We start from the raw sequence: 55,406 nt of genomic DNA on the forward strand, positions 1-55,406 counted from the left end.
CAATTAATGCCCAGTTTGAGAAGGTTGGCGCAGACAAAATTTTTGTCCAGGCAAAAGACATTGGAAATTTCGGTGGAATCGAATCACCGGGAAAGCTTACTGAACGCGAACAGAAAATGATACAGAAGGTGCATGGTGTTGCACAAACCGCGGGCGAGATTTTTGTCGCGGCAAATGTGCAGTACAACAAGCTTCAGCGGACATTGTATGTGATAAGCGTTCCTGAAAAGCAAAAGGAAGCGCAGTTGGTTATTAAAACAAATATCTGGGAGGTGAGCGAAGGCCGGATGCTCACGCACACGGACAAGGGCAAAGCAGTGATTGGCTACAATTTAGGAAACAAAAAACTGTTTGGCAGGAACATTGCAAAGGGAGACAAGATTAGTGTCAATGGAGTCATGGTTAGTGTTGTTGGTGTGATTGCGCGAACCGGCGACCCCGGCACTGACAGCAGTGTCATTCTTCCTGAAGCAGACGCGCGTGCGGCAGTAAAAAACCCAGACACCTATTCGATGATACTTGCTCAAAGCATACAATCTGAAAACCCTGATACCGTCGCAAAGAATATTGAAAAAGCGCTTCGCCGTGACCGGCACCAAAAAGAGGGAAAAGAGGATTTCATGGTACAGACGAGTACGGAACTTATCAAATCATTCAATGTGGTGCTAAATGTGGTGCAGGCGGTTTTTGTTGGCATTGCACTTATCAGCCTGCTAGTGGGTGGTATTGGCATCATGAACACCATGTTCACGTCAGTGCTTGACCGAACTCGAGAAATTGGCGTCATGAAAGCCATCGGCGCGCGCAATAAAGACATTCTTGGCATCTTTCTGTTTGAAAGCGGTGTGCTTGGCGGAGTCGGCGGGCTTGTGGGGATTATTGTGGGCGCAGGCATCAGCAAAGGTGTTGAGTTTGGCGCAAACACGGCGTTTGGCCCGGGCACGATAAGCACCGTATTTCCGTGGTACCTTATAGTGGGGGTACTTCTGTTTTCAGTGGTCGTTGGGATTATCAGCGGAATTTTTCCTGCGCACCGCGCATCAAAACTGCAGCCAGTCGATGCATTGCGTGAAGAGTAAAAAAGAGAAAAGGAAAATAAAAAGAGAATCGTAGTCGGGTTACCGTGTTTATTTAGTTTTGTTTATTTCTTCCGTACCGGCCGGAGCGCGGGGCTGCCACACGATCGGCATTTTATTTTGCCGGCGAGAATCTTGCGCATGGAGCTGCGCCGCTTTGCCTTGCAGTTTCTGCATACAAAGATGTTGCGCTGAATCCGTGCTGCTGCTTCAGGAAATTTGACCATAAAAATCACGTGGTAGTTTGGTTGTTATGTGTTTATTTAACTTGGTTTATTTGACTTGTTTCATCACTTTGCTGTCGAGGATGATCCAGTACAGTATTTGACATCCTTCGACGCACGTCTGCTTGAACTCATCAGGAATGTCAATGTCGAATGTTTCGTAGGTCTCAACGTCCATGACGTTTGCCTTGTTGTCCTTGATGGAAAGAACCTGTGCGGTCTTTTTTTCCACCATGGGCACGTCAACGCTGTCGTGGCCGGGCATGACCACCACGCGTTTCTTGTCATCCAACAGGCCGACACCGGTTAGCCGGACCTTGGCATGGCCGTGCTTGCCAGGCCGTGAGGTCTGGGTATCAGTAACTTTGCACGCAACACCGTCAATAATGACATAGTTGCCTTTCTGCAATGTTGCAACGCTGACTGGTTTTGTATCGCCCATCTAAACACCAAGGTGGTTGGGTTATGAAGTGGTATTTAAATATTTCTAAAACAGTTAAAAAGGGGAGAAAGAAGAGAACTTTAAAAAGAAGAAAAGAAGCAAAAAAGAAAAGAATAGAGAAAAGAGAGGGATTACGGCACTGATATGTAGGTATTGGGGCTATAGTGCGACGTATCAGTCTGTGGAGCGGTTCGCCCAACGGTGTTTGCGGTCAATACGACCTTGCCGTTCATGATTTTCTTTCCCGTCACGGTATAGAGGGACTTTTTGATGATAACCCGATCGCCCGGCTGAACATCCTTTGCTTTGACGCGTTTCATAGTATCACACCCTTTGAGGTTTGTATCTTTTTCTTTTGAATCAATGCGGGAATTGGCTATTTAAAGTTTGTTGTTCACTACCAGTTCACCACCATTTTTTTATCAATCCGGCAAACGATGGCCGTAACCGTGAAACACCATGCGGAGAGGCCATGCGATTCGCTCGCTTCGCTTTCCGCAGCGCGAGCCGCAAACGGGCGTCAACTGCGTCGAAGTGTTCAAATGTGCGCTCGGCTTTCTTGAATGTCGCATCATGATAACACACTCTTCCTGCGCCGCCGCGGTATTTGTAGTATTTGTGCAGCATCTCATGGTACATTACCGTATCCAACAACGCAGGATCATGCGCAAGGGATTTGAACACACTGCTAATGACAATGGCGTCTGTTTTGAAATTGTACGAGCCGAGCTTGGTGGTTGAATACCTTCCCCACATCATATTGGGCTTTTCAACCATTCCAAGAAAATAGCGCTGGTTCAGCCGGCTGAATGAGTCATCGAGCACTGGATCATTTTCTGTTTTTGGGATAGTGATGTGAATGTTGCGCACAAAATTATGGTACAGGTCGAGATAGAGCGTGTTCATCTCTGATTTATTTTTCTTTTTGTGCTTCCACAAGCGCAGGTATAAATCCTGCAGCAGGCCCATTTTTATTTCAGGGCCGACACTGCGCCATTTTTTTGAGAGTTTCGCCTGCAGCATGTTTCCCCGAAGCAGAATCTGGGCATTGTACGGAGACAAATGGCCAGAGTATGTGACTACGGAATCGTACAAGAAATGCTCGTCAAAAAGGTGGGTGTACGCATCTTTCATAAGGTTGACATCGATGGTGCTCACCCTAAAAGTTTGCCTCATACCGGAGTATGGCGGCAACTTTTCCCAGATCGCGCAGCTGCACGCCCTCGCGCGTTTCAGTGGAAATAATTTTGATGGTGCTCCCGACTGCGCGCGCTTTTTCCTCAAATTCTTCAATCACGCTGTCTTCGAGCGATGAGGACAAGAGAAGGGTCTCAACCATGCTCAACTCAAGGTATTTCATCGTATCATCCTTGCCGTACGCCACCATGCCCTGCTTGGTGGAGAGCAGGGTAAAAAATTTGAGCATGATTGCTTTTTCGTCAGCAATCTCTGCTTTCGCCAGCACATCCTGGCTTTTGTCAACCAATTCCTGCAGGCCAAATTCTTCAGTGTAGCTCAAGTCTTTGATGGCGATGATTTTTTGCTTGAGCTGGTCAGTAACGTAATCTCCGTCGTAAAATTCGTTTTTAGTATGGCCGGGCCCTCCGAGCAAAATTCCCTTGAGGTCTTTCATCATCAGAAATTGTTCTTTGATATAATCGCCCACTTTTTTGAAATGGTCTTTGGCTGCGCCTTCGCGCAGGCGGGAGAAACGCATGGCACTCTGGCCTCCTGCTTTGAATTTTCCCGGCACTTCAGAATGGGTTTTGAGAAGAGGAATGATTGTTTTTCCTTTCAACAACGCGATGTGCGCATCACGAAGGTCGAGCACGACAAGGCCATAGATTTCTTTTGACTCGCACATCTCCCGCAGTGGCTCAAGCACAAAATCTTTGTCACAGCGATACACACGCAGGTTCAGGTCAACGGGCGGCTCAATGCTCCACACACGCACATCGCTCTTGCCCTCTACTGATGCAATGTTGCCGGAAAATGCAGCAAGCCCGTTGGGGGGAGTTCTTCCGACAATACGCAAGTGCTGAATCATGCGCTCCAACGCGTCAGTGACATTTTTTCGCGTGGCCGCAGACTTGATGTTGGACGCGGTTCCTTGTTCCTGCGCAAGATGCTGCATGATTTTGATGAGATCGTAATCCTTGGGAACGTACACGGAGACAAATTCAGTATGCCTGCCTTTATACTGTTCAAGCTCCTTGATGAATCTTTTCAGCTTAAATCGCGCGGTTTCGTCCATGATACCTGTGCAGAAGGGCGCATTTAAAAAGATTTACCTGAAGTGGGGGCATCTGTTTTATACACTGCTATTTCTACGCATACGAGAGCCAGCACGAATGGACAAACAAAAACCCGCACGAACGAACAAGACTTCGGAAAATTGACACGCGCACCGTGCGATTTTTCCGCTGGGCAAAAACGTCGGCGCCGACGTTTTTGCTTTGAGAAGACCTATGAATATACAGCATCTTCACTCAAAAACCCGCGCAGCGGGTTTTTGCTCTTGTCGCGCTGTGCCGTTCGTCCGTATTGGTTGACCCATAAAATACCTTTTAAATCGTCGAAAAAAAGAGTAAATCTTATAAACCATCTTTATTCAACAGGTTGTATGACCACGATGCACGACCTTATCGACCGGATGAAGAAAAAGGCACAGGAAAAAAAGCGCACCATCATCGTGGCCGAAGGGTGGGATGAGCGCTGCCTGAAAGCAAGCGCGTCCATTCTCGCGAAGGGGTATGCCAACCTTATTCTTCTTGGAGACGAGAAAAAAATAAAAGACGAGGCAAAGAAGTGCAAGGCAGACATCACCAAGGCAACTCTTGTTAATCCAAAAACATACAAAGACACACCAAAACTGGCGAAAGAATTATACGAACTACGCAAGGCAAAAGGCCTGACTGAAGACGAGGCAAAAAAACTGATTTTGGATGTCAATTATTTCGGCTGCATGCTCCTGCACACCGGAAAAGCGGATGGACTTGCCGGAAGCGCAATATGCTCAACCGCGGAATTAATGCGGCCGGTGCTCCAGATTATCAAAACAAAAAAAGACGCAGCACTGGTGTCTGAAGTGGTACTGGTCGAAGATGAAAAAAACAAGCGCGTGCTCTTTATGACCGACTGCAGCCTGAATCCGGAGCCGGATGAAGAACAGCTCGCCCAGATTGCAGTCAATGGCGGCGACTGCGCAGCCCACTTTGGCTTTGAGCCGCGTGTCGCATTTCTTTCCTATTCAACCAAAGGCAGCGGCGGCACTTCCCTGATTATTGAAAAAACACTGAAAGCAGTCGAGCTCGCGCGCAAAAAGAAAAAAGAATATGTTTTTGACGGCGAATTTCAAGGCGATGCGGCAATAAATCCGTACGCCGCCGGCAGAAAATGCCCCAATGCACTCATCAAAGGAGACGCCAATGTACTCGTCTTTCCCAATTTGACTGCGGCAAACATTGTCTGCCATCTGCTGGGACAATTATCCAACGCTACCATCGGTATGGCAATGCTAGTGGGATGCCGCAAACCAGTTGCCATTTTGGGGCGAAGCGCGCCACTCGCCACTGTTGAAAACCTTATCATCAGCTGCGCAATGAAAGCAAACACTGAGTGAAAAAATGATACCCGGAATCAATCCCAATGCTGAGCTCTTTCGCTGGGGGCCGATTGACGGAAAGCCAGTCTACCCGGATGCATGGTACGAGCCAATGGCCGCTTTTGGAAAACGATATGTCCGATGGCCGACTTTTTTTATGGATATTACCAAAGAAAAAATGCTGTTTATTTGTGAACTCCAGCCATTACGGGATATTGGTGAGGAAAATTTTAAGCGGTTTATTCTGGTTGATAGTGAATTCAAGAAAAATTATGCGGAATGGAAACGACTGCTCAAGGAATTGCTGGCCATAGGAAAAAACATCAAAAAACTTGATGTACTCGACAAGAAAAAACTTATCGAACTGTTTGAGCATTTTAGAACGACCTACACACGCCTCTGGACAGTTGGCCTGCTGCCAGAACTGGTAAACTGGGGCGGCGAGCAAATGCTCAAGCGCGAATTGCATAGAGTAATAAAAAATGAAGGAGAATTTCTGCATGCCTTTGAACGGTTTTCAGCGCCGGAAGATTACTCGTTTTATCAGGAAGAGGAAATTGATGTGCTCAAGATAAAAAAATACGAAAATAAAAAACAAAAATTTGAACAAGCGCTCGAAAAGCACCAGCAAAAATGGTTTTGGATGCTCAACAGCTATCACCACACACAGATACTGCCGGTTTCCCATTTCAAAAAGCACCTTGAGGAACTTTCTGCAAAAGAGGCGGCTGAAAAACTGCAAAAAATACTGAACCTGCCGAAAAGTGTGAAGCAGGAGAAAAAAGGTCTCATCAAAAAATACAAACTCTCAAAAAATGCTGAAAAAATAATACACCGACTTTCGTTCTGTATCTGGTGGCAGGACACCCGCAAGAGATATATTTTCATGGTCAACCATTGGATGGACGTATTTCTTGCAGAAGCGCAGCGGCGATGTTCAGTTGATTTTAATGAGTTGCAGTATTACATGATTCGGGAAGTAGCTGCATTGTTCAAAACAGGGACACGCATTTCTGGAACAGATAGTAGCCGGCGAATGCAAGAGTATTTGATGATATATGATACTGCGGCCAATAACTCACGGCTTGTCACAGATACCGCTGCGGCAAATCTAGTAAAGGACTATGTCGTTAAAAAAGTTGATCCGGCGACAAGAGAGCTGCGCGGCATTGTCGTGAGCAAAGGAAACGGAAACGTGGTTGGAACCGCCAAAATTGTGCTATCTGCAAGTGAAATCAGCAAAATAAAACAAGGCGACATTCTGGTCGCGCCCATGACCGCTCCGGATTACGTTGTCGGCATGAAAAAAGCAGTTGCGATTGTGACGGATGAAGGTGGCATGACAAGCCACGCGGCGATTGTGTCGAGAGAGCTGGGCGTGCCGTGTATTGTGGGGACGAAGGTGGCGACGAAGCTGCTGAAAGATGGAGATAGGATAGAAGTGGATACGAGTAAGGGGGTTGTGAGGAAGATATGACAATTTCACAAAACCAGCGCATCAGGGAAGCAGTGAAAGAGTTGATTAGTTCTGACAAGAAAAAAACAACGCTCTTTGTTGAGAATGAACATGTCCGCGGCGTTTCTCTTCCGAAATTCTGGTACAACAAACTGGTTTTCACGCTTCAAAAAAAGCTGGTGCCGTGCCATTTCAAGAACTGGCTTTTGCGCACAACAGGGATGAACGTCGGCCATGACGTGTGTATTCCGCACGACATTTCATTTGATGCCTGTTTTCCGCAATTAATCACCATCGGTGATGGCGCATTGGTCGGCGGCGGCTCGACGCTGATTGGGCATCGTTTTGAAAAGAGCGGCAAAGGATGCAAACTCACCATCGGCAAAGTTGAAATCAAGGAACGCGCCATGAGCGGTGGCATGTGCACACTCTTGCCCGGCGCAGTGATTAACAAAAATTCTATTCTCGGAATGAATACACCGACCTTTGACATCGAAACTGGTGAGGGAGAATTATGGGAAGGAATCCCCGCGAAAATGACGCACAAATTCTCTCCCGAAGAGATTGAAAAATATTTCAAGCCGGCAACAAAAGATCCGGTAGAACAAAAAAAATATTACAAAGAATTCCGCGAGAAAGTTGATGCCTTTCTGAAAGACTCCACGCAGAATTATTTGAAGATTTACTACAACGGTAACCGCCTTGGCGCCGGCAATGACTGGTTTCGGGCGCGCAATATCATCAGACTTTTCTTCAACGGCGGAGTGGTTGAGTTTACCCGCTTGCTGCCCTCATGCTGGCTCAAAATAGCGCTGCTGCGCATGATTGGCACAACGATTGGCAAGAATTGCACCATCGACAAGGGTGTGGTGATTGACCACATCTTCCCGGAAACCATCACGCTCCAAGACAATGTAGTGCTTGAGCATGATGTCTATCTTGACGGCCACGAATACACGATTACCCAGACGGTGTTCGGCAGAACGCTCATCAAAAATGGCGCACGCATTGGTGCTGGAACATTGGTGAGAATCGGCACGACCATTGGCGAGAACAGCGTTGTTGAGCCAAAGAGCCTTGCCCAGCGTGTCATCCCTGATAATGAGGTCTGGGGTGGTGTACCGGCGAAATTCATACGCAAGATAGACAAAAAATAAAAAGCAGCTCGTGTTAGTGCTCTAAAAAACAGTAAAAGAGGATCAGTATGGTCTTGTTTAGTGGGATTGTTGTTTTTATCGGCGTACTAATCTCAATTCTTCTTCAGAAAAAAAACGAACATGGCCATGCAGCAAGCCACGCCGGCCACGGCCATGATGAATCAGGGCTTGAACTGAAAGTGCACGATCCATTCAACGTCGAGCCGCCGGTACGCGACAAAGAAAAAAGAGAAGCACTTTACCCCGGCAAAAAAAGCGCGCAGGCACAGTATGAGAGCGACCCGACGAAATATGCAGTCAAGGGTATGGAACATGAGCTTGAAGGCGCGCGCCAGCGCATGCCCGGTCCGCGCAAGCTGGCAGATAAAGTGCGCCTGATGTTTGAAAATGTCAGAAACATTGCAGTGAACGCGGTTGACAACACTGTTGGTGTGCCGATTGCACACTATCAAAACTGGAAAACAGCAAAGTATCTCAAAGCGCACCCCGACACAAAAAATCCTGTTCTCTATCTTATGCATGGGCTTGCGCAAACAATTGGCAGCCAGTGGCGGCTGGCGAGCCAGGCACGCGAACTGGGGATACAGCCGTATCATCTAAAAGGCAAGCATGCGCTTGGCGATACCGGCGCTGCGGAAGATGCGTTCCACCAGATTGAGCATTTACACCACCAAACGCACCTGCACAATCCATCAAAGAGAAAAGATTATTACAGCGGCCACAGCTCAGGCGGAAACGTTGGTATTGAAATGGCGGCAAATGAAAAAATAAAAAAATATGGCATCCATCAAGTGCAAGCACGCGCGCCGACGCCGCATGGCTTCAAAAGAATGAGCACGATTGAACAAAAAGCAGCAGGCATGATTCTTGACATTGAAGGAGAAAATCTCGGCACCAGCAAGGCAGCGCGCGAAGGAGCGCTGCGAAAATACGAACGACAACCACATGTACCGGTGTATATTGTTTCTGGCAGGGAAGATGCGCTCGTACCGCCGAATGAAACGGTGTACAAGCACGCCAAAGGGTACCATGTACTCCAGCACAAAGATGCTACCCACTTTGGCACCAGCGGGGTAAATAGAGAAGTAAACAAAAAAACGCTGGATTTGATTGTTGACCCGAAACTCTATCGACCGGTTGACTGGTACGCGAAAAAGCCGGAATCAGCCAAAAATAAAGTTGATTTGTTCGGACGCGACTCCGCTGCAAAGCCGGAAATGGAACGATGGAACAAAGAACGCGCGAAATATCACGGGCATGAGTATCATGCGCCGGGCAAGCACTACCATGGCGCGCCGAAACAGGGGCATGGAGCAGAGCAGAAACATGCGGCGCACGGGCATCATTGAGTTCTAAAAAGGAAAGGTTTAAATATGTGTAAACAAATAATACACATATATGGCAAACATGACTCTTTCAGTTCCTGAAGAACTCCACAGAGAAATGAACGTGCATTCTGACATTAGATGGAGCGATGTTGCGCGCCAGGCATTCGAAAAAAAGATTAAGGAACTCCACTGGATGGATAAGGTTCTCGAAAAGAGCACGCTGACCGAAGAAGATGCAGAAAAAATTGGCCATAAGATAAAACACGAAATCGCAAAGAGATTCAGGCAATGAAACTGGTTGTGAATACTAATCGGATTATCGCAGCGTTAATAAAAGATTCGATTTCCCGGCAGATTCTTTTTCATATTGATGCAGAACTTCTTACGCTTTCATTTTCACAGGGAGAAATCACCAAGTACAAAGAATATGTGCTCAAAAAAGCAGGAATCAACGATGCTGCGTTTGATATGATTTTAGAAAAGATTAAAGAACGGCTGATTTTTGTTGATGATACGCTTATTCGTTCAAAAATGCCGGAAGCAGAAAAAATTATGGATACGATTGACACAAATGACACACCATTTATTGCAGCAGCATTAGCAACAAAGTCAGACATCTGGTCAGATGATAAGCACTTTCAGCAACAAAAAAGCATACGGATATGGCAAACAAAAGATTTAATAAAGTTTATATAATCTTGGTTTATCCCACAGAGGTATGAATAAGCTCCTTGCCGAATTTGCGAACACGGACTGGCATTACTGGCACATCAGGCGACGGCCGCCGCTGTTGATTTATTTTTTTTATTACGGCTCTGCAACGCAGACGGCAAAAGAATTTCCGTATCCGGTGCTCACGAATGGGCAGTGCTGTAGCCATGTTGTTACTCAAAAAGATGAGCTCACCACACTGGGAAAGAAGGCAGGGGAACAATTCAAAAAAGAGCCGACCTTTGTCCTTCAGTTTATGGAACGGATGCGGGAACAAAATAAAAAGCACCAGCAAAAATGGCGAAAACTGCTGAAGATTGACTTTTCAAAGTATGCCAATGAAGAACTGCGGAGAACATATCAAAACTATATCAGCGACTTGTTTGCCCATGTACCAACCACATATTTTCCCCTCTGTATGGAATCGATACTCACCGAGGAATGTAAGAAACGCTTGCCTCACGAAGCGTATGATGTGGTGATGACGCCGGTTCAAGAAAGCGAAGTGATTGAAGAGCGAAAATCACTGCTGAAGATGGCGATACAAAAGAAACAGAAAAAAGACATAACGAACGGCCTTAAAGAGCACGTTGAACGATTTTCATTTTTGAAACGAAAAGATATGTTCATGGAATTTTATGATGATGCGGACTATCTTGAAAAAATAAAACACTGCACCGAGCCTGAAAAAGAATTGGCAACGCTGGAGGCCGAAACTGAACGAAAACAAAAAGCATTTCAGAAAATACTCGAAACAGCTGACGATTTTTCAAAACTTCTGTTCAAAACAGCCAACGAAGCAGTTTTCTTCCGGAGCTGGCGCACCGAACGGTACAGCCAGTCAACGTACTACATTGTTCCGTTGTTCACCGAAATCGCGAAACGGCTGAAATTCGAAATATATCAAGACGTTGTGTGGCTCATGCCGCCGGAAGTAACGGCGCTGTTGCATGAAAATAAACCAGTGGACAAAGAATTAATCAACCAGCGCAAAGAGGCATTCACTTACCTCACGTTTGGCCCCGATCAGATACTTGTTTTGCAAGGCAAAGAAGCGCTGGAATCACTGAAGCACCTCAAACTCCCTGACGTAAACACTACTGAAATCAAGGGCATGCCAGCATATCGAGGAAAAGTCACCGGCAAAGTAACGCTCATCATGAACAAAAACGAATGGCCGCGCATGGAAAAAGCAGAGGTACTTGTGATTCATACCACAACGCCGGACATGGTTCCGTATCTGAAAAATGTCAAGGCGATTGTGACGGAAGAGGGTGGCATATTGAGCCATGCGAGCGTGATTAGCAGAGAGCTGAAGATACCGTGTGTGATTGGGACACGGACAGCAACAAAAGTTTTAAAAGAAGGGGATATAGTGGAAGTGGATGCAACCAACGGCACCGTCAAGAGGCTGAAACATGATTAACTGGCATTTTCATATCAGAAGAGAGGCGCCGTTGTTCCCTGCATTCGGCGTAACAGAAAGTTTCGCGCATACTGACCACGCACTTAAAATGCCGTTTACTTTTAAAAATATCCGCTTTGTGAAATATCAATGGTTTTCAAAAATCGGCGAAGAAAAAAAACTTGAAAACCTTCTCAAAGAAAAATTATTGAAAAAACCGGCTTATTTTCATGACTATGTACAACGACAGAAAAAAGCAGGAGAATCATTGAAAAAATATGTACGAACAATCTCATCAGCACACCACTCAGAAACAGAAATGAAAGCAGAATTGCATCGCTACCTCAAAAAGATGCATGCGTTTTATTGTTTTTGGTGGCTGGCCGTGCCTGCAGGAAGAATTGTTGAAGAGGAAGTTACAAAGATGTTAGCAAAGCATTGGTGCGAAGGGTATTTTGGAAATCTCATACGCTCCTCTGAAACGCTCGAATTGTCAAAAGAACAACATGCACTGTTGACGATCGGAAAAAAGATTAAAGGAACACCTTTGAGCGAATTGCAAAAGAAAGATACAAACCGATTAGAACAACACGCAAAGAAGTATGGATGGCTTGCAACAACGTATCATCTAGGAAAACCTCAAACAGTCGAGGGGCTCTATGAAAAAATACAAGCAAGTAATCCAGAAACAGAGTTGAAAGCGCTTGGAGAAAAAGAAAAGAAATACAAAGACATGATGAAACATCTTGCTCAAAAAGTGGCGCCAAAAGAACGTCAACTCATCAAGATCATGCAGGATATTATTTTTTCAAGAAATTATCAAAAAGAGACGGTCAATGAATGTCAGCATCGAAGTGAGCCATTTCTCAAACGAGTCGCCGATCTCGTTGGCATGCCATGGTGGGACTTTTTACATCTGACGCCCAAGGAAGCAGAACAAACTTTGGCAACCCGAAAAATCCCGTCACAAAAGATACTTGATCAGAGAAAAAGAGGATATGCGGTCATCATCGAAAATGGCACCTGTTTTGTTGGAGATGACGTTGAAAAATACGCGGTTTTTGATAATGAACGTGACGATATTCAGACAGTATCAGGAATAATCAAAGGCCAACCGGGATGCAGGGGGAAAGTCGTTGGAACCGTGAGAGTAATCATGAAAAAAGAAGAGTTGGATCGTTTTAAAGCCGGTGAAATACTCGTAACGAGCATGACGTCTATAGATTTTGTTCCGGTTATGAAAAAAGCAAAGGCAATTGTTACCAACGAAGGAGGTATTACCTGCCATGCTGCAATTATCAGCAGGGAGCTCAATGTTCCCTGTGTCATTGGAACCAACATTGCAACAAAAGTTTTAAAAACAGGAGACGTCGTTGAGGTTGACGCCACTAACGGCACCGTGAGAAAACTATGAAAACCACACACGAACTCAAGGAGTACATCAAAAAGAACGTTTGGTACAAACAGGCAGGAAATATCAAAGCACGCTACATCTTCATTCCCTGCAGAGCTGCAGCAAATCATATGAATACAAAAATATCAATATGGTTTGTTAAAGACGGCAAACATCTTGAGTGGCTATGCCCAAGACAAGACTTTACAAACAAGGCACTGGCGACGATTGAAAGCCAGAAAAAAGACCCGGCATTCATAGACAAGGAAATGAAAAAAGCAGAGGAAAAGAGCGCGCTGCTCACTGCGTTTTATGAAGAGTACCGCAAAAAAGATAGTTCACATCTCAACTTGAAAGAGGCATTGAGCGCCGTGAAAAAACTGGAACAGCTCAACTATGACTACTGGCTGCACGCGTACCTGTGTGACACTTTTGATCCGGAAGGAGACGAATTGCTGAAAAAAGAAATACGCCAGCACAATGTAAAACTTGATGAAGATACAGTTTCAGTATTTATGCGCTCAAACTGGCTCAATTTCATGCAGGAGGAAAAGCAGGCATTTTTGAAGATAGCACAAAAAGTACAGCAAAAAAAGATATCACTCACCAAAGCAGAACCTCTTCTTGAACGCCATGCAGAAACGTATTTTTATGTGGACAATAGCTGGGAGCTCACCAAAGTACTCACGGAAAAAGAGTTTATGGCGCGGCTCAACGAAATCCTCAAACAGGATGAAAAAGAAATTGAGACCGAGATTCGGTATCTGGAAACCGACTGGGGGAAAAAACAGGAAGAATTAATAAAAAAATATGGTATTCCTAAAAGTCTGGTTACGGTGCTGTACTTGTTTAGAAACTTGTTCATGCTGCGCGACAAGCGAAAAAAGCACAGCCTCATCAATAATCATTTTTATGATATGTTCTTTTCACGAATTGCAGAGATTCTGGGAATTCCACTTGGCGAAGTTGTCACCATTCTCGCTGAAGATATAAACAAAAAAACAACCGCAGGCGATATCCGCAAAAAAATACGCGAGAGAAAGGAATTTTTCCTTGAAGAATATACCTCCAAAAAAACAACGTGGTACGCGGGAAAAGAAGCTGAAGGTATTGTTGAGGAACTTCAAAAAACATTTGCCAACCATGGTGAAATTAAAGGGACAACGGCGTGTCCGGGAAAAGCGCAGGGGATTGTCCGCATCATCAAGGGCGAAGCGCATTTCTCAAAATTTAACGAGCATGAAATTTTGGTAGCGCCGATGACGCGGCCCGAGTATGTTCCACTGATGAAAAAGGCAGCAGCGATTGTAACTGACGAAGGTGGTGTAACGTGCCACGCTGCGTTGATAAGCAGAGAACTTAAAGTGCCATGTATCGTCGGGACACAGATTGCAACACGCAGATTACATGATGGGGAACTGGTTGAAGTGGATGCGGATAAGGGAATTGTGCGAGTGATTAGGTGAAAATCCCATCCCCTGCGTTTTCTCTTTTTCCCATAGAATAGAGCACTCCCAAACCGCAAAGTTTAAAAAGAGTTCGATGTTTCTCTGATTAACCTTTTAAAAGGGGCTATGGTGTAGCTTGGCTATCATGGGAGGTTTGGGACCTCCAGACCCCGGTTCGAATCGGGCTGTGGATTCCCACAACCTGAGAAAGTCCGGGTAGCCCCATTTTTTGAGGAGGAACTGAATACCAATGGCACTTCCAAAAGAACTCTCAACGATAAAACGGTTCGGCCCGCGATACGGACGAACAACGCGGCACAAAATTGGGCTTATTGAACATGCCCAGCGCCAAAAGCACAAGTGCCCGTACTGCATGCAACTCCGTGTACAGCGGCTTGCAGCAGGAATCTGGCAGTGCAGAAAATGCAATGCGCAATTTACCGGCAAAGCATACCTGCCGGCGAAAAAGAAGATGACGGCACAAGAGCTTATTGCTCAGATTGCAACGCAGGAGCCAGCAGAAACGCACGCACCTGCTGTTGAACAAGAGGCAGAAGCGATAGAAGCCCGTGAAGAGCAGACCGTTTCTCAAGAACAATAAAACGACAAATCATGTGAAACTATGGAATACAAATGTTTTTCCTGCAACCACAAAGTGGGTGATGAGTACCTGCGAAAAAAAATTCGCTGCCCCTACTGCGGAAGCAAGATACTTTTCAAGCCGCGACAAGTTGCAACAAAAGTAAAAGCTGTTTAAGATGATAACAGCAGATATTGTTGTTGATGAACCGGCAGCCGATGCACTGTATCAGGCGGCACTGCCTGAACTGATGACCACGGAACGCGCGGCGATAACGGCGCGCGCTGAAAAAAATCGAGTGATTTTTACGATTAAGTCACAGGACGCAACGGCCTTCCGCGCCGGCATGAATACGCTCATCCAAATCCTTACTGTTTTTGAAAAAATGAAAAAAATAAAGTGACTTATGGCTGAACTCTCCAAAGAAACCGAACAAAAAATTGAGCAGCTGCAGATGCTTGAGCAGAATCTGCGCACGTTTACCGTCCAGCGCCAGCAATTTCAGGCACAGCTTATGGAGATTGATTCTGCGTTGAGTGAAATTGAGGGAACCAAAGAAGTGTTCAAAATTATCGGCGGTGTTATGGTTGCTGCGCAAAAAGATGAGGTCAAAAAGGACCTTGCGAAAAAAAAAGAAGTGCTTGAGCTGCGCATCAAAACTATTGAAAAGCAGGAAGAAAAAATAAAGGAAAAAGCCAGCAGCACGCAGAAGGAAGTATTGAAGGAGATGGGTAAGGATGACGAACGCTGATGATCTGGGGCAAATTCTTGACGCCATTGCTGAGCTGCAGGATGACACCACGGTGCCAAAAAATATAAAGACAAAGTTGCAGGTAATTTCTACGATGATTAAAGAAGAAAAAGCAGACAAGCGCATGGTCATTAACAAGGCACTTGACCAGCTCGGAGAGCTTTCTGAAGATGTCAACATTCAAGCCTACACGCGCACCCAGTTGTGGAACATTGTGTCCATGCTTGAATCAGTATCGTAACGCGGTGAGCACATGATTCCTCTTGTTGATGATATCGTTGTTCTGGCAAAAAAACTATTTCAAGGAGTTTATCTCAATCTGGTTGCTGCTGCGATTATTGTCCTTATCGGATTTATTGTCGGGAAGATCGCCAGCAAACTGGTGTACAAAATTCTGCGCGAACTTGAAGTGCGCAGCGTGCTGAAACAGGCGCGCATTCATGCGCCCGTCGAACGGTATGTCAGCAAGGGCGTGGCGTATCTTATTTATTTTATTGCTGTTATCATGGCGCTGAACCAGCTTAAAATCGGCACGCTCATCTTATCAGTAATTGTGGGCGCGGTGCTTATTGTGCTGGTCATCTCATTTATATTGAGCATTAAAGACTTTGTGCCGAATCTCACCGCGGGAATTTCTCTGTATCGCGCAGGCCTCATCAAAAAAGGAGACACGATTGAAGCGCATGGCGTTGCCGGAATTGTCCGCGACATCACGCTGACCAAAACAAAGGTTGAGACCAAAGAAGGCGACTTAGTGTATATTCCAAACGCGGCCATCATCAAGCAGGGATTTGTTAAAAAGATTAAAAAACAGCACAAGAAGAGAGAGGAATAAAAGCAAGAAGACATTCTTATCTAAAAGTATCTAAAAATGGTGCTGAGGGATATGCGTGCTTGAAGCAAAACTGGACGAAAAACGAGAACGAATCACGAGGGAAATGCGGCCGGAGTATTTGGATCACCTGACGCTGGGACAGGTATTAGTAACGCATATGCTTGACAATTTTACTGGCGAATTGCTTGAGCACGCGCAGGAACTGTTTGTGCAGCGCATCGACGAGGGAGAACGATATATCCAGCGGCTGTTTAACCGGTTTGTCAAAACATTCTTCAACAATAATCTTCCCGGAACCCAACCAGAAATTTGCGCATTTACCAGTTATTATGAGTACCTTCGCTTTCTTTGGAAAGAACGGCCGGCAAAGCGCATTGACCCGCAGCTTGCGCACCTGCCGCCGGAACGTGCTCAAGCGATTGAGTATTATCGGGGATTTGACAGCGAAGGAAAAAAAGCAGCTCAAGACGGATTTTCAAAAGGATTGCAGGATATAGAAGTTTTTCTTGAGGCAGCATATTCAACGAGCGTGGGCCGACAAGCAGCACTGATACTTGCCGGACGAAAAGATACGGACCGCGCTGTAGAAAAAACAGCAGACCGACTGCTGCGGTATGAAATTAACAGCCAGCGGGGGAAGCGAGGAATAACAAAACCGGTAAAAGTGCCAATTGTTGACGACTGGTTCAGAATCAAGATAGTAACGTATGCTCCGTCTGATGTCACGCCGCTGTTCAGAGAGTTTTACCGAAGATTGGGTGACTACGGACTTGAGCCTGACCCGCGGCAGGAAGTACGGGAAAGAAAAGATGGCAGTGGAGAAAAAGGGTTACAGGAACCAGGTGTTGATGACCATTACAAATATGGTGGACGGGACCAACTCATCCAGCTGAAAGCTCGGCCAAAAGGAAAAAACCGGCTGTATGAGATTGTGTTTACGTCAGTCCCTGACCTGTTGGTTGATGAGCGAGAACACGTACGGTTCCGTCAGAATCAGGCAAACGAGCTAAAAAGAGTATTGAATACCCGGCGGGATTATGCTCGCAGGTACGATCAATTTAGGAAACGAGGCGAACAGCTACATACCTTGCTCGATCCGCACCGCAGCAGAATTCTGGTGCCCTGCTCGTATTTCCATTAAAGTTACTCATTCGATGACAACAGCGTTCTCGTCTTGGGAATAAAATTAGCGACTTTCTCATGGTCCGCATGCACTCTGCCGCAGCCAAGAAAATCAGTTCTGTCGCCGGCAGGGCAGGCGATAATGACAAAGCCCTGCTCATCAACATGCTTCTCGAGCGGCTCACCTTTCAGCCATAATGATTTCTCGGTGTCAGAAATAGTGAGCACGTTTTTTGTTGCGTGGGGGCCGACAAGCTGGGAGCCCTCAATACTCAAACGCAACCCACCGGGCACTTGTTCGCCAAAGTACATTCCCATGCGATCAATGCGCAACGAGATCAATATATCAAGGTCAAGCGTGCTGGTCACATTTCGGTTGATGAGGTAGATTTTTTCCTTGCGCGAGAGAAGATAGCCATATTTTTTTTTATCGTCAAATGAACAGCCCCACTGGCGCAGAAGATGCTCGTGGATTTCCTTGACCTGTTTCGATGGCAGAATAGTTATTGAGGTAAAAATCGGATGCATACAACAGTAGACCGAGAGGAAGTATTTAAAAGTTATGATGGAAATCCGGCAAACAGGTCAGCAGTGACATAAATTTCGAGAAATGCCGCTGCAAGAATCAGAATGCATGAAACGAGAAAAAGGTAGAGTGAATCCCGCACCACGTTTTTGAATCCGTCGCTTCCGAATGATTCAGTGAGGAGTGCTTTTGAAACAACGCCGCCGGCAATGGCGGCAAGAATGAAGCCGGCAAGTTCAGGAACGAGGTGGGTGCCAAAGATGAGAATGATTTTGAGGCCGCCGCTAAAATCAGTTGCAAGATAGCGCAGGATAAGAACGCCGAAGGAGGCAAACACGCTTGCGTTCAGCACAATGAGGAAGAGTGCACCAGCGCCAAAGACAACCGAGAGAAAGAATGCAATCAGCGCAACGGACAAATTATGCTGGACAATACCCAATGCATTCGGCACCGTTGGCACGTTTGTCGTCGAAAAGAAATGATCAAGGGTTTTGGTGGTGATGCCTTCCCGTGTGCTCAAAAAATCAAGCTGGTAGTTGAAAATAAGCGGAACTTTGTCAGCAGCAAGCACGCCGAGCACGACAAAACCGATAAACGCCCCGAGAAAAATAAGGATATACACTTCAATGATGGTACGGTGATTTTTCAGGAATGAGAAAATTCCTGATTCGGGCTGTCTGCTCTCAAGTCCCTCTTCATGGCTCAACACGCCAACAAACGTCGGCACCATGAGCAGTGTCGTCAAGAAAAGCATGGCAACAGACACGCTATTTTCGAAAAAAAACAGTGTCGCAATAATGTATCCGATAATGGAGTACATAAACCCGAGAAAAAAAGAAACATACGGCCGGTCAAGGAGCCAGCCGGTGTTGATGTCTTCAAGAACCATGCGTCACCTATTTTCCAAGCCGTGAGCGAAGATACTCGTCAAGGTCGAGGTCATGGCGTGTCGTGTTTTGTTGAATTGGCTGCTGGAATGAGGGGCTGAACGCAGACTCTGGAGAATGGGGAGGAGAGGAATCACGAACGGTATCACGCACCTGGACGACTGGCCCTTCAGGACCGCGTGAAATATAGACGAGCACGCCAAGCACCAGCATGACAACGAGAACAGTCCATATCAGTTTGGAGTTTTTGATGAGTGCATTGGTGAGGAATCCGCCTGCACGGCCAACACCGACATCGCCGGAACTATCTGCAGAGGTGGATGCAGAAGCTGTGCTGGTGCCGGATGAGGTGCCAGACACCGACGAGGATGGAGATGAGGAAGAAACAGATGCTGCTGATACGCCTGAACTCACGCCGGAAGTGCCTGATGCTGCTGAACCAGGGGAAGATGACGATGGCGCGCCACCTGATGAACGGCTCACGCCGCGGCCTGAACCCGGTGCACCGCTTGAGGGTGCTGATGCAGCACTCGACTCAACCGTCACGGTTGTAGTCCCATTATAAGTAATGCCATTTCCTGCAAGCACCTGCGCAGTGAGGGGATAACTACCTGCAGTTTCTGGGGCGGAAAAAGTATAGCTGAAAGCGCTCTGGTTATCGACGGGAACGAACAGGCTACTGCCATCCGGAAGCATGAGCCGAACACTTGATTCTTTGATGAGCGACGCATTGTCCATACGAACAATTCCTGCAAAGGTGAGGTCATGTCCGGCTGCAACTGTCGATGGTGTTGTTAGGTTAATAATATAATTGTAGGTCACGGTGTATGAGACTGTATTGATTGCACTATGGCCCACGCCATCTTCGGCCTGCACCGACAAGGTGTAAGCACCCAATTCGGTTGTTGATTCTGGAGCAACAGTAAACGCATAGGAGTTGCCATCTGACGACGATGGAATGGTTTGGTTTGCCGTTGCATTGAGCACCACCTGCGCGCTGACTTTTGAAATGCCGCTAAAGTCTGAAATGGTTGCAGGAAGCGTGTTTGAACGGCCGCGAATTACTAACGGAAGCGAAGAAAACGAAACCGTTGGTGGTGCCGTATCAACTTTAACGGTACGTACGGTACTTTGTCCGGTGTTGCCGGCGAGGTCGGTGCATGACACGCTCCATTGGTGGCTGCCGTCGCTTGCATTGGCCGGCGTGGTGGCGAGCGTCGATGATTGAGTAAGTGTAAGTGTTGCTGCAGATGAGCCATCAACAAGAACAACGCAGGAGACTGATGGAGAAACAGTGTCGTTTGCAGCAAAGGAAAGATTTGGTACGCTGGGAATGAAAGCATTGTCAGCAGGGCTCAACGCAATCACCGCTGGTGGTGTGTTGTCGATGGTAAAATTTCCGCTGCTTACGGTGGTTTCGCCGCCGTTTGACGACGATATAAATGAAAAGCACACTGATGCGCCTTCGGCAAATCCGGAAAAGTCTGCGGTGGCAGAATAATTATCAGGCGTATCTGCTGCTTTTCCAAGCACCTGCGTCACGGTCGTATTTCCTTTGCACTGGCTGAAATTGAAGCCGACTGATGCAACGCCTGATTCAGGGTCAACAGATTGAGTACTCGCGGAGCTCTGCACGCTGCGAAGATATCCATTTTGAGGGGGGTAGAGATTTGAAAGAATCGGCGCTGTGGCATCGTTTTTGATGGTGACGTTCACGAGATTCGTTGTTTGGACATTTTTGTTGTCAGTGGTGGTGATGGACCATTGTTCTGCAGTGTCGTTCGTAACTTTGGGAAGCATGGCAGTAAATTGGAGATAGGTATAAATTACAAAACTGCCTTTTGGAATGCTATTGTTTTGCCAGAGCAGACTCGATGAGCCGGTAGCAATATCCCATCCCTGATTAAAGCTCGAGTCATTGGTTGCGGTGAGGGTATTCAAGCTGGGAGCACTGAAATTGATCTGGTCAATTGGTTTTAGAATGTGTGATGTGGTGACGGTGAAATTAAAAAGGTGTGATGTTCCTTCGTAAATAGTAATGGGCGCGAGCTCAAACGATGTGCCTGCAGCAACCGGCAGCGCGCCAAACAGAATAAAAATAAAGAGAATGATAAAGAGACTAAAAAGTGTCGAAATACTACGTACTCTACATCCATCACCTCTTTGCTCCATGCATGATTAATGAAGGCTTTTTTCTTTATAAATATTGCGGTGAATATGCACGAGAAAATGAAGAGAGTAGAATAAAAAAAGAGAAGATAAAAATAAAAAATTTAAAATTTTAGTAGTACGCCTGTCCTGCAAGTGGCTCTTCGCCATCGCCTTTGCGCGAGCGCGCGAATGCAATGACCAAACCAAGCACAATCAAGACGACAATCAGCACGATAAGGCCAACTTCAAGGCCTCTTCGCAAGTCGCTCTGGGGTGCAGTGGTACTGCCTTCAACAACGTTCGCAGTGAGCGACATTTGCTGGAGCAGTTTGTCTGCAGCTCGGACTTCAACAGCGAAGGTGTGTGCGCCGACTTGTGCATCCTCGCGTGCAGAGACATAGACATAAACAGTCTCTGATGCGCCGGATTCAAGCGTCACCACATTGCTCGGGCTGAGCTGTACGGTTGCGAATGGTTCAGTGCCGGTTACGCCAACGACGTAGTTCTTTGCTACTGCGCCTTGGTTTGCAATGGTCACTGGATAAATCGCGCCGCCTTGTCCCTTGACGACATCCTGCATTTCAGGGCCGACCGTGATAACGGTTTTTCCCTTTTGCGAAGATGATTGCGGTTCAGCTGGCTGTTCGCCAGGCTGCGCTGCGTCTTGGTAGCTCGGATTCACGACTTCGATTTTTGTAATCGTTGTTTCCTTCTTGGTGTAATCGTCGTACAATGCTTCAACCACAACATCATAGATGCCGGGTTTTGCATCAGCAGGGATGCGCAGGTAGATTTGTTCACTCGTTACCGAGTCATCTTCTGAGCCGCCGTCGATCTGGTCGATGAAGTCTGCGCTTTCAGCTGCAAGGCCGAATGCAGGCACTTTTGCAACAATCTTGATTCCTTCTTCATCTTTTTCACCGAGATTCTGGACACGTGCCATGACGGTGAATGGTCTGCCGGCAAGCACTTGCCTACTCGGGCTGATGACCACATCGCGAATCACGACATTGTGACGCTGTGCTTCAATCTTCAGGTCAAACTGGTACTGTGCTACGGACAGGCCGCGTGCGGAAACCAGCAGATTGAGCTTGTACTCATCGCCATCTTCGAGATTGAGATTTTGTGGAACCTGGAGTTCAAATTCAACATCGTCCCGTGTTTTTGCCTCAAGGTCAAATGTTTCAGAGACCTGGACAAGTGGGAAATGTTCGTCACCGGTAATCCATGCGAGAACTGCGGCGTTGCGCACATCCTCAGCTGCGTTGATAGGTGTGAACACGCCCGGAACGCCGTTTGCACAGGCACCGTTTGCATCAGGAACAACAATATTGTTGTTTTGATCTCTGATTGGGTTGTTGTTTGCATCAAGGCATGCAGGCTGTTGTGCGCCAGGCCAAGTGGTCGAGGCGATTTTGAGTCGGATGCTTATTTTTTCACCGCGCTCGAAAGTATCTTTGATATCGCCACCGTTGGTGACTTCGTCGCCGTTAATCTTGACAAATTCAACGACTACGCCCGGGATGTCAACGACTGCACTAGGCGGCACTGCAGCAACAGCTACAATGGACGTCAAAAACAGCATGATCATCACCAGCGCATTCAGAATTGTTTTTGCGTTGGTTCTTGCGTTCATAGGAATACCCCCTCCAGATTTGTTGAATATCATTGATGTTTTAGTTTTGATTTTTTATTTGATATTTTTTATACAATGTGCGTTGTTTGCTGTTCGTTGTCGTCAACCTCTGTATGCGTAAACAGACGGTGTTATTTAAACCTTTTGATTGGTTAGTATCCGTGAGTAGTTAATAAGCTTTTCTGTGATGCACTAGCGAAATTATTTTAAACCATCGCAGTGTTTAATCACTAAACGAGCACTACTCGTTCTTGTTTATCATCTATATTCTAATCTATAGTTTGTCAGTTCGTTGAGCGAATCAGCAGCGGATGATAAGATACTTTGGTCAGCTGGTTTTCATCCGTCAGCGCAACCTGAATCAAATAATCTCCCGGCTGTGCGTCAGGAGGAACATCAACAACCAATCGTTTTGTCACGGTTTCTCCGGCCGCAATGCTGTTCAGCACGACACGCTGCTGCAAGGGGATATCATATGACACAACACTTAGCCTGAGATTGTGAAGTATTTCCACACCTGTATTTGTCAGGCCAACAGAAACCAACAGTTGATCGCCGGGCATGGCCTCGTTGAAACCAGCGCTGGCGCTTTCAAAGACGACACCACCAAGACGAACATCGCGCTCGCCATCAAGTGTGCCTGAATGCAAACGAATGCGCACGGATGCGCGCGCACTATCGCCGTCGTGATCAATGACGTGGACGGTTACATCACGGCGTCCAGATTTTTCAAAGACGTGCTCAATAGTATTAGTATTTGTTTCAATAGCTGTACCGTCATCAAAGTCCCAGATGAAACGGAATGGCCCATCGCCACCAACAACCGTGGCAGTAAAGATCACGCGTGCAGGCGTTGATTCAGTGTGAACATCTGCATCGATAGAAACGCTTGGAATACGAGTATGTGCCACGGGCACAACAGGAGGAATCGGAGGTATCGGCGGCACAACAGGACACACATTCGCACAAACACCGCCACAATCAACACCAAGCTCACCAACATCTTGCACACCATTGTTGCATTGGTTCACCGGCGGTACAACAGGACAGACATTTGCGCACACGCCGCCACAATCAACACCAAGCTCACCAACATCTTGCACGCCATTCGCGCACTGATTTACTGGCGGCTGTTGTGGATTGATAGTGAAATGAAATTTGAACGGCCCAGCCCCAGTATTTCCGGCTGCATCAGTACATTGTACATTCCATTGGTAATTTCCTGGAGGAATATTATTAGGCACAAATGTATTTGCTCCCTGATTCATCTGCACGGGATTGCCCATGAGACGGAAGTTGCCATTAATGTCACTCATAAATTGGCAGGAAAGCTGGCCGGGTTCGTTGTCGGTTGCAGTGAAGCGAAACAGGGGAAGATTACCCTGATTCAGCACCGCGTTGTCGACCGGATCAATAAGTGTTATCGTCGGCGGGGTGTTGTCGCCCGCAGGTTGCGGAGGTTGAGTGTTTATGGTAAATGTTGCAACGGCAGAAACGCCGCGGTTTCTGTTGTCATCAATACAGGCCGCAAACCATTGGTAGGTTCCGTCAGGAACATTCTGGACGGTGAAACGGTTGCTGGTGAAGCCGGTGAAAAAATCAAAAAAGGCAGTGAGGCCACGGAACCGCGTGATTGTTTGTATGCCACCACCGTTGACGTCTGAAAACATCTCGCAATCAAGGCGAACGTCCCAGTCATCGACAACAACAAAGTTGAAATCGACCGTGCTGCTTCGGAGTACGCTGCCATGTACGGGGTTGCGCAACGTTATACGGGGCACATTGTTGTCGCGGCATTCAGGCGCTGCGAGTGCACCATTTCCGAGCGGGCATGCGTCACGTGCATCGGGTTGACCGTCGCCGTCATCATCGGAATCGCATGCGTCCCCGATGCCGTCACCGTCAAGGTCTTCCTGATTCGGATTTGGAACTAAAGGACAGTTATCATGAGCATCAAGCGCACCATCATTATCGTCATCGTCATCGCATACATCGCCGACCATATCGCCGTCAGTATTTGTCTGATCACGATTTGGAATACGCGGACAGTTGTCACGCGCATCAGGAATGCCGTCGCCATCTGCATCAGCGACATCAGGTGCCGGCTGTTGAGGAGCGGGATCGCATGCATCGCCCAAACCGTCGTGGTCAGTGTCGAGCTGGTCGGGATTGAAAAGAACTGGACAGTTGTCCGTATTTCTTCCGTTGGCGAGCAGAATTTCTGGCACGCCGTCACGGTCAACATCTCCTAAGAGTGCGTGAGCCGTCAACGGCTGGACAATGAGTACGAACAATACGAACAATGCGATGTATGGTTTCATGCGAATCCTCCAAAATTAGTTAACGAGCAGTTCGAGCGTGAGCAGCAGGCGCGTGTCATGTATGGTTTCTTCAAGCTGGGCTTTGCGTCCGTTGCTTGTTTCGCCAAACGTAGTGGTATGTGCAACACCGATGCCGAGCGTGTTGAGCCGCTGCTGGTCAAGGAAGTACATGCCGCGCACATTTCCAGCGAGTAAAATCGAATGACGCTCCTCGCGCGTCTCTTGCACTGCGGCACTCATCTGGTCATACGTTCCACCGATGCTTCCTGCAAAGCCAATTTCACTGAAGCGTACACGGAGTGCAGCGTCGAGTTTTCCGCTGGGGCCAACATCATAATCAATTCCATCTGTATTAGTTTCGTGGTTCACGCCAGCGCCGCCAAGAAGCTGCACGTTGTAATCAGCGCCAGAAACGGATGCGAGCGCGTAGTCAAATCCGAGTAGGGCAAGAACACGCATCATGCGTTGTTCATTTTCCGTGAGCGCGCTGCCGGAAATACGTGCGCTGTCGATCGATGCTGCAGCGCCAACACGCAGGCTTTTGACGGCAAGAGTGATGTCTGTTCGTTGCCCTTCCAGCTCACGGAGATAAGCAAGTGCCAGTGCAACCTGAGTCAGAGTACCTTCATAGGTAAATGCGCCGAGAGTTTTTCCGTCGCGTGCAACAACACCGGTGCCGTTGTTGATGGTGAAATAGGAACCGTGGACATCAACGGCAAGGGTGTCGATGCTGCCGGCGACAACGCCAACAGTTCCTGCAATGCCGACACCTGCAGCATTGGCAGTTGATTCAATTCCCTGTGCGCTAAACCGATCAGCTAATGAAAGCAGTGCATATGCTGGAGCCACCGATCCGTGGAAATTCTGCCGGAGAGGTGCAAGAATTCCTGCTGCTTCGTCGTCAAGTGCAACATATGGAGACGATGGTGATGAATGAGTGGACGATTCAGCGCCAGACGCGGGAATTGCAGGCGAAGGAGTTGTTGATGAAGGTACGCTGCCTGCCAATGGCAATGTAGGAGTAGGTGTTGAGCTGACACGGAGAATGTATACTTTTTCATCACCTTCAAGTGCTTTTCGCGCTGGAGGTGAAAGCCGTTGCGTTCCGGTGTACTGGTTTTGCACGCGCACCGTTCCGGTCCAGCCCGGAGCCAACTCAAACGACCGGTCGAGATCGGTTGTTCTATCGCCGTCCATATCGACGAAATGAGTGAAGTTTCTCGTGTCACCACTATTTCTTGGGATGTATATTCCTGGGGTGAGCTCGAAGGCAGTGCCGTTTCTCTCGACAGTCGCCAGTGGCGTGCCGGTTGCTGGATTCATCTGCACAAAAACGATATCGCCGGGAGTGCCGTATGTTTGAATTGCTGATGCCTGGCGTTGTTCCTCGCCCATCAATTTTGCGTGTAATGCGCCGAAGTTTATTGATTGTAAAAGCGCAACCGGAAGCGTGAGTGTTTCACCGCGCTTCCAAATGGGTGCAGTAATGTCATACCGTGTTTTCACGCGGCCCGTGAGTGCCTCCCCAACGCCGCCATATTTTGTTCGGTGGGATTCCAAGTCATAGGTAAATTCTAACCGCATGCCACCGCCGCTGTCAGCGCCTGCGGAAAAAATTGAGATGAGCGCAGGATCAATCACATCACGTCCGGCCACAGTGGTGGTATGATGTGTTGTATAGAATGTGGCAATATCAAGGTAGGCAATTCCGCGGGCAATAAGCCCAATTGATTCGGAGGTAAGAGGAATGTCAAAACTTGAAAAAAGGTCGCCGAATTTGTAAAGCAGCCAGTTGTTGGTATCCTGTGAGTCGGCGTTTTTAATCGGTGTTTCAAGGCGAAGGCGGAGATAGGTGCCATCAACGCCGTCGCAGGTAACTGCATTTCTCGTCAGCCATGCCATGTAGGTTGGATTTGCGCAGATTTTAGCGAAGTCTGAAATATTTTGTTGCAGTGCAGCATCCGCAGATGGCTGTGCGGATCCAGACGCAGATGATGCGGGGGATGTGGATGACGATGCTGCAGAAACTGGTGCAGCTGATGTCGCTGCTGTTTGTGCTAATGCGCTTCCAGAAAAGGTGAGTGCTGCTGCACTGCCGACTGCGGCGAGTGTAGAGCGAAGCGTAGGAAAATGATCGGTAAGATTGGTAAAGAACGTGTGAACTCGGTCAGCCAATGTACTGGCATGCTGAAGATTCATGTGCTACCCCCGTAGACAGTGTGTTATCTCTACCACCCCCCATTTGATTAACTATTTGTGAGTAATAATAAGTTCTATATAAACCTTTCTCTCGGTTGCAATGGTTATATTAAAAACGACAAAACTTTTATAAAAGGCAAAGAAGCGACACAGGGTTAATGACAACGATGAAAACAGATGAGGGAAAAAACGAGAAAAAAGAGGAAGCAACCATATCGCCTCAATCATCGTCGCCGAACGATTCTAACGATATAACTGTTGATTTTTCAAAGATCTGGCATTCAGCAAAACAGTTTCGCAAAAGCAGTTTCCTAAAAACTGCACTTGCTGTTCTTTTGCTTATCATCCCGCTTATCTTGAGCATATATATTCGTGCACAGCCGATCGGCCTCACCGTAACAAAGGACTGGGCACACAATGCAGTTGATAACGCACTCCGCAACCAGCTCAGCGCAAAAATTGACGAGCAGTATGGAAACGTGCCGGTGGAAAGCAAGCAGCGAATTCTGGACAAGGAGTTCAGTAATTTTGTCGACCGCAACCCGAACCAATACCAATCCCAACTCAACTATTTTGCGGACCAGTACAAGAGTCAATTTTCTGCCCCTGACGGTACGGCATATCTCGGTGATATTGATTCATATTTATGGCTGCGCAAGGCGCAGAATATTCTTGACCATGGCAACGCTGGCACTGAAATTCGTGACGGCAGGACTTTTGACGGCTTCCTCGTTGCGCCAAACGGCGATTTTACTGCTGACAACTGGCACCCGAGGTTTATCGTTATGGTGTACAAATTTATTTCATTATTCAAATCAGTGAGCCTTGCCTACGCCCAGTTTTATGTGCCCGTCATTGTCGGCGCGCTGGCAACGCTGTTTGCGTTTCTCATCGGCAAAAAATTGACCAACTCGTTTGGCGGCTTTTTCGCAGGAATGATTGCCGCGGCAAATCCGGTTATTGTCTCGCGCACTGTTACCACTGATTCCGACAGCTACACGGTGCTGTTTCATTTTTTGGTTATATGGCTGTTCCTGCAGGCGCTCACTGCTGGTTCGCTGAAAAAGAAAGCCATGTACGCAGGCCTGCTTGGCTTGTCCTTGAGCGTGTTCAGCATGATATGGGAGGGATGGTGGTATAGTTTTGACCTGATGCTGTTCGTGCTCGTTGCGCTGGCAGTGTATTATATAGTGATGGAATGGCGAAAAAAATCGTTGGCCACGATTCGTAGCCATGCACACCTAAAAACAATCGGCATCGTCTTACTCGGCCTGGTGTTGAGCAGTTTCCTCTTTGTCAGCCTGTTCCGTTCACCATCATATTATATACATATTCAGAGCAGCATCTTCACGGTTCCTTTTACGCTGCAAGACGCAACCAAAGTCAGCCTGTGGCCAAATGTATACACCACAGTTGCTGAGCTCAATCAAATCGACGTCAGCAACATTATGCCTCAGCTCGGCAGCGGCCTGCTCGTCGTGCTCGGGTTTTTTTCGATTGCGTTGCTTGCGCTGTATAAGCGCAGTTATTTCTTTGCTCTCGGCGGGTTAGCATGGTACGCAGCGGTGTATGTTCTCTTCACGCGAGGTGTAGCTACAAACACCGTGCTTCTTGCCGTACTGCTCGGCCTCCCGGTACTCGGCTTCGTGATACTCTCGCTGGCACGCAAAAAAGAGATTCCTCTTATTCGTCTGGCAAGTGCCCTGTTGTTCGTGCTCTGGGTCGGATCAATGTTTTATGCATCAACCAACGGTATCAGGTTTGTCGTCCAGATCGTGGTTGGCTTGGCACTGCTTATGGGCGTTGGTGTTGGCACGCTTGTCACTGCCCTGCCCCAAGCTGCTGAACAACTCATGCAGACAGAGACATTCAAAATAAAATCTGCCCAGAAATATGTCACGCGCATGGTTATGCTTATCACGGTCATTTTTTTCTGTTTCATCCTCATTGCGCCGGCCAAAGCAGGCATTTCAATGGGCCGCGACCAGGCGCCGATTTTTGACGACGGCTGGTATAATACTATGATGAAAATAAAAAGCGACACTGCGCCGGATGCTATCATCACGTCATGGTGGGATTTTGGCCACTATTTTAAGGCAATCGGCAACCGTAGGGTCACCTTTGACGGCGGCACCCAAAATCGCCCACAAGCGCACTGGGTTGGAAAAATTCTGCTCACGAGTGATGAGGATGAAGCACTCCACATTTTGCGCATGCTCAATTGCGGCGGAAATAATGCGTTTGACAGCATCAATAAAATTTTTACCGATCCGCTCAAATCAATCAAACTCACGTATGGCCTTCTGCGGCTCGACAAGCAAAAAGGCACTGCTGCCCTCGAAAAAATAACAAACAAGGAAGACGCCCAACGCATTGCAGGATACTTGTACTGCACGCCGCCAGAAAGCATTTTTATCACCAGCGAAGACATGCGTGGCAAGGGAGGGGTATGGTCTCACTTCGGCAGTTGGGACTTTGAGCGCGCAAAAATATGGCTTGAAATAAAAAACAAGAACCGTGATGACGCCATCGAATACCTGCAAAAAGAATTCAACTACCCGCCAGACCAAGGGGAAAAAATCTATAACGACATCCAGCAAATTCCAAACCAGCGTGAGGCAAACACATGGATTACTGGCTGGCCAAATTATATGAATATTGGAACGTGTGAAGATGATGAAAAAGACACAACGTCAATGCGGTGCACGGCGTCAGTTAACTCAAACAGAGTAGTTCTGCGCATCAACAAGGACACGAAAGACGTCTTTGCCGAAAATAGTGCAACCAAGCAGCATCCGAACGTCATCGTCTGGCAAGACGCCACGGGATTCCATGAGCGCAGATATGACAAAAACACGCTCGAAATCGGCGTTGCACTCATCGGCAACAACATTCTTATCATGGACAAAGACCTTGCAGCAAGCATGTTTACCCGGCTATTCTTTTTCCAGGGCGGCGGACTAAAACATTTCACGCTCCTTGCCGACGAACAGAGTACCACAACTGGAAAAATCTTTGCGTGGAAGGTTGCCTGGCCAAAAGAGTGGCTGAACTGACGCCCGACCAGCAGAACCAGCAGCTTTTTAATTCCCTTGTTTTTTCGTGAGCAGCATGGAACCAATACTTGTCACGGGCGGCGCGGGCTTCATCGGCAGCCATGTCTGCAAAAAACTGCTTGAAAAGGGCTATCGTGTTGTGTGTGTTGATAACCTGAACGATTATTACAATCCTGACATAAAAAAGAAAAATGTTGAGCATCTGTGCGCACATGCAGAATTTGTTTTTTACCATGCTGACATTCTTGATGTTCGCGCGCTTGATATTGTATTTGAAAAGGAACACCCGACACGAATCATCCATCTCGCTGCACGCGCCGGTGTGCGCCCATCGCTGGAACAGCCGAACTTGTACGCCAATGTCAACATTCGCGGCACGCTCAACGTGCTTGAGTGTGCACGTCGCCAGGGCATACGCCGTGTGGTGTTTGGCTCGTCGTCAAGCGTCTACGGCCTCAACACAACAGTTCCTTTTTTAGAGACTGATGATGTTGCCAACCAAGCAAGCCCCTACGGCGTTTCAAAGCGCGCCGGTGAACTGTATTGTTACAATTATCACCATTTGTATGGCCTCAGCATTGCGTGCCTCCGCTTTTTTACCGTGTACGGCCCGTCAGGCAGACCAGATATGGCACCGTATAAATTCACAAAGCTTATAAGTGAAGGGAAATCCATCGAGCTGTTTGGGGATGGCACGTCGCAGCGGGATTACACCTATGTTGATGATATTGTACAAGGAGTTGTTGCGGCGCTCGAGCATCCGGATATCGGATTTGAAATCATTAACCTGGGCGATTCGCGCCCGGTGCCGCTGAAACAATTCATTGCTATCACCGAAGAGGCAGTGGGAAAAAAAGCGAGCATTGTGCACCAGCCCTTTCAGCATGGCGATGTCCCAGTAACATTTGCAAACATCGAAAAGGCCCGCGCGTTGCTGGGCTATGCGCCAGAAACACCGCTCGAACAGGGAATGGCACACGTTGTTGCGTGGTTCAACGAACAGAAAAAGAAAAAACAAGAAAAATAAACAGGTAAAACGTATGAAACAGATTGACCTCAGCATTGTTGTACCGGCATATAATGAAGAAAAAAACATGCAGCCGCTCTATGAAAAAATCAGCGCAGTCATGCAGCGCATAAAGCGCTCGTATGAAATTATTTTTGTCGATGATGGCAGTACCGACGGAACCCTACGCGAATTAGAAGCATTCCGCGACTCGCACGTTATCGTCATTAAGTTCAGGAAAAATTTCGGCCAGACTGCTGCGCTGGACGCTGGCTTCAAGTCAGCTCGCGGAAAGATTCTCGTGCCGCTTGATGCTGACCTGCAGAACGACCCCGAAGACATCCCGCGCCTTGTTGCAAAACTTGAAGAGGGCTATGACGTGGTGTCCGGCTGGCGCGTGAAGCGCCGGGACTCGTGGGCGAAAAAAATTGTTTCCCGCGGCGCAAATCTGTTGCGGAAAGTGTTGCTCCAAGATACGATTCACGACTCAGGATGCACCCTAAAAGCGTACCGGCGTGAATGTTTTGAACATCTGACATTATATGGAGAGATGCACCGTTTTATTCCTGCCCTGCTCGGGCTTCGCGGATTCAAAATAACTGAACTGCAAGTGCGCCACCATCCACGCGCCCACGGAAAAACAAAGTACAGCATCAAGCGGGTGGTCAAGGGATTCCTCGACATGCTGGTGGTGACGTTTTGGATGAAATACTCGACACGGCCTATTCACCTGTTTGGCACGCTGGGAATTTTTACGACGTTCATCGGATTTCTCATCGGGGTGTACCTAACGGTGCTGAAACTTTTTTTCAACGAGCCCATTGGCAATCGGCCGCTGCTCCTGTTAACCATCATGCTTATTGTGCTCGGCGCACAGTTCGTTATTTTTGGGCTCATGTCAGATATCCTGGTCAAAATTTATTACAAAAACGAGCCGACGTACGCAATTGAAAAAATGCACAAAAAGCAAAAATGATAGTGGATATGGTGATATCTATGGTTGTTCAAATATTTCTTCGTTGGGCAAAAAAACTGCCGATTGACCTTGGCCAAGAAGCCATGAATGAGAAAACAAAAGGCAAAAAAATTGCCGCAGCGCTGGTGCCACACGTGCCACCAAGCGAGTTTGGAAAACGCATCGCGCTTGATGTCGGCTGCCGCAATGGCCACCAAACACTGCTGCTGGAACGGATGGGATACCGCGTCACGCCGGTTGACATCGAAAAGTCATTCGACCGATGCATCATTGTCGATGCGAACAAGAAACTGCCCTTCAAAGACAATAGTTATGACCTTATCTGGTGCAGTGAAGTTATCGAGCATCTTGCAAATCCTGCGTTTACCGCGTCCGAATTCCGCCGTGTGCTCAAGCCCGGCGGCAAAATGGTACTCACCACGCCGAACAGCTATTTCTGGCTCATGCGGCCGTTCCACTGGATCGGGCTGACACCCCGAAAACTCCAGCGAAAAGACCACACCCAATTCTTTGATGAGAAACAGATTCGGCGATTATTTCCGCGCGCACATATCTACGGATTTTTTCCGTATATGCTCGTCAAAGTGATGATTGACAAGCTTCTTGGCCCGCTCACACCGACGTTTGTGATCAGTGAGCGGAAAGAGGCGAAAGAGGTTACGCCCACTTTTTCGCCAGCAAAAAAAGCCCTGCTGAAAAAAGAAAAAGACCGAGCGCAAACGAGAAAAATTTAATCAGAAAGTCAAACATCAGCCACACCCCTACACTGATGAGAATAATTCCGAAAACAATGTTGATAATGCGCATTGAAATACCGAGCCGCCGCATGGATCATGCACCTTCCTTCTTTTTCTCTCCTTCGTTTTCTCTTTTTTTGTTTTTTCGTTTAAGTTTACTTATTCGCCTTCACTATCGCTCGCATCGCCACTTTCTTTGTCGTCTCCATCAATCAGTATATTGATCGGCATGCCGAGGAATGCATTAATGGCGTCTTCAGCACCTTCGCGGAGCGTGCTGACGTCGTCCTTGGTTTCTTTTTTTTCTGCCTTTTTAACTTTTACGATTCCAGCAGCGTGTTTCGTCTTGAGGTGGGCAGTTTTGTACTCGAGCTCTTCAATCTCGCGCTGGACATTGTTGAGTCGGATGCGCTTGTACACGTCAAGAATTTGCTCGTTGATTTTTTCCATGAGCGCAGCGGTGTTTTTCAGGTGCTCAACCGAAAGTTCGTTGAGCCGCGCTAGAGAATCGTGGCGTTCTTTGTCGTCCGTGCCAAACTGGCCGGTGAGGATGGTGCCGCGCAGCCGGTCGAGCCCGTCGACAATCAGCACGTTGGTGTCGGCAAGCAGCGCATCGCCAGCGTTTGCGAGGTATGATTGAAAGAGCCGCGCTTCTTCAGGATACGCAGCGCAGTATTTGCGGATGAGCCGCTCAATTGAGGAAAATGATTTTGAAAGAAGGTCGTGATGGTTCTTCAGTTTGCCCTTGAGCGCAGCCATTTGTTTTTGGAGCACTTCGAGTTCCTGAAATTGTTTTCCCGTCCGGAGCTGCTGCATGTGGGTTTCAGCGCTTGCAATCAGGCTTTCGGTGAGGGCAAGTGCCTGCTTTTCTTGGATGATGGTATCAGCAAAGCCGCCTTTTTGCTTGACGGTTTCTTCGAGCTCGTTGATTTTCTTTTTTATGGTGGCAAGCTCGGCAAGCTTTGTTTGTTTCAGGCCGGCGAAAACTCCTTCAATGGCAGTGAGTTGGTTTCCCACATCACGAACCTCGTTGGAAAAGAATTCTTTGAGGATGATATAGTTGCGTGCCGTGTTTTTGACCAGCTGTCCCATCCGCTCTTCTGCCCCAGAGATAAACTGAAGCAATTTTTCATACGCAAGCTCGTTGGGAACAACGAGGCCGTCGGCAAAAGCGCTGACCGTGCGGAGATATGCTTCGCGGTTGCCAAGCATGATTTGTTTTTCTTTTTCTGGCAACGCCGCATTCATGAGTTGGGCTTCGCCGAGCAGTTTCAGCTTGTCCTTGAGCACGCCGCGTGCGTCCTGCAGTTGGCGCAGTTTTTCCCGGAGCTGCTGTTTTTCCTCGTCAATAAGCGTCATGCTGCGCTCAATAAACCAGTCAAACAGCCGTTCAAGAGGGATGTTGTATTCCTCAATTGCAGCTTTTTTAAAGAACGTTTTGAGCCACTTCACGGTTTCACCACTTCCCCCCTTCCCCGGTTCCTTGTATCGGGGCGGTGCTGGCAGTATTTATATGGTTTGTTATACTCCAGTGATGGGAAGATACAGATGAAGATAAAGATTTTTAAAGTTTCAAATCTTGGCAGGGAGTATGAAAAAGCAAAAAAAGCACGCAAAAAAACAGGAAGAGCGCGCTACGGCGCAGCGCCGTGTTCACGAGCTTTTTTCCACCGCGGCAATACGGGCGTCGGCACCGGCAGCAGCCAACCGGCTGGTGCGGACTGCACGCCGGCTGGCAATGAAATTCCGGCTCCGACTTCCCTCAACGCTGAAACGCCGTGTGTGCAAGCACTGTTACGCCTATCTCCGGCCAGGTGTGAATTGCCGTGTGCGACTCGCGAAACAGCGCGTCATTTATCGGTGCAACGCGTGCAAGAAATTTATGCGGTTTCCGTATGTGCGTTAAGCTATATTTTTTACTGTAGAGTACTCACCACATAAATCTTTATATAGAGCTTCCTGCCCCCGCAAACGAGGGGATTATGGATGGCAACAGAAGCAAAAAATCTTCGTGATGTAAGCAGTGTTCTTCGTACTTCTTTTCAGGCCATCAAACGTGACATCGCCGGCCTCACCGAACGCCTTGAGGCAAACCAGCAACGCAATGAGATGGTTGCGCACCAGACCCAGCAGCTTGAGCATACGCTTGGCCTGCTTGCCGGCGATTTTATCACCACGGACAAACTAAACGTCGTCAAAATCCAGCTCGGCGACCTGAAAGATGAGCTCAAGCGCGCTGATGCCGCAGAAAAAGCAGTGCGCGACCTACGCTCAATTGCCGCAACCAAAGTCACGACAGAAAAAGCACTGGCAGACCTGCGCAGCGAATTTGAGGCAAAGCACGCCCGCTGGCGCTCAAACGTAAAATCGCTCACCAAAACAGTTGACAGCGCATTTGAAAAAATCAACAAAAACATGGCGGTTGTGCAGACGGCAAACAATAGAGACATTGACGGCCGCATGGCAGGATTCAGAAAAGAGTTTGACACGCGCCTCTATCAAGCAAGCGCAGAAGGTACTATGCGTACCGAAAAAACCAACGCTGCGCTCGCCGCACACCAAAAGCGCACGCAGGAAGAATTCCAGCGTGTCGCCCGAAAATCACACGTACACGAGCTTGTCCGCGACCTCAACAACGAATTCAACACACTAAAAGAGCGCCTCGCCACCATGGGCGATGAAACCGGCGAGCTGCGCAACGATGTCGAGTCACTTGACCACCGAACGCGCGACTTTGAAAGCATCCAAAAACAATTCTCAACCATGCATTCCAATTTTGAAAGCCTCAAGAGCCGCATGGTGGCTGATATACATGACGTGCAGGATGATATTCATCGGCTGGGCAAAAAAGTCAAGGAAAACATCCCGCCAAAAGAACTCCGCAGCGCAGCGCGGCTGCTGCACCTCAAAAGTAAAACCCCACCGCTGGTCAAAACATCAAATGTGCTCATCAGCATTTCATTTGCACTCGTCGTGTTTGCAGGCATTCTCTTTTTTGCGCTTGCCAAAACAAACGGATTTCTGGTTACTTGGACTGTCGGGCTTGCCGTCGGGGTGTTTGTGATTGGCCTGCTGTTCAGAACAGTGCACGCGATAAAGAATTAATACTAATAACCCACCACAAACTTTATAAGTAATTAACGGCATAAAAAAGCAATAAAGAAGCCCAGTACTGAGAAGCAAAAGAGAGAAAGAAAGAGGTGACGTGTGGGTCGCACAATCGGCGTGATAGCTATCAAGGGAGGCGTTGGAAAAACAACTGTAGTCGCAAATCTTGGCGCGGTGCTTGCCCACGAATTTAACCAGCGTGTGCTTATTCTTGACGCAAATTTTTCAGCAGCAAATCTGGGCTTGCATTTCGGCATTGTCAACCCTGAAATAACGCTTCATGACGTGCTGGCAGAAAAGCACGACATCAAAAAAGCTATTATCTCCCATGGCCGCATGGACATTATTGCCGGAAGCCTGGTGCCAAAAAAAGTTGACCCGCTCAAGCTTCGCAGCAAACTAAACCAGCTGAAAAAAGAGTATGATTTTATTCTTATCGATTCGTCCCCAGCGCTGAATGAGGAAATCCTCGCAACTATGGTTGCTGCCGACGAGCTCATGGTGGTCACAACACCCGATTATCCCACGCTCAGCTGCACCATGCACGCGGTCAAAGTCGCCAAGCGACGCGGCACGCCAATCACCGGCATTATCGTCAATAAAAAGCGCAATCAGCTGTTTGAGCTCACCACTGAAGAAATCGAAGAGGCAACTGAAACACCTGTTATTGCAGTTGTCCGGGATGATGTGCGTGTGCTTGAAGCGCTTGCCGCAACAACACCCGCAACGATTTATGGGAATGTGACTGATGTGGTGGTTGAGTACCGCAAACTCGGAGCGGCACTACTGGGAGAAACGTATCGTGATCCCCGTTTCCTCAACCGCATGCGGGATGCATTGTTCAAGACCGATACGGCAAAGCATGAAGTCAACCGCGCGGTGCTCGGCAGCCCGCTTGCAAAAAAGTAGGAATGAACTCGCCATGATTTCTTTTAGCACCTATGTTCTGGTTGCACTTTTCGCGTACGGAGGCACCCTTGCTGGCGTGGGGACAAGTATTCTTGCGTCAGAAGAATTAAAATCAGGCCGTGTATGGCTCGCCCGCAGCAGAAAGATTTGGTATGTGCTACTCATTGCCGCCACCCTTTTTTTTCTTGTAGTAAGCCCATGGAGCATACCGGTCATCTTTCTGGGGTTTCTCTGTGCGTACGTCAATAAAATTTTTGTCGGCCCAATGGTGCACGTGTATGTTGGTTTTCTTTTTTTTCTTGCAGGCCGCGACCTCGCCTTTTTGTTGACCAGTGCAGTCGCCGTGTTCCTATTTTATTTCACCAGCGGGGCAGCCGGCATGGCCCATGGAAAAGGTGATGTCAGAAAACGAATGAAAGCGGTGCTTCTCCGGCATCTTCCCTTTTTTGCGTGTTTGCCGCTGTATGCGTTATATATTTTTTAGGGGTTTTTGCTTGTTTAGAAATAATTGAAAAAAAACAGCGCAACCAGCATGCCGAGCACAATGCCTCCGGCAACTTGGAGGGGTGTATGGCCGAGCACCTCGCGAACTTTTGTCACGCCCTTCTGTTTCACGCTGCGCAAAACCTGAATCATCTGGTTGATACGTCGAGCTGTTTCACCGGCTTCGCGCCGCACGCCAACCGCGTCAGCCATGACAATCAGCGAAAAAAGCAGTGCCACGGCAAAAACGGAAGTGTCTGCTTTGATGAGGTAGAGCGTCGTGGTCAGCGCCGTGGCCATAGCGGCGTGGGTTGAGGGCATGCCACCCGGCTCAAAGAGTAATAATGAGAGGTCGACCTTTTGATGATTCAAAAAATGAAGCGCGACTTTGATGCCTTGCGACAGAATCGCTGAGGTAACCACCGGAAAAAAAAGTTCATTGAAGCTCATAGAATCACCACACTCACCATTTTTTTATTTTGCGCTGGCTCACCATTAAAAAGCCCATGATAACGAAGATTATAGGGATGCCGATTGTCGGGACGCCGAAAAAATAGAGTGCAGGAAAGACGATACCATTCACCGTAATCGGCACGCCTTCAAAAAAAGTAGTGTGATTCATGATGTTGAAACGGGCAAGCCGTGCAATGCCGCAGAGCAGGAAAAAGATACCGCCTACCAGCGCGGGAACCGTACGCTCTGCAAGCAAGTAGCCAAACAGCGCTGGCGCAACGCTGAACGAAACTGTATCTGCCAACGAATCAAGCTCTTTTCCAAACAGGTGCGCCTGATGCCGCCAACGCGCGATTCTGCCATCAAGCCCATCAAGGACTGCGGCGACAAGCATGCCAATGCTGGCGAACGCAAATTGGTGCTGAAACGAAAAAATGATTGACAAAAATCCTGCACCAGCGCCGAGCAGAGTAATGCTGTCAGCGAGGGTTATCAGTTTTGTTATTTTCATCGAAGCCACCGCTCATTTGTTGCAATAACAGTTTTGCCGCCAACGACTTTTTGCCCTTCATGGACCGCAAGTTTGTACTTTGCCGGGAAGATGAGGGTTACTTGGCTGCCCATTTTGATGACACCAAGTGACTGCCCTTTTTCAACGTGATCATTTTTTTTGACAAAGCAGCGAATGCGCCGCGCGACGTAGCCGGCAATCTGAATCACCTTTATTTTTCCAAAGTGAGTGTTCATCAGGATTTCATTTTTCTCATTTTCCAGCGCTGCTTTCATCGTGTATGCCTTGCGTACTGCGTTTTTCCATTTTCCTTTTTCATGGTGTGTGTACAGAATCGTGCCGGTGGTCGGCGCTTTCTGGAAATGCACATCGCTCAAGTGCATGACAATGTCGATGAGAAAGCAATCGTTGTCAACATCTTCAGTGAGTGTTTTTATTTTTCCCCAGCCTTTTTGCAGCGTGACATATTTTCTGGTGGTACGAATGATGCGCGCAATTTTTCCATGCGCTGGGCTCACGATATTATTTCCCGGTGTCGGCTCAATAAGCGGATTGCGAAGTGTGTACGAATAGAACAGAAATGCCGCTGCAGTAAAGAGGAGGGAGACGTAGATAAGCGCTATCACCATACTTTTATACAGCCACTGGTTCTTTTTAAAGTTGTTGGTTAGTGCTGAACAAAAACTATATAAACTAACGGTTGATTGGGCAATTTACTCAGGCCCCCATAGCTTAGCCGGTAGAGCGTGCGGCTGTTAACCGCAAGGTCGCCAGTTCGAGTCTGGCTGGGGGCGTATTAATTCTTTTAGAGGTCTGTGGTTTGAGGTCTGAAGTACGTTAAAAAAATGCGCTGCGCAGAGAATTATTTTTTATCCATTGTTAGATATTCTATCCCAGTATATGGAATCCGGTGAACTCTACGGAGACACGAGTATATTGAAGAACCTGGCCAGCCTTAGGTGGGACAAGAGTATATTTAATAATCTCGCCATCCTTATTAAATTCTAATTTTTTTAATGCCGGATTTTGTCGCACTAAATTACCTACTTCTACACGGTAGCCTCCGGTGGGAGCAGAAAGATAGTTATTACGCAAACCCTGCGCATTCAGTTGATCAACAATTGTCTGCACCGTGTCGCCTTCTCCTGCGATAATTTCATACGTTTCATATCGGGTAGTATGGCCAATTGTGGGTTGGACTGTTTCTTCTCCAACTTTTTCGATTTCAGCGCCAGTGGCAGTAGAAGCTACCCCTCCAACACCTAACGCAACAATCAGTGCAAGATCTTTTGGTTTCATAAGGTTTAGGATATCTCCAGATATAAAAAGATTCTGTAACTTGAGTCATATCACTCCTTATTTTAATTCTTCTCCCGTCGCAAACTTCCACAACAGCTTAAAATAATTTGTATACGACGCTGCCATGCGTTCATCGTCGATAATCACGCCAAATGGCTCATCCGCCCAGATAAAAAAAGAAACCTTGTTGTCATACACATTCGTCGTTGCCGGACTGTCGTATTCTTTGGGAAGAAATGCAGCACGCGTGCAGGGCAAAGTATTCAGGTAGGCAATCCGTTCCTGTGCATTTTCATTGTAGAGATGGTACTGCCATTGTTTTTGCCGCATGCGCCGTTCATGGTAAATGACTACAAATGATTTCATGCGCTCAGAAACATCGCGGGGAATGCCAAAGGAATAGATAGGAGCACCAGAAGCAAGCTGGTCGTCGGTCATCGCCTTAATGCCGGCAATGCCTTCAAAGATATGCGCTTTTGGCTTGGGGCCCGCGAGCTGGGCATGCATTTTTAATTCAGGCACGAGCCGGCTGAGCTGGAGTTTTTTTTCTTCCATCAGCGAACACACAGCCGCAGGGTCTGTTGCCTGAAATATTTTTTTCTCGTTCTGAAAAATGTAGGTGACAAGGCCGAGTGCAATCAGTTTTTCCAGAGCATCATAGACATTCGGCCGGTGGATGTCCATTTTTTCAGCAACTTCGCCGGCAGTAGACGGGCCGCGCTGAAGAAGCCGCACATAGACTTTGATTTCATTTTTGCCGAGACCGATTGCTTCAAGTATCTGGTATCGTTCAGGAAGTTCCATAAGAATTATTTGATGACGACTGTTTTTACGATTTCGGCCAGTTTTTTGTCATTGGCAAAGCCGGGCTGGTCACCCTCATCATATAATTGGAGGATGACTGTTTTTTCACCACTGATGTCTGAAAACTGGAACTTGGAAAGGTCAATCGTTGCCTTGAGGCGCTTTGCTGTTTCAAGCACGGCGTATTTTTTGATGAGCGGCGATGCTTTATACGCGCCGCTGGTTTTTTCATCAAACGCATACGCTTTTATTTTTGGAATGAACGCTTTTCCCCGATTTTCAAGGGTAAACGAAACGTCAGTTACCTTGCCGCCCCAGTCGCGCGTTGCGGTCTTGATGTCTTCAAGCGTCAAGGTCACGTCGCCTGCGGCGCTGGTTGCGCTGGTGCCTTCGGTAACGAGTGGTGTTGGTTCAGATTCAGCAGACGGTACAACTGGTTCTGCTGGAATAGTTTGTTCAGGAAGCGGCACAACGGGTGCAGAAAGGGTTTCTATTGGTTTTTCTGCTGGGGAGACCGGCTGGTTTGCCAACGCAATCCCTTCGCCAACGGCAACGCCAACCACGTTGCCTTCAACGCCTGAAGTGTCTGCACCAACAAGGTTCCAGGGAAACAGGGTGTAAAAGGGATTGTAAAAAAAGGAGACTGCAAAAAAGAGGAAGAGGAAGAGCAGCACGCCGCGCATAACGCGGTTGGGTGAAAAACTGACGGTGACTTCTTTTTTTTGCTCGCTCGCGCGAGGTGCAGGCCGGACGGTTACCTTGGGCTCCGGATGGAGCTCTAGTTTCTTCTTGCCAAAGAAGCTTTTCTTTTCTTCTTTTTCTACGTTGTAGGGCTTCGGCTTTGCCTTTTCAATTTCATCATCAGAAAACAAGCGCTCTTCTGCCGCCCGAATCTCGTCACTGGTCAGGTTGCCCATGCGCCAGAAAGAAGGTTCCAGATATATAAAGATTGTTGTGTGATGGAGAGTTTAAAAACGATAACAGAAGGTTTAAATAGGTATTTAAATCACCCTCTTAAAAATGGCACTCGTCGAACAATTTTCGGCATTTGAAGATGATCTTATTAGGCAATTCCATGCGCTTGGTTTTTTTCGGAATTTCAACAGGCTTTCTGATACTGATTTGAGAGAGTACCTTACCCAAAAATGGTTCTTGTCAATGAACTTTGTTGGCTGGTATGATCGGGCGATTAATGCGCTGAACGATCCAGAAGCAAAGGAAGTGTTAAAAAAAATTGTGCATGATGAAACGCCCCGCGGCGCCCCATCGCATCGTGAAGATTTGCTTGCTGATTTAGAAGCCATTGGCATTTCCCGCGCAGACGTTTTATCGGCGCGCCCTACCCGAACAACGCAACGATCATTGATGCGGTTAAATCAGCTTGTTGCGTTCACGGATGATCCTGATTATGACCTTCGTGTTATGAGCGCGTTGCGCATTGCCGGAGAAATTTTGGTTGCTGAAGAATATCGGCACGTTGTTCCAGAACTTGAACAACGGTATGGCTTAACACCTGAACGTTCCCGCTTTTATGCGCCCCATTTTTACCATGATAGAAAGGACAGCGAAACTGGGCAACATACGCATTCATTTGAAAGCGTTCTTGAACGCCTCATTTCAGACGAAGGAAAATTACGCATTGCCACGGAAAGTGCTGAACACGCGTTTCAGGTGCGAACGTATTTCCACAACCAATTTGACGCACGACTTCGTGCACGAAAAGCACTTCCTCTTGCAGGTTTTGCAGCTGCGGCAGTGGCACTTATGTGTTACGTTGGTTCGCAGATTTCGCAGAAACCTGTTTCTTCGCCGCCTCGTTCACCGCCAAGCAGAACAAATTTGCCGGAAGCAGGAGTTCAGTTTTATCTTCAAGCTGACCGCTGGCTCTTACAAAGGTATGAAGAAACAAGAGATAGACAGTACCTGAAAAATATTGGCACGTTTGAAGCAGCTCGTGATGTGTGGGGTCCCGGGCCGTAATCACAGCTCAATTATCTTCCCTTTCTTCCCCACATTAATTACGCGTGTCCTGCCGATTTTTTCCTCGATGCCTTCTGCCTCGTGAACGTGGCTGCAGAGCAGAATGTCCGGCTGCAGTTCTTCAACGGCTTTGCGCACGCCCTTGCTGCCTTCGAAGAATTTGCTGAACTGCTCCATCTTGGTACCGGCAGGGTGGATGTGGGTCATCATGATTTTTTTCTTGAGGTACTTGATTTTGTCAAAGCTTTTCTTCAACAAGCCATGCGCTTCTTCTTCAGTGACTTCTTGAAACGGCCCAACATTTGTGGTGCCGCCACAACCGAAAATGCCGACGTCCTTATAGCGAATGGAGTAGCCGTGCATGTTCTTGACATCGTCGCCGTACAGTTCAGCAAGAAAATCAACCGTTGCAATGCTTTCATGGTTGCCTGGAATGACGAGCACTTTTTTATGTTTCTTCAGGAACGGACCGATGATGTTGTCTGTGCTTTGCTCGTTGTACGTGATGTCGCCGCATAACACGACGAGGTCGACGTTTTCTTTTTCTGCCCGGTCTGCCAGTTTCTTGATGAGTGTGGTGTCGCCGTGCACATCGCCGGCAGCGAGAATTTTGAGCTTTTCATGTTCTTTTTTTTCTTCTTTTTTTTGTTCCATCAGTTTCACGAAGTGCTAACGCCTTTTAATACTTACGCTTTCAGCGTCAAGAAAAATGAGTGTTGAGGGCGCTGCTGTTTTTTGGCCTTCGTCGATAATGAAATCAACCGCTGCTTTGAGGTCAGGATCCACATCATCACTGCTCGTCATAAACGCTGCGCCGCTCTTGTTGACGCTCGTCGTGACAAGAGGGATGCCGAGTTCGGCGATGACCGCACTCACCCAGTGGTTTGGAATCCGGACGCCGAGTGTCTCTTTGCCAACCGTGACGCTGTCAGCAACGCACTTTTGTTTCATGTTCATGACGAGCGTGTAGGGGCCGGGAAGTTTTGCGAGCCATTCGCGTGCAGCGGACGTGACATCGAGGTTTTCTTCAATCCAACCGAGCGACGGTGCGATGACAGAAAACGGCGCGTCTCCACGTCCTTTTAATTCGCGAATTTTTTTGACTGCGTTATGGTTGAGCGCGCTGCAACCGATGCCATAAATCGTGTCGGTTGGGTACACGAAGACTGCGCCGTCAAGGATTTTGGTAAAATACTGCTCCTTGTTCGCAAGGAACTCATCTTTGGTAATAATCAAGCTCATAGAATAAAAGAAAAAAACAGGAGTTTTTAAACCTTCCCCTGTTTAATCCTCCAGCAACGCCTCCTGCGCATAGCCAAAGTCGTTGATGAAGTCAACACGCTGTTTGTAGTCCCTCCATTCAAGGAAGTCACCAAAAAAGTGCCGTTGGAGTGCCGCGAGCATAGTCTCACCTCCTAACAGAGCGCTGCTGCCAGCCGCTCGTCCAAAAAGAGCTCGTTGTGCTGCAGGTCATGGATTGCTTCTGCAATCAGCTGGTCGTTGATGTGCACCGTTTGTTCATTTTTCCGCTGGATGAGCGGCTGGCGTCGAATCATAAATTGATGGTTTTCTTGGTCTGTTGGTTGCATGGGTTCACCTCTTTTTTTCTCTGATTTATGGCTGGGGCGGGGGTTATCGATTGAGCGTTTGCTGTTTGACGCACTGGAAAAACAGTTGGTTGATGCTGGTTGTTGACATTTGGTTATTCATCGAAATCACCTCGTTTGCGATACCCTATTTAGAATCAGCCGGCTTTATATACCTCACGCGGGTGTTTGTCCAGTGTCCAGTGGTGGAGAATAATGCCTGCTGCCGCAAAAAATGATGCTTATAGACAGCAATGGCACTGGACAGGCAAAGATTTAAAAAATGCCAATTTCTGCAAATGGACATGAACAAACGCCTTCATCTTATGATCCACGGTCGCGTGCAGGGCGTGTTTTTCCGGAGGTTTGTGTGCGAACAGGCACAACGCCTTGGGCTGACAGGACATGTCCGGAACACGAACAACGAAGTTGAGATTGTCGCAGAAGGCGATGAGAAGGTTCTGCAAGAACTCGTGATGGTGTGCCGAAAGGGGCCGACGGCGGCACGCGTGGATAAGATTGATGTTGAAGAAGAGAAATGGACGGGAGAGTTTATGGGATTTGTGAGGAGGTATTGATTAGATTAGTTGAGATAGTCACACATAATTATTTAAAATCATCCAGCGTCGTCACACCTGATGGTGAGAATGTTATCATCGTGGTGTTGCCGTCTGGTCCTCCTCCAACTTTTTGCACGTTGAGGTATTTATTTTCAGCCAGCTTGTTGATTTTGCGCTGGAATGTTTTATACCCGCCGGCGCCGCCTTCTTCTTGGTATTTTTTGAAGATGTCGCCGATTTTCTGGCCGGAACATTTTTTTATCAGGTCGAGAATAAACCGTGACTCATCCTCTAAAGCGTCTTTTTTCTTGATGGAAAACTCTTCGAGCTTTTTGACCGCAGCAGCCATGTGCGCTGGCATGATACTTCGCGACGCTGCATCTTCTGCTGCGTTGCCCGCTTCTTTTAACAGATATAATCCGGAGCGCACGTCGCCGAGCGTGTATGCCTTGTCCGCTGCCTGCAAAAATGCCTCTTCCTGCCAGACATCGGGCACAAAGGAGTATTTCATGCGGTCGCGCAGAATGCCAACAACTTGTTCTTTGGTGTAGGGGCGAAATTCAAGAATTTCCGCCACGAGCCGCGATTTGATGCGCTGGTCAAGCTCGGCCAGCCAGGTCTTGTGGTTTGTCACGAGAATGATGCTCTTGCGATAAATCTCTTCCAGCAGTTGGTACAAAAGGTCGGTGTCCTCTAATTTGTCAACTTCGTCGAGCACAAACACCGCTGCTTTTTTGTTGAGCAAGTCTTTGACAATTTTGAATAATTCATCCCCACGCTTGTTGTGGGTGAATTTGTATTCAAGCTTTTCGCACATTTCTAGAATTACTTTGAAGCTGGAATTTTTCTGCCAGCAGTTGATGTAGAATGGAATAACGGCGTCACAGGTTTCGTCGGTTTCTTCCAGCTCTTTCATGATGTGCCGGAGTACTACGGTCTTGCCGATGCCCGGCGGGCCGTGGATAAAGATATTTCTGCCGGTGCGCTCGGCAATCAACGGCTTGATGCACAGCGCAATCTGGCGCTGTTCTGCTTCGCGGTAGGGCACGAGTTTTGGGATGAAATCATAGTCGAGTGGAACAGGATCGCGAAACAAGCTTTCGCCGCTTCCGAGCATATTCTTGAAAAGAGCCATGAAAGAGGAGGATTTGATTCCTATTAAATATTTTTGTATGCCTCACAACAATATTTATAAAGTTACTGCACTCTTTTTCTCTACAAAAAAGGGTGAAACCATTCCTGATATTCCGATTCCTGAAACAGCGCTCGCATCGCCGCAGATGTATAATCGCGTTCTCGCTGTGGTGAATGATGCAACGCACACGCTCACCACGCGGCCGCTGACAACGGTTGCCTCGCTCAAAATAGCATACGATGTGTACGAGCGCGCAAAAGCAGCCATGGAAACCCTGCCGCACAGCAACGGAAGGGCCATTGCACAGGAACGGCTCATGTTTCTCTATCGATATATTACTGATTCGCGCCGGCTCCTGATTTCTGACGACTTCAACAACAAAACTGAGTTTATCGTCAATCTGATTGACAAAGCAACACATTGCATCGAAGAAAACAAGCCGGATGATGCTTCACAGCTCTACAGCAAGGCGCAGGAACTGTTCTCTGCGCTGCCTGACGAGCCAACGCTGCTGCACAAGAAAGAAAACACCCGAAAGCATCTCGGAGAACTGCACGAACGAATTGTGCACCGAAAAGAAATTGAGCAGGACCAGCGGTTTTATAGAACATTCCATTCAGTCGAAATGCTGCTCGACCGGGCTTCTACACTCGCAAAAAAAGATTCGGTTGGCGCGCGAAAAACCTATGACGACGCGCTGAAAGTGTACCGCTCATTAAACGTGCCGGCAGCATTTGTCTGGAAAAAAGCAGCAGTGCGCAAGCGCATCCATGCGGTTGAAGCGCAGCTCAAGCCGAGCAAAAAAGAATTTTATGCGCCGCTGGAACACACCTTGTCTCACGAGCTGGTTGAATTGATTGCCGGCGATCATTCCCTTAAATCCCAAGCGGGATTTTCCGAAATGGTCAAACTTCTTACCGAACTTGATTCCTGTTCTGTTGCGCACATCGGCGAGGCTCGTGAACTATTCACATCTGCGAAAAAAAAGGCAGCGTCGTTCACCGGCGACAAGCGCGCATTGAATGCCTGTTTCGCAAAAATACGCGCGCGGCTCGAGCTGTTTTCCACGTTGGAAAAAATTCAGCACGTGCGAAGCGCCGGAGAGGTTCATACGCTCCTTGCGGAAACCCAGCGGCGCTCATTGGTGTACAACCAGCGCTATCCACACGACCACGCATGTACCGACGCGGTGTACGAAGAATGCGCACTGCTTAATTCGCTCATGGAAGAAGGGGTTACTGCGGGTGAAGTGGCGCGAGCTGTTTCACATTCGTAATGTTTCTGGGCGTAATTGTTCTGCAGCTCTCCGGTACAATCCCACGTCTGGTTCTCTGAACATTTCTCTGCCGTGCGCCGCATGATACGCCCCAAGCGTCTGTTCCCGAAAGAGCGGCTGTCTCAAATTGCCAATCACTGTAATCATTGCTGTGTACATTGACTGGATGACCCCTTCATAGCTTTCGCGAGTGGTGGTTGCAGTATCGGGTTGCGTTTGAAAGTGTCGAAGGTGGCCAGCAAAGTCCCCGTCAAAATACCGTGTTGCGTGCGCTGCAAAATCGCGCTGTATCCGCCAGTTGCCTTTTTCCGAAAGCACAAAACCAAGCGCTTCAGAGGGCGTTACTGCTTTTTTTTCAGCAGCCAGCCTGACACTCTCCAAAAAAATACCAGCGAGAAAAATATCATCTTGTGCACGGCCATACTGCATCGTCGCGGTGCGTAATGCTGCTTCAAACTCGTGCGCTGGCTGATATGCTGGTTCAATAAACAACGCAGCAAAATTAATTCCCGCAAGGTCGTCGAGGCTCATGGCCGCGCCTCCTGTCTTGTTAGCAAACGAGCGTATGCTTCTCGTTTTCCTTCGATGCGGTCACCGCACAGGTCGAGCCGATGATGGTGCTCGAACTGAAAGCCGCGTACAGCCAGAAGCGTCATAAGATCGGCAGTTTCTCCAAGGACACAGAGGTACGAAATTTCACCATAACTATGTATAGGTATCGTTGCGTCAGGTGAACAGCGTTGCACAACCTCGTGCCGCGCCTCTTCTTCGAGATGAGGCAAGCCAAAGATGCACCTTGTTCCAAGCTGTTCCTTGGCAAAAAGCGCGAGGCTACGAGTCTGTTCGTCAAGCAGTGTTGGTTTTTGTCCTCGTAATAATTCGGAACTGGCATACGGTACGAAAAGAAGTGCATGCGCTGGATCAGCTGCAATCGTGCTGATGCGCTCTTTCCAGAGTGCTTCAAGCAGGCGTGCATACTCGTGCCCAGGCATATCGCCAGGAAACTGTCCTTGTATAAATGCGCCAACTTTAGCATACGGAGTTCGCAAAAACTCTCCGTCGTACGGAATCGGATTTCTCATGCCAAAAAACGGGTGTACGAGCACGTCGAGTGATTCAATTGGTGGCTGTTCGTTATTCATTGTTCAGCACCTTCAGCATTTCTTCTTCCTTGAAATGGAGCGGTCCGGGAATGATGAGGCAGTGCAACGGTTTTCCAAAGTTATGCTTCATCAATTCTTCAACCGAGCCGTATTTGATAACAGCATCTTCATGTCCCATACGCGCGCATCCTACAACGAATGTTTTTTCCGTGACGATGTCTTGTTTTCGCTTTTTCTCGATGTCCAGCAGAATGTTCAGCGCGTCGTTAATTGTCATGAACCGTTCGCTTCCCTGTTCCATTTTGATATCCAGCAGGCACAGCGTGTGCGCGCCAATGGATTTGTTCTGCGCAATGACATCGTAAAAACTTTCCGGCTGGTGATTTTTTTCCGGGAATACAATGCTTGTTGTTTTGCCAAATTTGTAGAGCTCAAGGCCGGTGTTTGCCACCGCGTTGATGATGGATACATTGTTGATAACCGTAACCGGAATATTTTTTTCCTTTGCACGCAACATAAGGTCAGTGTGCGTTGTCGCGCCAAACACATCACCCACCACAAGGAAGGCAACATCTTCTTGTTCCGCATCCTTTAGGATGGTTTCTTCTGCGTGTGACTCAACCAGCGTGCGGTCGGCGGAAATGAGCGGCTTGCCGTAGAATTGTTCAAGCACCTCTTTCGAACACCCTAATTGTGATGTATAGGTCTCAATATATAGTTTTGAACACTTTTTAACCGCTTCAAGGCCATGCAGGGTGATGTCTTTTTCTGTTCCAAGGCCGAGGCCGATGAGGTATAAAGCCATTTTAACAGAGAATTATGTGTTTCTTTTTAAACCTTTCGACATATATACTGCAACATATATGTTAGAATACAAATATATTTTTATATCTAATGTTCGTTTATAAATAGAAAAAAAGGGTTTGAGTTTTTGGCGAAACTCAAGCAACGACGAAATCGATATTGGCGAAAAACGGATTTTATCACACAAATTGGCGTTTGTGTAAAACAATTGGCGATTTCTAAAAAGAGTAGAGTACAAACTAGTATATAAAGTTTTTGCTAGCCTGTACGCTTACACGCCTCAAAAGCGAGGCATCAAACAAAAAAACAGCCTAAAAAAATAAAAAAGGGGGTAGGAACATGGACTTCCTGGTCGAAAACGCAGTACAAAAACATGAGGATGAGTTAAAACAACTCAGTGCCCAGCAGGCAAACATCAAGGTGATTGGTGTAGGCGGCGGCGGCAACAATATGGTGAACTGGCTCTACAAAAAAGGAATTAAAGGAGCCGAAATCATCGCAGTCAACACCGATGCGCAGCACCTGACGGTGACTGACGCTGACAAGAAATTCATCATCGGCAAAGACCTCACTCGAGGCCTTGGCTGCGGCGGATTTCCCCAGCGTGGCGCAGAGGCGGCAAAAGAATCAATGCAGCACATCAAGGAAGCATTGAAAGATGCTGATATGGTCTTTGTCTGTGCAGGCCTTGGCGGCGGCACTGGAACAGGGGCAGCCCCAGTCATTGCTAAAGTAGCAAAAGACAACGGTAGCATTGTTATTGGAACAACAACCATGCCGTTCAAGATTGAGCGCGCGAGAATTGACAAGGCAGAATTTGGCCTGCAGCAGCTCCGCCAGGTTTCTGACACGGTTATTGTCATCGACAACAACCGCCTCGTGTCAATCGCCGGCAACCTGCCCGTACAACAGGCATTTGCTGTTGCAAACGAGCTCATCTCAACCATGATTAAAGGTATCGTTGAAACAATCGCGGTGCCCAGCTTGGTCAACCTCGACTACGCAGACGTCAAAACCATCATGACTGATGGCGGCGTTGCAGCAATCGGCGTCGGCGCTTCTGACACGTCAAACCGTGTTGATGAAGCAGTCCGCGGCGCATTGAGCAATCCGCTCCTCGACATCAGCTACCAAGGCGCAACTGGCGCCATCATCCACATCCACGGCGGGCCTGACCTGACGCTGGATGAAATCAACCGCGTCGGCGAGCAAATCACCGAAGCGATGGATGCTGATGCCAACGTCATCTGGGGCGCACGCGTCACCGAAGACATGAAGGGCAAGCTGACGATAATGACCATTATCACGGGCGTTAAGTCGCCATGGATACTGGGCAAAGGCGACGGCCGCAAGAACTTCAACGCGTCACGCGTCAATGAAGAGCTTGGGATCGAAATGGTCCGTTAATATTTTTTTCTTAGTTTTTCTTTGCCTTCATTTTTTTACCACCCCCAAACCAAAACGATGAAGGCAGGTGGGATCCCCGGGTTCCTGGGGATTCTTTTTATTTTTTTTACAACACCTGTTAGTTCTAAGACTCAAAAAATTGACAACAACCAGAAAAAGAACGAAAAAAAGAAAATAGAAAAATAAAAGAAACAAAACAGTTACATATCTTCAACGCTGGTAATTTTCTTCAGCACGGGAAAGCGCGCCTTGGTGCCGCTGCCCCACGTGTGAAATTCAATCTCGCCCATAACTTCTTTGCCGCGCGCTGGCTTTCCTGAAATAAGGCGCTGTTTGTCCTTTCCTGAAAAGGCGACACGGGACTGGCTGCCTTGCGGCGAATTTGCCATCGTCAGCCGGCCGTTGTGAAATCGCATTGTTGCTTTAACCATATGAATACCTCCATTTTTACGTTTAGTTGATGTATTTTTTGATGTTATTCGACTAATTCAGCAAGATAATTGTACTTGGTGCTCTGGTCAGCGACGTCCAAGAATTTGAACTTGACCGGCGAACCGGTGCTCATGCCGCGCTTCTTGAGCAACTGCCTACCGCCCTTGAGTTTTATTGGGCGGGAATGATTGAGCCCTTGACCGCGCGTCGGCACCACACCTGTTTGTTCATCATTAATTTTTCCCTTGTAAATAAGCGTTCGTGGCATACTCATCACCTCTTTTTTGAATGGAATGGAGAGATTCTTTTTAATGTTTTCCCTTTTGCTTTTCGTCCTCTGGTTTTTTTGAAAACTTTTCTTTGAAATAGCGCATGAAGCGTTTTCCCTGCTGGCCGGCTTCTTTTTTTGCGCTTTTTGCAAATTCTTCATACTGCAGGCTGTAATCCCACAAGATAGCGTTCATGTTTCTGAACCGGTTGCCGTAACGCTGGAGATAGACAATAGTTTCCAGCATCATGCGGGGAGGTGCAGGCACTTCTTCGTCGGCATAGCCGATGGTAAGCACGCTGATTGGTGTTGCACGCTCGGGAATGGCGAGCGCAAGCCGCATCATCATCTCGTCAAACGCGCTGACGAGGCAGCAGCCAAGCCCTTCTGCAGTTGCCTGCACCATCATGTTTTCTGCGGCGCAGGAGCAGTCCTCAATTGTGTATTTTTCACCAGCCTTGCCGTAGTACTGGATTGTTCGTTCAGGAATGCTGCAAATGACAACGTGCAGTGGCGCGGTTTCCATCCAGACCTGATTCACACAGGCACGCGCAATTTGTTTTCTGGTTTCGTCGTCCGTGACAATGATAAACTTCCAGTCCTGGACGTTGCCAGCTGAAGGAGCGTATTCTCCGGCAGTCAGAATGTTGATAAGCTTGTCCCATTCAACAGGAAGATCCTTGTACTTGCGAATACTTCGCCGCCGCTTGATGAGCTCAAGCACCTCTTTGGGGTCCATACCGGTTCTTATTGATTTTTGGTTAATAAATGTTGTGCTCTTGGTTTCGAGTAAAACTTTAAAAACAATCACCTCTCCTTACAATGTATGAAATACGCCTTCCTCGTTGAACTGTACGAACAGCTGGAACAAACAGCCAAGCGCCTTGAAAAAACACGCGAGCTTTCGCTGTTTCTGAGAAAAGTGCCGGAGGATGACCTTGATAGCATTGCGCTTCTGCTGCAGGGAAGAATCTTTCCAGCGCACGACGAAAATACTATCGGCGTTGCTGCGCGACTTGTGCTTAAGGCAATCAGTGTAGCCACTGGCATCGACCAAACAAAAGTGGAGAAGGAATGGAAAAAAACTGGCGACCTCGGCGTCACTGCCGAGCATTTGACCACCGGAAAAAAACAGCGCACGCTCGTCAGCAGCCATCTCACCGTGCGCAAAGTGTTTGAGAACCTAAGAAAGCTTGCCACCATTGAAGGTGAAGGAACGGTTGATAAAAAAATGCAGTTGATTGCAGAACTGCTCACCAGCGCCGAGCCGAAAGAAGCGAAATATATCATACGCACAGTACTTGAAGACCTGCGCGTTGGTGTGGGTGATGGAACGCTGCGCGATGCGATTGTGTGGGCGTTCTTTGAAAGCGAAACAAAACTTAACTACGACGAAAAAGAAAAAACAATCACGCCGGAAAATCGTGAGGAGTACAACAAGCTCGTCGCCGCAGTGCAGAAAGCATACGACGTCACTGCTGATTTTGGTGCGGTTGCGCTCAACGCAAAAACCAAAGGCCTTAAAGGCATTGAAAAAGCAGACATCACCATTGGCAAGCCGCTCAAGGTGATGCTGTTTCAGAAAGCAGACGACCTCAAAGATGCGTTTGAACGGGTGGGAAAGCCGGCAGCGTTTGAATTCAAATACGACGGCTTCCGCCTCCAAGTCCATAAAAAAGGAGGTGTCATAAAACTATTCACCCGTCGGCTTGATGAAGTAACACGGCAATTTCCTGATGTGGTTGACGCGGTTGCAAAACACGCCAAAAGCGATAATTTTATTCTCGACGCTGAAGCAGTTGGCTTTGACCAAAAAACAAAAAAATACCTTCCATTTCAGAGTATCTCGCAGAGAATCAAGCGCAAGTATGACATCAAAGAAATTGCAGAAAAATTTCCCGTCGAGCTCAACGTATTTGACCTCATGGCCTACAACGGCGAAAATGTGATGGACAAGCCGTTTATTGAGCGCCGCAAGCTCATTGAAAAAGTTGTTTCATCCACCAAATCAAAAATTGTTGTTGCTAAACATATTATCACGAGCGACTTGAAAGAAGCGCAGAAATTTTACGAGGAAAGCTTGGCCCACGGCGAAGAAGGTGTCATGGCAAAAAATTTGGAAGGTATCTACAAGCCCGGCTCGCGGGTTGGCTTTGGCGTGAAAGTCAAGCCGACCATGGAAACGCTGGACTTGGTGATTGTGGGCGCGGAGTGGGGTGAAGGAAAACGCAGCGAATGGCTGAGCAGTTTTACCCTTGCGTGCCAAGACGATGATGGAAAACTGCTGGAAATCGGCAAGGTCGGCACGGGCATCAAGGAACTTGAACAAGAGGAAGGCGGCGACGTGACATTTGACGATTTGACCAAAGAATTGAAACCCGCAATTATCGAGGAGAAAGGCAAGGAAGTCAAAGTAAAGCCAAAACTGGTGATCGAAGTTGCATTCGAGGAAATCCAGAAAAGCCCGACGTATTCATCTGGTTACGCATTACGATTTCCACGGCTGATTCGCCTGCGCGAAGACAAGTCAAAAGCAGATATTTCGACGATAACACAGGTGGAGAAGGCGTATAAAGGACAACGGGGACGGTAGGAATAATTATTTTCTTTTCTTCCGCTCGCTCAGCTTCACCATCTTTGCCAGCGCCACAACACCCCAGACCACTTGCAGAATAATAAACGGCATGCTCTTGAGCGAGTAGGAGTAGTACGCCAACGCCGCAGCGCCGACCAGATTTAACAGATTGTATTCATACGTGTCAGTTGCTTCGTAGAATTCATCCCAGAAAAAGGCAATCAGGATACACACGAGACCAACGCTGCCGATATAGATTGGCTCAATGATCATGCGCGGCCTCCTTCACCGTAATGTTCGGCAACATCGCTGATGGACCATGGCTTGCAGTCGTCTTTTCTGAAGCCCAGCTTTTTCGCCAGCGCGTAGATTTTCGGCAGTGACGCTGATTTGACTTCGAGAAACACGGGAATAAAGCGGTGCGCATCGAGATGCTTGTCAATCTGAACTATACAGCCCTTGAGGGAGTACATGGTTCTGTGTTTTTTCATCACCCACCACGGCGTGCACCCCAGACTTTCCAGCAGTGCTTTTGCCGCGGCAAAATCAGAAACAACAATTTTATGCTCCTTAAACACGCGGCCCGGGCCGTTACGAAGGTTCTGCTTAAACGTGAGTGTCGCAGTTTTTCCTTCCTGCCGGAGGCGAAGGGTCTGCTTTAGTTTGCGCAACTGTTCGTCTTCATAATCATAGAAAAGGGAATGGCTCATGCCGTCAAACAATTTCTTCGCACCGATTTTTTTCAGCCGTTGTTCGACGTTCTTTCGATTAATGCCGAGAATTTTTACTTCGACCTCTTTCATGGACATATCATACGAAGAAGTTTATATAAATGTTATTAAATGTTCTTTGGCTTTTTCCAGTCCACTAATTCCCCTGCTTTTCGCTCAATCATATCTGCTGGACGGAGAAGGGCAATCTGGGAACGAGAGAGAATGGAAACGTGCGGCATACGAGCGAGATACTGGGAAATATACCACACATCATCTGGCGAGGTCATCCATCCGCGCGCATCAAAACGAGACAAATGCACCGGGCCTGCATAGGAGCGAAGCGTTTTTCTTCCATCGTGGTTGGTGAAATATTCGTGAAAGTATGACATCACCAACTCGCGAATTGTTTTGTACACCGGCTCACGGTAGCGAAGCACGGCATGGTTTGTTTTTGAAATGGCGCCCCAGCATCCATTCTGTTTAAAGACGGCAATAACATGGTCTTCATCGTTCTTTGTTGCCACCATATCAACGATCAGGGGCGGATGGCCGTGAAAGCGTAACGCAGCTGCAGCAAATAATGCTCCTTCCATACAGTGTGCCTGGCGGTGCTTGAGCACCATACGGGGAGAATAGAGTGTTTCTCCGTGTGTTTCGAAATTGATGGGAATCCGGTTGAGAAAATCCTGAATTTTTGCAGGGGTGGATAGTTTTTTTAAAATGGCTTGTTCTGCAGGAGTAAAATCGAACATGTGATTATTATAAGATGAGGAGTATATTAAAGTTGTTTTTTTGGTAACAAAATAAAAAGATAAAGAACTTAGGTTTAACTACATCCCATTGAATTTCCACACGACAGGCATTTGTAACACGTCCCGCTCCGCACCGTAATGTGACCGCAGGTGTTGCACGCAGGCGCATCGCCCATAAGTGTGCTCATTTGTTTGCTCAAGGCGCCGTCGGTAGTCGGTTG

Annotated in this window: 60 protein-coding genes, 2 tRNA genes and 2 pseudogenes (2 of these 64 running past the window's edge); 32 read left to right on the top strand and 32 right to left on the bottom strand. The window is 47.7% G+C overall.

The genetic code is table 11. The features are described from left to right. On the top strand, window positions 1–1,079 hold the 3' portion of the coding sequence (locus Q7R76_04365) for an ABC transporter permease (GenBank protein ID MDO8642790.1). The gene continues 136 nt to the left of window position 1, outside the view; only the last 1,079 of its 1,215 coding nucleotides appear in the window; its start codon lies off the left edge, out of view; the stop codon is at window positions 1,077–1,079. Window positions 1,080–1,141: 62 nt separating this feature from the next. Here the strand turns inward: Q7R76_04365 and rpl40e are convergent, their stop codons facing one another. The 5 genes from rpl40e to prf1 form a co-directional block, all read right to left on the bottom strand. After that, window positions 1,142–1,303 (bottom strand): 50S ribosomal protein L40e, encoded by a 162-nt coding sequence (gene rpl40e, locus Q7R76_04370; protein MDO8642791.1) that lies wholly within the window; start codon window positions 1,301–1,303, stop codon window positions 1,142–1,144. Between the two features lie 46 nt (window positions 1,304–1,349). Then, a complete protein-coding gene (locus Q7R76_04375; protein MDO8642792.1) occupies window positions 1,350–1,742 on the bottom strand; it encodes a translation initiation factor IF-5A in 393 nt (130 codons plus the stop codon). Window positions 1,743–1,873: 131 nt separating this feature from the next. Further along, entirely contained in the window at window positions 1,874–2,062 is a 189-nt protein-coding gene (locus Q7R76_04380) for a hypothetical protein (protein ID MDO8642793.1), read from the bottom strand. Between the two features lie 85 nt (window positions 2,063–2,147). Then, on the bottom strand, window positions 2,148–2,900 hold the full coding sequence (locus Q7R76_04385; protein MDO8642794.1) for a hypothetical protein: 753 nt from the start codon (window positions 2,898–2,900) through the stop codon (window positions 2,148–2,150). Window position 2,901: 1 nt separating this feature from the next. After that, on the bottom strand, window positions 2,902–3,996 hold the full coding sequence (gene prf1, locus Q7R76_04390) for a peptide chain release factor aRF-1 (GenBank protein MDO8642795.1): 1,095 nt from the start codon (window positions 3,994–3,996) through the stop codon (window positions 2,902–2,904). A gap of 369 nt (window positions 3,997–4,365) precedes the next feature. Here prf1 and Q7R76_04395 point away from each other — a divergent pair, with 369 nt between their 5' ends. The 17 genes and pseudogenes from Q7R76_04395 (at window position 4,366) to Q7R76_04475 (ending at window position 17,551) form a co-directional block, all read left to right on the top strand. Then, window positions 4,366–5,364 carry a phosphate acyltransferase gene (locus Q7R76_04395; GenBank protein ID MDO8642796.1) on the top strand — a complete coding sequence of 333 codons (999 nt, stop codon included), beginning with the start codon at window positions 4,366–4,368 and terminating at the stop codon, window positions 5,362–5,364. A gap of 1,192 nt (window positions 5,365–6,556) precedes the next feature. Then, window positions 6,557–6,811: pseudogene (locus tag Q7R76_04400) on the top strand (PEP-utilizing enzyme). A gap of 8 nt (window positions 6,812–6,819) precedes the next feature. After that, entirely contained in the window at window positions 6,820–7,959 is a 1,140-nt protein-coding gene (locus Q7R76_04405; GenBank protein ID MDO8642797.1) for a DapH/DapD/GlmU-related protein, read from the top strand. A 47-nt stretch (window positions 7,960–8,006) separates the two neighbouring features. After that, entirely contained in the window at window positions 8,007–9,308 is a 1,302-nt protein-coding gene (locus Q7R76_04410; GenBank protein ID MDO8642798.1) for a hypothetical protein, read from the top strand. Window positions 9,309–9,357: 49 nt separating this feature from the next. Then, entirely contained in the window at window positions 9,358–9,579 is a 222-nt protein-coding gene (locus Q7R76_04415; protein ID MDO8642799.1) for a hypothetical protein, read from the top strand. After that, window positions 9,576–9,983, top strand: coding sequence for a PIN domain-containing protein (locus Q7R76_04420; GenBank protein MDO8642800.1), 408 nt, complete (start codon window positions 9,576–9,578; stop codon window positions 9,981–9,983). Before Q7R76_04415 ends, Q7R76_04420 begins: the two co-directional genes overlap by 4 nt. Window positions 9,984–10,005: 22 nt before the next feature. Beyond that, window positions 10,006–11,424 carry a PEP-utilizing enzyme gene (locus tag Q7R76_04425; GenBank protein ID MDO8642801.1) on the top strand — a complete coding sequence of 473 codons (1,419 nt, stop codon included), beginning with the start codon at window positions 10,006–10,008 and terminating at the stop codon, window positions 11,422–11,424. A 1,147-nt stretch (window positions 11,425–12,571) separates the two neighbouring features. Further along, a pseudogene (locus Q7R76_04430) lies at window positions 12,572–12,811 on the top strand (PEP-utilizing enzyme). A gap of 2 nt (window positions 12,812–12,813) precedes the next feature. Next, a complete protein-coding gene (locus Q7R76_04435) occupies window positions 12,814–14,262 on the top strand; it encodes a PEP-utilizing enzyme (GenBank protein ID MDO8642802.1) in 1,449 nt (482 codons plus the stop codon). A 102-nt stretch (window positions 14,263–14,364) separates the two neighbouring features. Then, window positions 14,365–14,469, top strand: a tRNA-Pro gene (locus Q7R76_04440). A gap of 25 nt (window positions 14,470–14,494) precedes the next feature. After that, on the top strand, window positions 14,495–14,845 hold the full coding sequence (locus Q7R76_04445) for a 50S ribosomal protein L37ae (GenBank protein ID MDO8642803.1): 351 nt from the start codon (window positions 14,495–14,497) through the stop codon (window positions 14,843–14,845). Window positions 14,846–14,866: 21 nt separating this feature from the next. Further along, on the top strand, window positions 14,867–15,001 hold the full coding sequence (locus tag Q7R76_04450) for a DNA-directed RNA polymerase subunit P (GenBank protein MDO8642804.1): 135 nt from the start codon (window positions 14,867–14,869) through the stop codon (window positions 14,999–15,001). Between the two features lies 1 nt (window position 15,002). Beyond that, the gene (locus Q7R76_04455; protein ID MDO8642805.1) at window positions 15,003–15,227 is read left to right on the top strand and encodes a KEOPS complex subunit Pcc1; all 225 of its coding nucleotides are present in this window, start codon (window positions 15,003–15,005) and stop codon (window positions 15,225–15,227) included. Window positions 15,228–15,230: 3 nt separating this feature from the next. After that, the gene (locus tag Q7R76_04460; GenBank protein MDO8642806.1) at window positions 15,231–15,575 is read left to right on the top strand and encodes a prefoldin subunit beta; all 345 of its coding nucleotides are present in this window, start codon (window positions 15,231–15,233) and stop codon (window positions 15,573–15,575) included. Next, the gene (locus Q7R76_04465) at window positions 15,562–15,816 is read left to right on the top strand and encodes a UPF0147 family protein (protein ID MDO8642807.1); all 255 of its coding nucleotides are present in this window, start codon (window positions 15,562–15,564) and stop codon (window positions 15,814–15,816) included. Before Q7R76_04460 ends, Q7R76_04465 begins: the two co-directional genes overlap by 14 nt. A 12-nt stretch (window positions 15,817–15,828) precedes the next feature. Continuing rightward, the gene (locus Q7R76_04470) at window positions 15,829–16,410 is read left to right on the top strand and encodes a mechanosensitive ion channel (GenBank protein MDO8642808.1); all 582 of its coding nucleotides are present in this window, start codon (window positions 15,829–15,831) and stop codon (window positions 16,408–16,410) included. 55 nt (window positions 16,411–16,465) lie between these two features. Next, window positions 16,466–17,551, top strand: coding sequence for a hypothetical protein (locus Q7R76_04475; GenBank protein ID MDO8642809.1), 1,086 nt, complete (start codon window positions 16,466–16,468; stop codon window positions 17,549–17,551). Window positions 17,552–17,553: 2 nt separating this feature from the next. On the opposite strand, the gene Q7R76_04480 is transcribed toward Q7R76_04475, so the two are convergent. The 6 genes from Q7R76_04480 to Q7R76_04505 form a co-directional block, all read right to left on the bottom strand. Further along, on the bottom strand, window positions 17,554–18,060 hold the full coding sequence (locus tag Q7R76_04480; protein ID MDO8642810.1) for a hypothetical protein: 507 nt from the start codon (window positions 18,058–18,060) through the stop codon (window positions 17,554–17,556). 32 nt (window positions 18,061–18,092) lie between these two features. Then, entirely contained in the window at window positions 18,093–18,947 is an 855-nt protein-coding gene (locus tag Q7R76_04485; protein MDO8642811.1) for a stage II sporulation protein M, read from the bottom strand. A 7-nt stretch (window positions 18,948–18,954) separates the two neighbouring features. Then, window positions 18,955–21,117, bottom strand: a complete 2,163-nt coding sequence (locus Q7R76_04490; GenBank protein ID MDO8642812.1) for an Ig-like domain-containing protein — start codon at window positions 21,115–21,117, stop codon at window positions 18,955–18,957. Window positions 21,118–21,226: 109 nt separating this feature from the next. Continuing rightward, window positions 21,227–22,732: a hypothetical protein gene (locus Q7R76_04495; protein MDO8642813.1), complete on the bottom strand. Its 1,506-nt coding sequence runs from the start codon at window positions 22,730–22,732 to the stop codon at window positions 21,227–21,229. Window positions 22,733–23,016: 284 nt separating this feature from the next. Further along, window positions 23,017–25,053, bottom strand: a complete 2,037-nt coding sequence (locus Q7R76_04500; protein MDO8642814.1) for a thrombospondin type 3 repeat-containing protein — start codon at window positions 25,051–25,053, stop codon at window positions 23,017–23,019. A 15-nt stretch (window positions 25,054–25,068) separates the two neighbouring features. Further along, complete coding sequence (locus tag Q7R76_04505) at window positions 25,069–27,252, bottom strand: hypothetical protein (GenBank protein ID MDO8642815.1); 2,184 nt, start codon at window positions 27,250–27,252, stop codon at window positions 25,069–25,071. A 158-nt stretch (window positions 27,253–27,410) separates the two neighbouring features. Between Q7R76_04505 and Q7R76_04510 the strand changes: the two genes are divergently transcribed. Genes Q7R76_04510 through Q7R76_04525 form a run of 4 tightly spaced genes read left to right on the top strand, consistent with a single transcriptional unit; the run spans window position 27,411 to window position 33,024 of the window. Further along, window positions 27,411–30,308 (top strand): STT3 domain-containing protein, encoded by a 2,898-nt coding sequence (locus tag Q7R76_04510; protein ID MDO8642816.1) that lies wholly within the window; start codon window positions 27,411–27,413, stop codon window positions 30,306–30,308. Between the two features lie 55 nt (window positions 30,309–30,363). Further along, window positions 30,364–31,335, top strand: a complete 972-nt coding sequence (locus Q7R76_04515) for an NAD-dependent epimerase/dehydratase family protein (protein ID MDO8642817.1) — start codon at window positions 30,364–30,366, stop codon at window positions 31,333–31,335. Window positions 31,336–31,348: 13 nt separating this feature from the next. Then, window positions 31,349–32,290: a glycosyltransferase family 2 protein gene (locus tag Q7R76_04520; GenBank protein MDO8642818.1), complete on the top strand. Its 942-nt coding sequence runs from the start codon at window positions 31,349–31,351 to the stop codon at window positions 32,288–32,290. A gap of 20 nt (window positions 32,291–32,310) precedes the next feature. Next, entirely contained in the window at window positions 32,311–33,024 is a 714-nt protein-coding gene (locus tag Q7R76_04525) for a class I SAM-dependent methyltransferase (protein MDO8642819.1), read from the top strand. 162 nt (window positions 33,025–33,186) lie between these two features. On the opposite strand, the gene Q7R76_04530 is transcribed toward Q7R76_04525, so the two are convergent. Next, window positions 33,187–34,479, bottom strand: a complete 1,293-nt coding sequence (locus Q7R76_04530) for a hypothetical protein (GenBank protein ID MDO8642820.1) — start codon at window positions 34,477–34,479, stop codon at window positions 33,187–33,189. 139 nt (window positions 34,480–34,618) lie between these two features. Here Q7R76_04530 and Q7R76_04535 point away from each other — a divergent pair, with 139 nt between their 5' ends. The 4 genes from Q7R76_04535 to Q7R76_04550 all read left to right on the top strand — a co-directional run bounded on the left by Q7R76_04535 (window position 34,619) and on the right by Q7R76_04550 (window position 37,528). Beyond that, complete coding sequence (locus Q7R76_04535; protein ID MDO8642821.1) at window positions 34,619–34,933, top strand: ribonuclease P; 315 nt, start codon at window positions 34,619–34,621, stop codon at window positions 34,931–34,933. An 80-nt stretch (window positions 34,934–35,013) separates the two neighbouring features. Continuing rightward, the gene (locus tag Q7R76_04540) at window positions 35,014–36,132 is read left to right on the top strand and encodes a hypothetical protein (protein ID MDO8642822.1); all 1,119 of its coding nucleotides are present in this window, start codon (window positions 35,014–35,016) and stop codon (window positions 36,130–36,132) included. Between the two features lie 102 nt (window positions 36,133–36,234). Beyond that, the gene (locus Q7R76_04545) at window positions 36,235–37,044 is read left to right on the top strand and encodes an AAA family ATPase (protein ID MDO8642823.1); all 810 of its coding nucleotides are present in this window, start codon (window positions 36,235–36,237) and stop codon (window positions 37,042–37,044) included. Then, window positions 37,031–37,528 (top strand): hypothetical protein, encoded by a 498-nt coding sequence (locus Q7R76_04550; GenBank protein MDO8642824.1) that lies wholly within the window; start codon window positions 37,031–37,033, stop codon window positions 37,526–37,528. Before Q7R76_04545 ends, Q7R76_04550 begins: the two co-directional genes overlap by 14 nt. 14 nt (window positions 37,529–37,542) lie before the next feature. On the opposite strand, the gene Q7R76_04555 is transcribed toward Q7R76_04550, so the two are convergent. From Q7R76_04555 to Q7R76_04565, 3 genes are read right to left on the bottom strand one after another with little or no spacing between them, the layout of a single operon-like run. Next, window positions 37,543–37,977, bottom strand: a complete 435-nt coding sequence (locus tag Q7R76_04555) for a divergent PAP2 family protein (protein ID MDO8642825.1) — start codon at window positions 37,975–37,977, stop codon at window positions 37,543–37,545. A 13-nt stretch (window positions 37,978–37,990) separates the two neighbouring features. Next, on the bottom strand, window positions 37,991–38,491 hold the full coding sequence (pssA, locus tag Q7R76_04560) for a CDP-diacylglycerol--serine O-phosphatidyltransferase (protein ID MDO8642826.1): 501 nt from the start codon (window positions 38,489–38,491) through the stop codon (window positions 37,991–37,993). Then, complete coding sequence (locus Q7R76_04565; GenBank protein MDO8642827.1) at window positions 38,488–39,120, bottom strand: phosphatidylserine decarboxylase; 633 nt, start codon at window positions 39,118–39,120, stop codon at window positions 38,488–38,490. Before Q7R76_04565 ends, pssA begins: the two co-directional genes overlap by 4 nt. A gap of 92 nt (window positions 39,121–39,212) precedes the next feature. On the opposite strand from Q7R76_04565, the gene Q7R76_04570 reads away from it, so the two are divergent. Next, window positions 39,213–39,285: transfer RNA gene (locus tag Q7R76_04570), tRNA-Asn, on the top strand. Window positions 39,286–39,379: 94 nt separating this feature from the next. Here the strand turns inward: Q7R76_04570 and Q7R76_04575 are convergent. Genes Q7R76_04575 through Q7R76_04585 form a run of 3 tightly spaced genes read right to left on the bottom strand, consistent with a single transcriptional unit; the run spans window position 39,380 to window position 41,511 of the window. Next, entirely contained in the window at window positions 39,380–39,790 is a 411-nt protein-coding gene (locus tag Q7R76_04575) for a hypothetical protein (protein MDO8642828.1), read from the bottom strand. Between the two features lie 57 nt (window positions 39,791–39,847). Further along, window positions 39,848–40,594 carry a helix-turn-helix domain-containing protein gene (locus tag Q7R76_04580; GenBank protein MDO8642829.1) on the bottom strand — a complete coding sequence of 249 codons (747 nt, stop codon included), beginning with the start codon at window positions 40,592–40,594 and terminating at the stop codon, window positions 39,848–39,850. 5 nt (window positions 40,595–40,599) lie between these two features. Next, window positions 40,600–41,511, bottom strand: coding sequence for a hypothetical protein (locus Q7R76_04585; GenBank protein MDO8642830.1), 912 nt, complete (start codon window positions 41,509–41,511; stop codon window positions 40,600–40,602). 103 nt (window positions 41,512–41,614) lie between these two features. Here Q7R76_04585 and Q7R76_04590 point away from each other — a divergent pair, with 103 nt between their 5' ends. Next, window positions 41,615–42,574 carry an iron-containing redox enzyme family protein gene (locus Q7R76_04590; protein ID MDO8642831.1) on the top strand — a complete coding sequence of 320 codons (960 nt, stop codon included), beginning with the start codon at window positions 41,615–41,617 and terminating at the stop codon, window positions 42,572–42,574. Here Q7R76_04590 and Q7R76_04595 read toward each other — a convergent pair whose 3' ends face one another. The 3 genes from Q7R76_04595 to Q7R76_04605 form a co-directional block, all read right to left on the bottom strand. Next, window positions 42,575–43,228, bottom strand: coding sequence for a metallophosphoesterase (locus tag Q7R76_04595; protein MDO8642832.1), 654 nt, complete (start codon window positions 43,226–43,228; stop codon window positions 42,575–42,577). Between the two features lie 15 nt (window positions 43,229–43,243). Then, window positions 43,244–43,816: an L-threonylcarbamoyladenylate synthase gene (locus Q7R76_04600; GenBank protein MDO8642833.1), complete on the bottom strand. Its 573-nt coding sequence runs from the start codon at window positions 43,814–43,816 to the stop codon at window positions 43,244–43,246. Between the two features lie 173 nt (window positions 43,817–43,989). Next, on the bottom strand, window positions 43,990–44,163 hold the full coding sequence (locus tag Q7R76_04605; GenBank protein MDO8642834.1) for a hypothetical protein: 174 nt from the start codon (window positions 44,161–44,163) through the stop codon (window positions 43,990–43,992). Window positions 44,164–44,465: 302 nt separating this feature from the next. Between Q7R76_04605 and Q7R76_04610 the strand changes: the two genes are divergently transcribed. Further along, window positions 44,466–44,738, top strand: coding sequence for an acylphosphatase (locus Q7R76_04610; protein ID MDO8642835.1), 273 nt, complete (start codon window positions 44,466–44,468; stop codon window positions 44,736–44,738). Between the two features lie 28 nt (window positions 44,739–44,766). Here the strand turns inward: Q7R76_04610 and Q7R76_04615 are convergent, their stop codons facing one another. Next, entirely contained in the window at window positions 44,767–45,855 is a 1,089-nt protein-coding gene (locus Q7R76_04615) for an AAA family ATPase (protein MDO8642836.1), read from the bottom strand. Between the two features lie 37 nt (window positions 45,856–45,892). Here Q7R76_04615 and Q7R76_04620 point away from each other — a divergent pair, with 37 nt between their 5' ends. After that, window positions 45,893–47,131, top strand: coding sequence for a hypothetical protein (locus tag Q7R76_04620; protein MDO8642837.1), 1,239 nt, complete (start codon window positions 45,893–45,895; stop codon window positions 47,129–47,131). On the opposite strand, the gene Q7R76_04625 is transcribed toward Q7R76_04620, so the two are convergent. Genes Q7R76_04625 through dph5 form a run of 3 tightly spaced genes read right to left on the bottom strand, consistent with a single transcriptional unit; the run spans window position 47,120 to window position 49,039 of the window. Beyond that, entirely contained in the window at window positions 47,120–47,662 is a 543-nt protein-coding gene (locus Q7R76_04625; protein MDO8642838.1) for a hypothetical protein, read from the bottom strand. The genes Q7R76_04620 and Q7R76_04625 overlap by 12 nt on opposite strands. Next, entirely contained in the window at window positions 47,659–48,273 is a 615-nt protein-coding gene (locus tag Q7R76_04630) for a hypothetical protein (GenBank protein ID MDO8642839.1), read from the bottom strand. The genes Q7R76_04625 and Q7R76_04630 overlap by 4 nt, the downstream gene beginning before the upstream one ends. Continuing rightward, window positions 48,266–49,039: a diphthine synthase gene (gene dph5 / locus Q7R76_04635; protein MDO8642840.1), complete on the bottom strand. Its 774-nt coding sequence runs from the start codon at window positions 49,037–49,039 to the stop codon at window positions 48,266–48,268. The genes Q7R76_04630 and dph5 overlap by 8 nt, the downstream gene beginning before the upstream one ends. Window positions 49,040–49,377: 338 nt before the next feature. On the opposite strand from dph5, the gene ftsZ reads away from it, so the two are divergent. Beyond that, complete coding sequence (gene ftsZ, locus Q7R76_04640) at window positions 49,378–50,445, top strand: cell division protein FtsZ (GenBank protein ID MDO8642841.1); 1,068 nt, start codon at window positions 49,378–49,380, stop codon at window positions 50,443–50,445. 200 nt (window positions 50,446–50,645) lie between these two features. Here the strand turns inward: ftsZ and Q7R76_04645 are convergent, their stop codons facing one another. Genes Q7R76_04645 through Q7R76_04655 form a run of 3 tightly spaced genes read right to left on the bottom strand, consistent with a single transcriptional unit; the run spans window position 50,646 to window position 51,884 of the window. Beyond that, window positions 50,646–50,876, bottom strand: a complete 231-nt coding sequence (locus Q7R76_04645; GenBank protein ID MDO8642842.1) for a hypothetical protein — start codon at window positions 50,874–50,876, stop codon at window positions 50,646–50,648. Between the two features lie 44 nt (window positions 50,877–50,920). Beyond that, a complete protein-coding gene (locus tag Q7R76_04650; GenBank protein MDO8642843.1) occupies window positions 50,921–51,145 on the bottom strand; it encodes a hypothetical protein in 225 nt (74 codons plus the stop codon). A gap of 40 nt (window positions 51,146–51,185) precedes the next feature. Further along, window positions 51,186–51,884: a nitroreductase family protein gene (locus Q7R76_04655; GenBank protein ID MDO8642844.1), complete on the bottom strand. Its 699-nt coding sequence runs from the start codon at window positions 51,882–51,884 to the stop codon at window positions 51,186–51,188. 87 nt (window positions 51,885–51,971) lie between these two features. Between Q7R76_04655 and Q7R76_04660 the strand changes: the two genes are divergently transcribed. Then, window positions 51,972–53,738 carry an ATP-dependent DNA ligase gene (locus tag Q7R76_04660; protein MDO8642845.1) on the top strand — a complete coding sequence of 589 codons (1,767 nt, stop codon included), beginning with the start codon at window positions 51,972–51,974 and terminating at the stop codon, window positions 53,736–53,738. 6 nt (window positions 53,739–53,744) lie between these two features. On the opposite strand, the gene Q7R76_04665 is transcribed toward Q7R76_04660, so the two are convergent. From Q7R76_04665 to Q7R76_04680, 4 genes are all read right to left on the bottom strand, one after another. Continuing rightward, window positions 53,745–53,993, bottom strand: coding sequence for a hypothetical protein (locus Q7R76_04665; GenBank protein ID MDO8642846.1), 249 nt, complete (start codon window positions 53,991–53,993; stop codon window positions 53,745–53,747). Beyond that, on the bottom strand, window positions 53,990–54,523 hold the full coding sequence (gene cyaB, locus Q7R76_04670) for a class IV adenylate cyclase (GenBank protein ID MDO8642847.1): 534 nt from the start codon (window positions 54,521–54,523) through the stop codon (window positions 53,990–53,992). The genes Q7R76_04665 and cyaB overlap by 4 nt, the downstream gene beginning before the upstream one ends. Window positions 54,524–54,558: 35 nt before the next feature. Beyond that, window positions 54,559–55,185 carry a hypothetical protein gene (locus Q7R76_04675; protein ID MDO8642848.1) on the bottom strand — a complete coding sequence of 209 codons (627 nt, stop codon included), beginning with the start codon at window positions 55,183–55,185 and terminating at the stop codon, window positions 54,559–54,561. 74 nt (window positions 55,186–55,259) lie between these two features. After that, a protein-coding gene (locus tag Q7R76_04680; protein ID MDO8642849.1) for a vitamin B12-dependent ribonucleotide reductase crosses the window boundary here: on the bottom strand, window positions 55,260–55,406 show its 3' portion. It continues 2,904 nt past the right edge of the window; only the last 147 of its 3,051 coding nucleotides appear in the window; the start codon falls outside the window, past its right edge; the stop codon is at window positions 55,260–55,262.

It is taken from the genome of Candidatus Woesearchaeota archaeon (genome assembly GCA_030651375.1).
Taxonomy (GTDB): domain Archaea; phylum Nanobdellota; class Nanobdellia; order Woesearchaeales; family UBA12501; genus JAUSFM01.

What these genes read in the sequence shown, in the direction of transcription:
- rpl40e (MDO8642791.1), bottom strand. Translation starts at nt 1,303, where the DNA reads ATGGTCAAATTTCCTGAAGCAGCAGCACGGATTCAGCGCAACATCTTT.
- Q7R76_04375 (MDO8642792.1), bottom strand. Translation starts at nt 1,742, where the DNA reads ATGGGCGATACAAAACCAGTCAGCGTTGCAACATTGCAGAAAGGCAAC.
- Q7R76_04380 (MDO8642793.1), bottom strand. Translation starts at nt 2,062, where the DNA reads ATGAAACGCGTCAAAGCAAAGGATGTTCAGCCGGGCGATCGGGTTATC.
- prf1 (MDO8642795.1), bottom strand. Translation starts at nt 3,996, where the DNA reads ATGGACGAAACCGCGCGATTTAAGCTGAAAAGATTCATCAAGGAGCTT.
- Q7R76_04395 (MDO8642796.1), top strand. Translation starts at nt 4,366, where the DNA reads ATGACCACGATGCACGACCTTATCGACCGGATGAAGAAAAAGGCACAG.
- Q7R76_04405 (MDO8642797.1), top strand. Translation starts at nt 6,820, where the DNA reads ATGACAATTTCACAAAACCAGCGCATCAGGGAAGCAGTGAAAGAGTTG.
- Q7R76_04410 (MDO8642798.1), top strand. Translation starts at nt 8,007, where the DNA reads ATGGTCTTGTTTAGTGGGATTGTTGTTTTTATCGGCGTACTAATCTCA.
- Q7R76_04415 (MDO8642799.1), top strand. Translation starts at nt 9,358, where the DNA reads ATGGCAAACATGACTCTTTCAGTTCCTGAAGAACTCCACAGAGAAATG.
- Q7R76_04420 (MDO8642800.1), top strand. Translation starts at nt 9,576, where the DNA reads ATGAAACTGGTTGTGAATACTAATCGGATTATCGCAGCGTTAATAAAA.
- Q7R76_04425 (MDO8642801.1), top strand. Translation starts at nt 10,006, where the DNA reads ATGAATAAGCTCCTTGCCGAATTTGCGAACACGGACTGGCATTACTGG.
- Q7R76_04435 (MDO8642802.1), top strand. Translation starts at nt 12,814, where the DNA reads ATGAAAACCACACACGAACTCAAGGAGTACATCAAAAAGAACGTTTGG.
- Q7R76_04445 (MDO8642803.1), top strand. Translation starts at nt 14,495, where the DNA reads ATGGCACTTCCAAAAGAACTCTCAACGATAAAACGGTTCGGCCCGCGA.
- Q7R76_04450 (MDO8642804.1), top strand. Translation starts at nt 14,867, where the DNA reads ATGGAATACAAATGTTTTTCCTGCAACCACAAAGTGGGTGATGAGTAC.
- Q7R76_04455 (MDO8642805.1), top strand. Translation starts at nt 15,003, where the DNA reads ATGATAACAGCAGATATTGTTGTTGATGAACCGGCAGCCGATGCACTG.
- Q7R76_04460 (MDO8642806.1), top strand. Translation starts at nt 15,231, where the DNA reads ATGGCTGAACTCTCCAAAGAAACCGAACAAAAAATTGAGCAGCTGCAG.
- Q7R76_04465 (MDO8642807.1), top strand. Translation starts at nt 15,562, where the DNA reads ATGACGAACGCTGATGATCTGGGGCAAATTCTTGACGCCATTGCTGAG.
- Q7R76_04470 (MDO8642808.1), top strand. Translation starts at nt 15,829, where the DNA reads ATGATTCCTCTTGTTGATGATATCGTTGTTCTGGCAAAAAAACTATTT.
- Q7R76_04480 (MDO8642810.1), bottom strand. Translation starts at nt 18,060, where the DNA reads ATGCATCCGATTTTTACCTCAATAACTATTCTGCCATCGAAACAGGTC.
- Q7R76_04485 (MDO8642811.1), bottom strand. Translation starts at nt 18,947, where the DNA reads ATGGTTCTTGAAGACATCAACACCGGCTGGCTCCTTGACCGGCCGTAT.
- Q7R76_04490 (MDO8642812.1), bottom strand. Translation starts at nt 21,117, where the DNA reads ATGGAGCAAAGAGGTGATGGATGTAGAGTACGTAGTATTTCGACACTT.
- Q7R76_04495 (MDO8642813.1), bottom strand. Translation starts at nt 22,732, where the DNA reads ATGAACGCAAGAACCAACGCAAAAACAATTCTGAATGCGCTGGTGATG.
- Q7R76_04500 (MDO8642814.1), bottom strand. Translation starts at nt 25,053, where the DNA reads ATGAAACCATACATCGCATTGTTCGTATTGTTCGTACTCATTGTCCAG.
- Q7R76_04505 (MDO8642815.1), bottom strand. Translation starts at nt 27,252, where the DNA reads ATGAATCTTCAGCATGCCAGTACATTGGCTGACCGAGTTCACACGTTC.
- Q7R76_04510 (MDO8642816.1), top strand. Translation starts at nt 27,411, where the DNA reads ATGACAACGATGAAAACAGATGAGGGAAAAAACGAGAAAAAAGAGGAA.
- Q7R76_04515 (MDO8642817.1), top strand. Translation starts at nt 30,364, where the DNA reads ATGGAACCAATACTTGTCACGGGCGGCGCGGGCTTCATCGGCAGCCAT.
- Q7R76_04520 (MDO8642818.1), top strand. Translation starts at nt 31,349, where the DNA reads ATGAAACAGATTGACCTCAGCATTGTTGTACCGGCATATAATGAAGAA.
- Q7R76_04525 (MDO8642819.1), top strand. Translation starts at nt 32,311, where the DNA reads ATGGTTGTTCAAATATTTCTTCGTTGGGCAAAAAAACTGCCGATTGAC.
- Q7R76_04535 (MDO8642821.1), top strand. Translation starts at nt 34,619, where the DNA reads ATGAAAAAGCAAAAAAAGCACGCAAAAAAACAGGAAGAGCGCGCTACG.
- Q7R76_04540 (MDO8642822.1), top strand. Translation starts at nt 35,014, where the DNA reads ATGGCAACAGAAGCAAAAAATCTTCGTGATGTAAGCAGTGTTCTTCGT.
- Q7R76_04555 (MDO8642825.1), bottom strand. Translation starts at nt 37,977, where the DNA reads ATGAGCTTCAATGAACTTTTTTTTCCGGTGGTTACCTCAGCGATTCTG.
- pssA (MDO8642826.1), bottom strand. Translation starts at nt 38,491, where the DNA reads ATGAAAATAACAAAACTGATAACCCTCGCTGACAGCATTACTCTGCTC.
- Q7R76_04565 (MDO8642827.1), bottom strand. Translation starts at nt 39,120, where the DNA reads ATGGTGATAGCGCTTATCTACGTCTCCCTCCTCTTTACTGCAGCGGCA.
- Q7R76_04575 (MDO8642828.1), bottom strand. Translation starts at nt 39,790, where the DNA reads ATGAAACCAAAAGATCTTGCACTGATTGTTGCGTTAGGTGTTGGAGGG.
- Q7R76_04580 (MDO8642829.1), bottom strand. Translation starts at nt 40,594, where the DNA reads ATGGAACTTCCTGAACGATACCAGATACTTGAAGCAATCGGTCTCGGC.
- Q7R76_04585 (MDO8642830.1), bottom strand. Translation starts at nt 41,511, where the DNA reads ATGGGCAACCTGACCAGTGACGAGATTCGGGCGGCAGAAGAGCGCTTG.
- Q7R76_04590 (MDO8642831.1), top strand. Translation starts at nt 41,615, where the DNA reads ATGGCACTCGTCGAACAATTTTCGGCATTTGAAGATGATCTTATTAGG.
- Q7R76_04595 (MDO8642832.1), bottom strand. Translation starts at nt 43,228, where the DNA reads ATGGAACAAAAAAAAGAAGAAAAAAAAGAACATGAAAAGCTCAAAATT.
- Q7R76_04600 (MDO8642833.1), bottom strand. Translation starts at nt 43,816, where the DNA reads ATGAGCTTGATTATTACCAAAGATGAGTTCCTTGCGAACAAGGAGCAG.
- Q7R76_04605 (MDO8642834.1), bottom strand. Translation starts at nt 44,163, where the DNA reads ATGCAACCAACAGACCAAGAAAACCATCAATTTATGATTCGACGCCAG.
- Q7R76_04610 (MDO8642835.1), top strand. Translation starts at nt 44,466, where the DNA reads ATGAACAAACGCCTTCATCTTATGATCCACGGTCGCGTGCAGGGCGTG.
- Q7R76_04615 (MDO8642836.1), bottom strand. Translation starts at nt 45,855, where the DNA reads ATGGCTCTTTTCAAGAATATGCTCGGAAGCGGCGAAAGCTTGTTTCGC.
- Q7R76_04620 (MDO8642837.1), top strand. Translation starts at nt 45,893, where the DNA reads ATGCCTCACAACAATATTTATAAAGTTACTGCACTCTTTTTCTCTACA.
- Q7R76_04625 (MDO8642838.1), bottom strand. Translation starts at nt 47,662, where the DNA reads ATGAGCCTCGACGACCTTGCGGGAATTAATTTTGCTGCGTTGTTTATT.
- Q7R76_04630 (MDO8642839.1), bottom strand. Translation starts at nt 48,273, where the DNA reads ATGAATAACGAACAGCCACCAATTGAATCACTCGACGTGCTCGTACAC.
- dph5 (MDO8642840.1), bottom strand. Translation starts at nt 49,039, where the DNA reads ATGGCTTTATACCTCATCGGCCTCGGCCTTGGAACAGAAAAAGACATC.
- ftsZ (MDO8642841.1), top strand. Translation starts at nt 49,378, where the DNA reads ATGGACTTCCTGGTCGAAAACGCAGTACAAAAACATGAGGATGAGTTA.
- Q7R76_04645 (MDO8642842.1), bottom strand. Translation starts at nt 50,876, where the DNA reads ATGGTTAAAGCAACAATGCGATTTCACAACGGCCGGCTGACGATGGCA.
- Q7R76_04650 (MDO8642843.1), bottom strand. Translation starts at nt 51,145, where the DNA reads ATGCCACGAACGCTTATTTACAAGGGAAAAATTAATGATGAACAAACA.
- Q7R76_04655 (MDO8642844.1), bottom strand. Translation starts at nt 51,884, where the DNA reads ATGGACCCCAAAGAGGTGCTTGAGCTCATCAAGCGGCGGCGAAGTATT.
- Q7R76_04660 (MDO8642845.1), top strand. Translation starts at nt 51,972, where the DNA reads ATGAAATACGCCTTCCTCGTTGAACTGTACGAACAGCTGGAACAAACA.
- Q7R76_04665 (MDO8642846.1), bottom strand. Translation starts at nt 53,993, where the DNA reads ATGATCATTGAGCCAATCTATATCGGCAGCGTTGGTCTCGTGTGTATC.
- cyaB (MDO8642847.1), bottom strand. Translation starts at nt 54,523, where the DNA reads ATGAAAGAGGTCGAAGTAAAAATTCTCGGCATTAATCGAAAGAACGTC.
- Q7R76_04675 (MDO8642848.1), bottom strand. Translation starts at nt 55,185, where the DNA reads ATGTTCGATTTTACTCCTGCAGAACAAGCCATTTTAAAAAAACTATCC.